The organism is Lentzea sp. NPDC055074 (assembly GCF_053608005.1).
In genome coordinates this window covers 224,088-278,779 of the sequence record NZ_JBSGUQ010000002.1, presented here as the reverse complement: position 1 = coordinate 278,779, position 54,692 = coordinate 224,088, and the positions used below count along the sequence as shown (strand labels likewise).

Below are 54,692 nucleotides of genomic sequence, written 5' to 3'. Positions count from 1 at the left end.
CAAACCCAGAAGGTTCGTGCCCGACGCGGTCAGAGGACGCCGCACATCCGAGTCCGACAACCCGTCGAGCTTCCACACCATCGCCTCGCGCAACTCACGCAGATCGCCGTGCAGATACTCCTTCGCGAACTCGTCGATCACGAACGCCACTCCCGAGCGACCGCCTCGACCCACGACCCGACATCCGGCAACGCGTCGAGCGAGTACAACGACCGCTCAGGACACCCAGGCCACACAGACACACCCTCAGAAGCGTGATCCGGCGCAAACCACACAAGACGCCCCGTCTCGCCGTGCGCCGCCGTCAGGTTGAAGTTCGCCTCTATCGCCACGGTGACGTAAGGCCGCATCTCCTCGACAGGAACCTCCAGCCCCTCGTCCTCCCACGCCCACGAGTAATGCTCCAGCACCTCCGCCACGGACTCCCGCGTCGCCGCCGCCGACAACACGTGCACCAAATCCCCGGAGATCGGCGCGTGACGACCGAACTGCTCGACGACCCCGCCGAACACCGCCCACACACGCGCCAGGAACGCAGGAGCGCCGGCCTGCTCGAACGGCGGATCACACAGCCAGCCGCGACGCGCCTCAGAAGGACCCCACGCGAGCAACTCGTAGGAACGACCCGCGACGGACACCGGAGTCACGGTCGCGGCCGCCAGCAGAGCGGACAGCTCCGGCAACCCGTCCAGAGGACCGCGCGCCCAAGGGGACGGCTCACCGACGACAGCGTCCGTGCCGTATGAGGCGTTGTGCTGAAGGAACCGATCCCAGTCGGACATGCGGCAGATCATGGCAGGAGAGCGCCCAGGGGCGGCCCAGATCTCCGTTACTTGACATAATGTAGATTATCGGCGAAACGGCGACCTGCGAAGATCGTGTCAGAAGGGGCTGAAACCGCCCGTGTTGGCGCGTCTGCAAGCCACAGCCCGCGGGCAGGCCGGCTGCACTTGCAGACGCCACAACATCAGATCCACGGCGATGCCGGAGCGCGGTCGGCACCGACGTGCAGTCATGGAGACGTACGTGCAGGGGCGTCATTACGCTCACGATCCCCGACAAGTGACGCCACCTGGTCCAGCGTCGTCCGGAGCCGAACCAGAACCCGGCGAAACGGACATTTCATGCATAATCGCCATTATCCAGCACAGCAACGGTGAGCGACCCCGCGAACTCGAACGGTCGAACATCACGCGCTGATCCGCATTCGCCCCAACGCGCCCGCGCCGAACTCCCGCCCCGCTGCTCCAGCCTCTGACCTGCGACTGTGCTCCGCCGCCGCGATCGAGCGCTCACGAGGCCGGAGCTCCTCCCCTCCCCCTGGGCGCCACGGCGTCCAGGATTGTCGGTGGTGTGCGGTACAAGATCCATATGCACGTGTTCGCCGCCCAGGACGCCTTCTTCCTCGCCCGCCGGACTCGCAAGGACTCGCCGCACACCACGGCCGCCTACCAGCGAGATCTGTCCGGCGTGAACTCGCTGCTGGCCGAGACCCTCTCCTGCCCCGCCGAGGACCTGACGATCGGTCATCTGACGGGGGCGAACCTGCGTCAGGCGTTCGGGGTGTTCGCGGACACGCATGCGAAGAGCTCGGTGTTGCGGGCGTGGTCGACGTGGAACCAGTTCCTGACGTTCTGCGTGGCGGAGGACCTGATCGCCGGTAATCCGATGGGGGCGGTGGCGCGTCCGAAGACTCCTCCGCTGGTGCCGAAGCCGTTGCGGGGTGAGGACACGCCGGAGCAGTTGCTGACGGCGGCGGCGGAGGGGGCGCGCAAGGGGCGTGACCCGTGGCCGGAGCGGGACGTGCTGGTGATCGCGCTGGGGCTGGTGGCGGGGTTGCGGAGTGCGGAGATGCGGACGTTGACGCTGGCGAGCGTCGTCGGGCGGGAGGGTGATCGGCGGTTGCACGTGAAGGGGAAGGGCAACCGGGACAGGTCTGTGCCGATCGAGCCGCCGATGGAGCGGATCGTGGACGCGTACCTCCGGAGTTGCCGGCAGCGGTTTCCGCAGGGGCGGTTCGATCGTGAGAGTGCCCTGTTGCGGGATCGGCATGGTGAGCCGATCGGGCGGGGTGGGTTGGAGTACCTGGTCAAGTCGTGTTTTCGGTGGGCGGGGTTGAACGACCGGGTGCCGACGGGGGCGAATCTGCACGCGTTGAGGCACACGTTCGCGACGCGGTTGGCGGAGGACGGGGCGTCGGCGAGCGAGATCATGGCGTTGCTGGGGCATGCGAGTCTGGCGACGAGTCAGAACTACATCGAGGCGACGGCGCGGGAGCGGCGTGCGGCGGTGGCGAGCAATCGGACGTATCGGGCGCTGCGGGACATGTAGCGGGGTTCGACCGTGGTGCGGGACGCTCTGTCGTGACGTGTGAGCCGGGGGTCGCCCTGTTGCCGGATCGTTAGGCCGAGTGGGTGACCTGATAGTGCGAAAACCGCATTTCAGGGGTACCCAATGAGAATGAGATCCGTGTGGCGTGGGGCCATCTCCTTCGGGTTGGTGACGATCGCCGTGCGCCTTTACACGGCTGTCGAGGAGCACGACTTCCGTTTCAACCAGGTGCACCGGGAGGACGGCGGGCGCATCAAGTACAAGCGCGTCTGTTCGGTGTGCGGTGAAGAGGTCGAGTATTCGGAGATCACCAAGGGCTACGAGCTGGACGACGGCCGGATGGTGATCATGGAGAACGAGGACTTCGAGAAGTTGCCGGTGAAGACCGACAAGTCGATCGACGTCCTGGAGTTCGTGCCGGCGGAGGAGATCGATCCGATCTACTTCCAGAAGACGTACTACCTGGAGCCGGACAAGGCGGCGGCGCGGCCGTACGTGCTGCTCAGGGATGCGTTGGTGAAGACGGGTCAGCTGGCGGTCGTGAAGATCACGATTCGGCAGAAGGAGACGCTGGCGACGATCCGGGCGCGTGATGACGTGCTGGTGATGCACACGATGTTGTGGCCGGATGAGATCCGCAAGGCGGAGTTCGACTTCCTGGACCAGGACGTGGAGGTGCGTCCGCAGGAGTTGAAGATGGCGACGTCGCTGGTGGAGTCGATGGCGGGCGACTTCGATCCGGACACGTTCACGGACGATTACCGGGACGCGTTGGAGAAGGTGATCGCGGCGAAGGCGGAGGGTGCGGAGTTGCCCGAGCAGCCGGAGGCCGAGGAGAAGGGTGATGTCATCGATTTGATGACTGCTCTGGAGCGCAGTGTGGAGAAGGCGAAGGCGGGGCGGAAGGGCGCTGAGAAGAAGGCGGCGCCGAAGAAGAAGGCCTCGTCGGCGTAGATGGCCGGGCTCGACGAGTACCGGCGCAAGCGGGATCCGGGCAGGACGCCGGAGCCCGTTCCTGATGCTGATGTGGTGCCGCGGGGCGGTAATGACACTTTTGTGATTCAGGAGCATCACGCGAGCAGCCTGCATTGGGATGTGCGGTTGGAGCGTGATGGGGTTTTGGTGTCGTGGGCGGTGCCGAAGGGGTTGCCGCCGACGACTGATGTGGTGCGCCTGGCCGTGCACACCGAGGACCATCCGTTGGAGTACGCGGAGTTCTCCGGGGAGATCCCGAAGGGTGAGTACGGCGGCGGTGAGATGTTCCTGTGGGATCGCGGTCGCTACGAGACGGTGAAGTGGTCGGACCGCGAGGTCGACGTGGTTCTGCACGGGCAGCGTGTGCAGGGGCAGTTCGTGTTCTTCCGGTCGGGTGGGGACGGGAAGAACTGGATGATGAAGCGTCGGCACGCGCCGGCGCGTCCGGACTGGAAGGTGTTGCCGGAGCTGCTGAAGCCGATGCTGGCGGTGCCCGGTCCCCTGCCCCACGACGATGACGACCAGTGGGCGTACGAGTTCAAGTGGGACGGTGTGCGGGCGATCCTGCGGGTGGAGGGTGGCCGGGTGCAGGCGTGGTCGCGTCTGGGCAACGACATCACGGTGGCGTATCCGGAGCTGCAGGGTGTGGGTGAGCAGCTGGGGTCGACGGAGGCGTTGCTCGACGGGGAGATCGTGGCGTTGCAGGGCGGGCGGCCGAGTTTCAGCGCGTTGCAGAACCGGATGCACGTGACGAAGTCGGAGGCGGCGCGGCGGGCGGCTCGCCAGCATCCGGTCACGTTGTTGTTGTTCGATCTGTTGCACCTGGATGGCACGTCCACGACGGCGCTCCCCTTTCGGCAGCGGCGTGAGCTGCTGCGCGGGTTGGAGTTGCGGGGGTCGCATTGGCTGACTCCCCCGTCCTATGACGAGGACGGTGCTGCTGTGCTGGCGGCGAGCCGTGAGCAGGGGCTCGAGGGTGTGGTGGCGAAGCGGCTGGACTCTCCGTATCAGCCGGGGGCGCGGTCGCCGGTGTGGCGCAAGATCACGGACCTGCTGGCGCAGGAGGTGGTGATCGGGGGCTGGCGGATGGGTGAAGGCAAGCGTGCGGGGGTGATCGGCGCGTTGTTGCTGGGTATCCCGCGCGACGGCGGGCTGGCGTTCGCGGGGTCGGTGGGCACGGGGTTCAACGACGCGGAGCTGGCGGTGCTGACGCCGCGGTTGAAGGCGTTGGCGCGCCGGTCGTCGCCGTTCGTGACGGAGATGCCGCGGGAGCGGTCGAGGGGCGCGAAGTGGGTCGAGCCGGAGCTGGTGGCCGAGGTGGTGTTCCGGCAGTGGACGCCGGACGGGCGGATGCGGTTTCCGGCGTGGCGTGGTTTGCGGCCGGACAAGTCGCCTGAGGAGGTGCGTCGGGTTGTCGAGTGATGCGACCGTGAGGGTCGAGGGCCGGGTGCTGAAGCTGACGAACCTGGACAAGGTGCTGTATCCGGAGTTCGGGTTCACCAAGGGTGAGGTGATCGACTACTACACCCGGATCGCGCCGGTGCTGCTCCCCCATCTGAAGGATCGTCCGGTGACGTTGAAGCGGTATCCGAACGGGGTGGACGGGAAGTGGTTCTTCGAGAAGAACGCGCCTGAGCATCGTCCGGACTGGGTGCGGACGATGCGGTTGGAGTCGCCGGGCAGCACCAAGGGCAACGAGACCGTGAACTACGTGATGGTGGACGAGCTGGCGACGGTGGTGTGGCTGGCGAATCTGGCGGCGTTGGAGTTGCACGTGCCGCAGTGGACGGTGGGGCCGCGCGGGGGCAAGCGGGATCCGGATCTGCTGGTGTTCGACCTGGATCCGGGTGCGCCGGCGACGGTGGTGGAGTGCTGCCGGGTCGCGGAGCGGGTGCGGGTGGTGCTGGACGACGACGGTGTGGACTCGTGGGCGAAGACGTCGGGGAACAAGGGGATGCAGGTGTACGCGTACGCGCCGGCGAAGGACACGTCGGAGTACGCGAAGGCGGTGGCGCAGCGGTTGGCGCAGGAGCATCCGGACCTGGTGGTGGCGACGATGGCGAAGGCGCAGCGCGGCGGGAAGGTGTTCATCGACTGGTCGCAGAACAATCCGGCGAAGACGACGGTGGCGCCGTATTCGTTGCGGGCTCGGGAGCGTCCGGCGGTGTCGACGCCGTTGACGTGGGACGAGGTGGAGGACTGCGAGGTCGTCGGGGATCTGGTGTTCACGGCGGACGAGGTGCTGGAGCGGGTCGAGGCCGCGGGTGACCTGTTCGGGAGTTGATATTCTGGCCGACTGCCTGTGAGGGGGTCTGCTGTGAGTGTCGAACGGGAACCGCTGGTGGTGTGGCGGCGGGAGTTGCTGCGGGACTGGTTGCGCGACAACCCCGCGGATCGTGAGTTGTACGCGGCGTCGGGTGCGGCGGTGGAGGTGGAGATCCTCGAACGGGCGTGGGCCGCGGTGGTCGATGAGCCGGCCGAGGTGGAGTTCGTGACGGAGGATCCGCCGCACAACGCGCCGATCACGCTGGAGGAGTACGACCCGCGGTGGCCGCGGTGGTACGCCGTGGAGGAGGCGAAGATCCGGGCGGCGCTGGGGCCGGTGGCGGTGCGGGTGGAGCACTGCGGGTCGACGTCGGTGCCGGGGCTGGCGGCGAAGCCGTTGATCGACGTCGTGCTGGTGGTGCCGGACTCGGACGATGAGGACGCGTACGTGCCAGCGTTGGTGCGGGCGGGGTACTACCTGCGGGTGCGGGAGCCGGGCTGGTTCGGGCACCGGTTGCTCAAGGGCACGGTGCCGAACGTGAACATGCACGTCTTCTCCCCCGGTTGTGTGGAGGTGGACCGGATGCTGGCGTTCCGGGACCGGCTGCGTTCGCACGACGAGGACCGTGAGGAGTACGAGCGGGTGAAGCGGGAGCTGGCGGTGCGGACGTGGGAGCGGGTGCAGGACTACGCCGACGCGAAGACGCAGGTGGTGCGGCGGATCACTCTGCGGGCGCTGGCCTGACCGGTGCCGGCGTGAGTGGTGCTGAGCTGACCGGTGCCGGCGTGACCTGTGCTGGGCCGGCGGTCGGTGGGCTGAAGCGGCGCCGGTAGTCCGAGGGTGTGAGGCCGGTTTCGCGGCGCAGGAGTGCGCGCAGGTTGGCGGCGGTGCCCAGGCCGGTGCGGCGGGCGACGACGTCGAAGCGCCTCTCCCCCAGTTCGATGAGCCGGCAGGCGAGGGTGACGCGTTCGCCGGTGAGCCACGCGAGTGGTGTGGTGCCGAGCTGGGCCTGGAAGCGGCGGTGCAGGGTCGCGGGGCTGACGGCGGCGCGGGTGGCGAGGTCGCCGATGGTGAGCGGGGTGTCGAGGTGCTGCTGTGCCCAGGCGAGGACGGGGGCGAGTGACTCGTCGCGCAGGTGGGGCACGGGGCGTTCGACGAACTGGCGTTGTCCGCCGTCGCGGTGGGCGGCGAAGACGAGGCGGCGGCTGACGGAGCTGGCGGTCTCGGCGCCGTGGTCGCGGCGGACGAGGTGCAGGCCGAGGTCGAGGGCGGCGGCGCTGCCGGCGGAGGTGAGGATGTCGCCGTCGTCGACGAACAGGACGTCGGGTTCGAGGTGCACGGCCGGGTAGCGGGTGCGGAACTCGTCGGCCCACTGCCAGTGGGCGGTGGCGCGGCGGCCGTCGAGGACGCCTGCCTCGGCGAGGGTGAAGGCGCCGCTGCAGAACCCGACGAGGCGGGCGCCGCGGGTGTGGGCGCGGCGGATGGTGTCGAGGACGTCGGGGCGGCGGGGTGTGTCGACGTCGGGGCGGTTGGGGACGATGAGGGTGTCGGCGTGGTCGGCGGTGTGCAGGCCGGTGACGCCGGTGAGGGTGAAGAAGCCGTCGCGCATGACGGTGGCGGGTTCGGGTGAGCAGAGGCGGAAGTCGTAGAGGTGGCCGCCGAGCTCGGGGCGGTGCAGGCCGAAGATCTCGGTGGCGCAGCCGAGCTCGAACGGGTTGGAGTTCTCGTCGACGATGACGACGACCCGGTGCGAGGATTCTTGCGGCATGTGCGATTCCTAGCACTCACGGCCGTGGGGCGGCAACGGTGAGGCTGGTCGGCATGAACCCCATCTCGCTGGACGACGCTCTGGCCTCGTTCGACGCCCTGTGGAGCCCTCGGATCGTCACCCGCGTCAACGACTACGACGTGCGGGTCGCGAAGGTCGAGGGTGAGCACGTGTGGCACGTGCACGACGACACCGACGAGTTCTTCCTCGTCCTGGACGGTGAGCTGCACATCGCGCTGCGCGAGCCGGAGCGCACGGTCACCCTCGCGAAGGGCTCGGTGTTCACGGTGCCGCGGGGGACGTTCCACAAGCCGTCGTCGCCGCACGGAGCGCGGATCCTGATGTTCGAGCCGACCGGGACACCTACCGTCGGTGACCGGCACGACGAGGTCCCGGCGCACGTGGACGCGACGACGGGGCACGCGCTGTGATGCTGGGGAGGAGCGCGGTCCTCCCCAGCATCACCTCAGCGGGTCAGCCCAGGCGGCAGGCCGACAGGATGATCTCCTGGCCGAGCAGCGTGCGGACGCGGACGGCGTTCTGGATCAGCTGGCCGTTCGGTCCGGTCGCGGACTCGTTGAGGTGCACGGTCGCGACACCGGGGATGCCGACGGTGGCGGGTCCGGTGCCGATCGGTGCGCCGTTGAGCGTGCCGACCTTCGACGAGCCGGTGACGCCGTTCGCGTCACTCACGCACTTGGCCTCGATGGCGTTGAGCTTGATCGCCCCTCCGAGCAGCGTGGCTCCCTCCACTCGTGCGTTGGCCTCGGTGCGTCCGGTGTTCGCGTCGAGGGTGCAGTCGGCGTGCAGGGCGTTGACGGAGGCGAGGCCCAGCACGGTGACCGTGGCGACGGTCTTGTCCTCGTTGGGCGGGCACTGGGCGTGCGGGGTCTTGGCGACGGTGATCAGGCCGGTCGCGTTGAGCGCCCACGCTTCACCGCGCAGGTAGACGACGACCTTCACGACCGCGGTGGCGGAGGAGCCGTCGTCGTCGGTGATGGTCACCAGGACGTTGTGCGCGCCCAGGGCGGTGAACGTGCGGGAGGCGGTGCAGGTGCCGCTACCGGCGCCTTGGGCGACGGTGCCGTTGACGACCGCGCTGCCGTCGTCGAAGTCCAGGGTGCAGGTGTGCTTGTCGTTGGTGGCGAGGTCGGTGAACGGCGCGGTGAAGTTCACCTGGGTGCCGCGGGTGACGAGCGTCTTGTCTGCGGTGATCGTGACCTGCGGGGCGACGTTGGACAGCGTCAGCGTGGTGGTCTGCGTGACGGGCGGGTTGACGCCGTCGTTCGCGGTGAGCTCGAGCTTCCAGACGCCGTCATCGGTGCACTTGACCGTGGTGGTCTGGGCGGCGGGGTCGCCGAACGAGCAGGTCGCGCCCGCGTCGACCCCGGACTGCGGGGTGGCGGTCCAGGTGGTGGTCAGCGAGGGGCCGTCGGGGTCGGTGACGGTTGCGGCGAGGCCGACGTCGGTGCCTTCCTGGCCGGCGTAGGGGCCGCCGGGCTTGACGACCGGTGGGGCGTTGACCTTGACCGTGACGCACTCGGTCACGTCACCGGCTCCGCCGCCGTCGGTGCCGCGTGCGGTGACGCACAGCTGGTGGGTGCCGGGGGTCAGTGCCGGGGTGGCGACGGTGTAGTCGACCGTGGCCGGGCCGTCCTGCGGGAGGCCGGGCGTGATCGAGGTGATCGGGATGTCCGCGCCGCCGTCGACCTTCAGCGTCAGGCCGGTGAGCTTGGAGGCGATGACGCCGGGCACGACGTCGGGCAGCTGCGAGACGTCGGGGACCTCGGTGCAGGTGCCGCCGGTGGTCTGGGCGATCTTGCGCAGCGACTCCGTGCCGATGTCGCAGCCCGAACCGCTGGACACGGCGAAGGTGAAGATCTTGATGCCCGCGTTGACGGCCTGCTGCAGGGCGGCGTCGATGGCCCCGCTGCCGGCGCCGTCGGACAGGAACACCATCAGCTTGCGCTGCTGCGGTGCGGTGACGGCGGTGGCGAGACCGGCGTCGAGACCCGCGGCGAAGTTGGTGCCGGACGGGAAGCTGTAGTTGGTGAACAGGCCGACCCCGCCGATGCGGGCGCTGGTCACCGCCTCGACGACGTCGGTGGCGCCGTTGGCGTTGGCGTCCGCGTTGGGCCCGACGATCTTCTGCTCGCCGGCGGCGGGGCCGACGTCGACGGTCGCGCCGGACGTGCCGAACACGGCGGCGCCGACGCTGCCGACGACGGTGTTCGGGACGGCGGCCTTCGCGTGCAGCGCCTTGACCGCCGCGACCTCGCAGTCGAGGACCGTGTTGAGCTGGCCGTCGCCGTTCTGGTCGCCTCCGCAGCCCGCGGCGACACCGGCCGCGGTGGAGCCGGACACGTCCACGACGTAGGTGAGCGCGGTGTCGACGATCGGCGTGGCGGTGCCGATCGAGGCCGTGCCGGTGACGGTGACCGGGCCCGGTACGACGACGGCGTTGTTCACCGGGCTGGTGATGGTGACGCCGATGCTGGTACCGCCCGGGAGGTTGGCGGTGGCCGCGTGCGCAGGGATGGCGAGTGCCACGGTGGCCGCTAGGGCGGCGCCGACCGTGATGCTGGGTCTCATGGTTCTCCGCTCGATGTGGTTCGTCCCCGACCGAACGGAAGGAGACCGCACGGGGCGGAGCTGATACGGGTCGTCACCGGAATGCATTGATAGTCGACCTATTCGGCCCACCGCCGGTTCTGGTCTCGCTGGTCATGGATCTCGGGAACAATCACCTCCTGTGAGGTTCGGGGTGCTCGGTCCGGTGCTGGTCGACGGCGTGGAGGTCGCGGCGCCGCGGCAACGGGCGTTGCTGGCGATGCTCGTGGTGGACGCTGGTCGGATCGTGGGGCACGACCAGCTGATCGGCGGCTTGTACCCCGAGCCACCCGCGGGGGCGGCGAACGCGCTGCAGTCCCAGATCTCCCGGCTGCGCCGCGCCGTCCCGGGGCTGGTGGTCGAGCACCACCCGGCGGGCTACCGGCTGGTCGCCGGTCCCGCCGACGTCGACCACCTGCTGTGCGCCGAGCTGCTGGGCGCCGGACGGGCCGCCGAGGCCCTGGACCTGTGGCGCGGGCCCGCCCTGGCCGACGTCGACGCGCCGTTCGTCCAGGTCGCGAGGCACACCCTGACCGAGCTGCTCATCGGCTGCGCTCTGGCGGCCGGGACGACGACCCACCTCGCGAGCCTCGTCGCCGAGCATCCGCTGCGGGAGGACCTGCGGGCGGCGCTGATGCGGGCGTTGCACCGCGACGGACGTCAGGGCGAGGCACTGGAGGTGTTCGCGCAGGGGCGGGCGTTGCTGGCCGATGAGCTCGGCGTCGATCCCTCCCCCGCACTCGCCGCCGCGCATCGGGAGGTCCTGCGCGCCCGGGTTCCGCACCGGGGCGTGCCCGCGCAGCTCACCAGCTTCGTCGGCCGTGACGAGGACCTGCGGCGCGTGTCTAAGTGGCTGCGCGACAACCGGCTCGTCACCCTCATCGGGCCCGGTGGCACCGGCAAGACGCGTCTGGCCGTCGAGGTCGCCCACCGCGAACCGGGCGAGGTCGCGTTCGTCGACCTCAGCGCCACCACCGACGTCGCCCGCGCGCTGCTCGACGGTGTCGGTGTGCGTGAGGCGGGGGCGCTGGCGGCGGGTCCGCTCAGCGTCGAGGAACGACTCCGCGCGGCGTTGGAGGCGCGGGAGGTCGTGCTGGTCGTGGACAACTGCGAGCACGTCGTCGACGACGCCGCCCGCGTGCTCGCGGGCCTGCTCGCCGCGTGCCCCGGTGTGCGGGTGCTGGCCACGAGCCGCGAACCGCTCGGCATCACCGGTGAGACGCTCAGCCCCGTCACCGCGCTGGACGACGACGCGGCGACCCGGCTGTTCCTGGACCGGGCGCAGGCCGTCAAGCCGGGGTTCCACGCCGAGCGCGACGTCGTCGCCGAGGTCTGCCGGCGGCTGGACGGCATCGCGCTCGCGATCGAACTCGCGGCCGCACGCGTGCGGGCACTGCCGCTCGCGGAGATCGCCGCCCGCCTGGACGACCGGTTCCGGTTGCTGTCCCAGGGAAGCCGCACCGCAGCACCCCGCCACCGCACGCTGCACGCCGTCGTCGAGTGGAGCTGGGACCTGCTCACCGGCACCGAACGCGACCTCGCCGCCCGCGTCACCGTGTTCAGCGGCGGCGCGAGCCTCGACGCGGTCACCGCCGTGTGCGAGTCCGAGGTGGACACCCTGGTCTCGCTCGTGGACAAGTCACTGATCGAGGCCGCCGACGACCGCTACCGGATGCTCGACACCATCCGCGCGTTCTGCGCCACCCACGCACCCGATCTGCGCGAGCGGCACGCACGCTGGTTCCTCGCCCGCGCCCAGGAGGCCGAACCGCACCTGCGCGCCCACGACCAGGTCGACTGGCTCGCCCGGCTCGCCGCCGACCACGACAACCTCGTCGCCGCCGTCACCTGGGCCACCGGCCACGACCTCGGTCTCGCACTCGAGCTCGTCGCCGCCCTGGCCACCTACCACTGGTGCCGCGGCCTGCGCACCGAGGCCGCCCGGCAGGCCGACGCCGTGCTGCACGCGTGCGGCGAGACCCCGCCGCCGGGCCACGAGCAGGAGTACACGCTGTGCCTGCTGCTCGCGTGGCCGATCGCGACCGGCGACCAGAGCGCCCGCATCCGCCAGGCCGACACCCTGCTGGCCGCGCTCGACGCCCCGCCGCGCTACCCGATCATGACCATGATGTGGGGCATGGCGCTCGGCGCTCCGGAGAACGACTCCTCGGTGTGGCACCGTCGCACCCGGCTGCTGGGCGACGACTCGTGGAGCGCGGCCCTCGTGCTCGTCGGTGACGGGCTCATGGCGCGCTTCGGAGGGGACAACGCGGCCGCGCGGGACCTGCTGGTGCGCGGAGCGGAGGCGTTCACGCAGGTCGGAGACCGGTGGGGTGCGGCGCTGGCGTTCAACCAGCTCGGCGAGATCGCCCTGGCCGACGCGGACCCGGTGAACGCCCTGGCCCACATCGAACGGGCCTGCGGCCTGTACGCCGAGCTCGGCGCGAGCGAGGACACCGCGGAGGCCGTCAACGGGCGCGCCCAGGCGAAGATCGCCGCCGGTGACCTCGACGGGGCGCGGGCGGACTTCGTCCTCGCGTTGTCGCTGGCCGAACGGGCCGGGGCGCTCGTGGTGCGCGCGGGCGCCCACCTCGGTCTCGCCACGCTCGCGCGCGTCACCGGCGACTACGCGACCGCCCGCGTGGAGTGCGAGCGGGCGTGGGAGCTGTGCCCGGTCGGCTGGTACGGGCCCGACGAGATGCGCTGCCACATCGCTGTGGAACGCGGACAGATCGCCCGCGCCCGAGGAGACCTGGGCGCGGCGCGGGAGTACTTCGAGGACGCGCTGCGCCGTGCGCTGGGGCAGCGCAACCGCGTAACCGAGACCGCCGTGCGCGCGGAACTCGCCGTCCTGGCCGGGACCTGAGCCGCCGCCACCACAGCCACGCCGGCAGCCTGTGGTGCGCGACGAACGTCCACAGGTCGCCCTCGGCGGCGGCGTCGTGACGGCGGCGCAGCACCTGCAGGCACTCCCGCGACACCACCCCGTGGATCCGGGCCACGTGCGCCAGCGCCGTCGCTGCCTGGCGGCGGACCTCGAGGCGGTCGTGGCCCAGCGCGCGGGCCACCCGCCGCAACGCCACCAGCGGGTCCGGGTAGGACAGGGCGAGGCCGATCACCGCCACCCCGACCATGTCCTCGTCGCGGTCGAACGCCGCGTCAACTTCCTCGGGCCGTATCGCGCCCATCAGGGCCGTGTCGCTGTGCCAGTCCATGCCGTCCCCGCGCATCGCCCGGTCCAGCAGGAACCGCTGCCGGCCGTCGGAGCGTTCGCCGGTGCGTTCCCAGTCCGCCGCCAGGTAGCGCCACACCGCGGCGGTGTCTGCCCGCGAGGTCGAGGCGAGCAGGCGGCACAGCTCCAGCACGTGCTCCGGTTCGCTGGCCTGCGCGAGCTCGCCCAGGACACCGGGCGGGCGGCCCAGGTCCTGCCACGCCAGAGACGCCAGCGCGGGCACCTCGGCGAGGTCCACCCAGCCGTCGGCCCCGCCCCGGCCGATCTCGGCAGGCGTCAGCGAGGCCCGATAGCGGGCGTGTCCGATCGGGATCACCCTCAGACCTGGGGCACCGCGCGCAGCAACGCACGCGTGTAGTCGTGAGAGGGGGTGAGAAGGACCTGGTCCACGGAGCCTTGTTCCACGATTGTCCCCTGGTGCATCACCGCGACCCGGTCGGCGATCTGCCACGCCAGCCCTAGGTCGTGCGTAATGATCAATGAAGCAAGGCCCAGTTCGCGGCGCAACCGGAGCAGCAGCGCCACGATCTCCCCGCGCACCGAGGCGTCCAGCGACGCGACGGGCTCGTCGGCCACCAGCAGACGAGGCTGCAGGACCAGTGCTCCGGCGATCACCACCCGCTGCTGCTGACCTCCGGACAGCTCGTGCGGGAACGACTCCAGGTACAGGCTCGCCGGACGCAGCTCCGCCTGCTCCACAGCGGCCGTGACCAGGGCTTCCTCGTCGCCGGGGACACCGTGCACCCGTAGTCCCTCGGCGACCGCGTCGGCCACCCGGTGGCGCGGGTTCAGGGCGCTGGAAGGATCTTGGAGCACCAGCTGCACCTGGCGCCGGAACGCCTTGAGCGCTCGGCTCGAACGGCCCACCTCGGCCCCGTCGAAGATCACCCGACCGGAGGACGGTGCCCGCAGCCCCATTATGGTACGAGCCAGTGTCGTTTTGCCGGACCCGGACTGGCCGACCAGCGCCACGATCTCGCCCCGCCCGATCGTCAGGTCCACCCCGTCGACCGCGCGCGTGCGCCCGTAGTCGACCACCAGGTCCCGGACCTCCAGCAGCGGCTCCGGCGCCGGCGCGGGGTCGGCCCAGCGGTGCGCGGGGTCGCCGATCACCGGGAACGCCGCCGTCAGCGCCGCGGTGTGCGGATGGCGCGGGTTCGCGACCACCTCACGGGTCCGGCCGCGTTCCACCAGCTCACCGCGGTGCATCACCGCCAGGTCCTCACACGTCTCCGCGAGCACCGACAGGTCGTGGCTGATCATCAGCAGACCCAGGTCCTGCTCGGCGACCAGGCGCTTCATCAACGCCAGCACCTGCGCCTGCACCACGACGTCGAGCGCCGTCGTCGGCTCGTCCGCGACGACCAGGCGCGGCCCGCACGCCAGCGCCATCGCGATCATCACCCGCTGCTTCTGCCCGCCCGACAGCTCGTGCGGATAGGCCCGTGCCTTCTCGCGCGGCAGCTCGACCTGCTCCAGCAGCTCCGCCACGGCGCCGGGTGTGCCGTGCAGGCGCATCGGCTCGGCGATCTGGTCCCCGACGCGCCGCACGGGGTTGAGCGAGTGCATCGCGCCCTGGAACACGATCGACGCCGACGCCCACCGCACCGCGCGCAGTCGGCCCCACGACATCGTCGCCACGTCGTCGCCGTCGAGCAGGACCTCACCCCGCACCCGCGCGGTCTTGGGCAGCAGCCGCAGCACCGACATCGCCACCGTCGACTTGCCCGACCCCGACTCACCCGCGAGGCCGAGCGTCTGGCCGGCCGCCAGCGTGAGGCTCACATCGTCGACGACGCATTTCGGTCCGTAGTGGACGGTGAGGTTCTTCAGCTCCAGCAACGGGTTCACCTCTTCGGCGTCACAACGGCTTCGAGCGCCCGGCCGACGAGTGTGAACGCCAGCACCACCGCCACGATCGCCAGGCCCGGCGGCAGCAGGTACCACCACGCCCGCTGCGGCACCGCGCCGTGCAGCTGGGCCTGGTGCAGCAGCGCGCCCCACGAGATCCGCGTCGGGTCGCCCAGGCCGAGGAACGCCAGCGTCGACTCCGCCACGATCGCCGACGCCACCGCCAGGGTCGCGTTCACCAGCACCAGCGGCACCACCGACGGCAGCACGTGCCGTCCGATCACGTGCGCGTGGCCGCCCCCCAGCGCGCGTGCGCGTTCCACGAACGGACGGGCCTCGATCGTCAGCGTCTGCGCCCGCACCATCCGCGCCGTCGACGGCCAGCTCGTCAGCCCGATCGCGAGGATGATCGTGCCCAGCCCGCGCGGCAGCACCGTCGACAGCGCGATCGCGAGCACCAGCGCCGGCAGCACCAGGAAGAAGTCCGTCACCCGCAGCAACGCCCCGGCCAGCAGCCCGCCGAAATGGCCGCTGAGCAGGCCCACGAGCGTGCCGATGCCGACCGACAGCACCGCCGCCGTCAGCCCGACGAACAACGACGTGCCCGTGCCCTGCGCCAGCAGCAGCGCCACCGACCGCCCGGTGTGGTCGGTGCCCAGCCAGTGCCCCGCACCCGGCGGCTGCCACGCCGCCGCCGTCACCCGCGTGACGTCCAGGGCGTCGGCGGGGATCAGCAGCGGCGCGAGCAGCGCGACCACCGCGGCCGCGGTCAGCACCGCCGCACCCGCCATCCCGGCGCGGTGCGCGAGCAACCCCGTCCTGACCGTGTTCATACGACCTTCACCCGTGGATCGAGGACCCCGTGCAGCAGGTCGGCCAGCAGGTTCATCACCACGACCGCGCCCGCCGTCACCACCAGCAGCCCCTGCAGCAGGAGGTAGTCCGGGCCGGTCAGCGCGTCGTAGAACAACAACCCCAGGCCGGGCCAGGAGAACACCGTCTCCGTCGTGATCGCCCCGGCCACCACGAGCCCGAACCGCAGGAACACCAGCGTGATCGCCGGCAGCACCGCGTTGGGCACGGCGTGGCGGCGCCGCACCAGGTCGTCGCGCAGCCCCTTGGCCCGCGCGGTCGTCAGGTAGGGGGCGTGCATCTCCTCGATCAACGACGACCGCATCACCAGCGCGTACTCCGCGCACACCACCGCGACCAGCGTCACCGACGGCAGCACCAGGTGATGGCCGACGTCGAGGGCCTGGGAGAGGAAGTCCGGCGCCGTGTCGGTGTCGCGCATGCCCCGCGACGGGAACAGGTCCCCGGTGACCATCATCAGCAGCATGCCGAGCCAGAACGTCGGCACCGCCCACAACGTCAGCGACACCCCCGTGGTGACCCGGTCGAACGCCGAGTCGCGCCGCCACGCCGCCCGCACCCCCAGCCACAGGCCCAGCAGCACGGCGATGAGCGTCGCCGTGCCGACCAGCAGCACCGTCGGCCCGAGGCGTTCGACGATCACGTCGGCGACCGGGCGGCGGAACGTGAACGACGTCCCCAGATCGCCCTGCAGCAGCGAGGTGAGGTAGCTCCAGAACTGCTCGTGCAGCGGACGGTCCAGGCCGAACTGCGCGCGCAGCTCGGCCTGCATCGCCGCCGTGGTCGGGCGGCCGCGCGTCATCGAGACCACGGGGTCGCCCGGCACCACCCGGAACAGGAAGAAACCCAGCACCGCCACCATCAGCAGGCTGAGCGCGGCACCACCGAACCGACCGGCCAGACGCACCTACTCGCGCTCCCCCGCCGTGGCCCTGCGCCGCCGCAGGTAGACCGCGACCGCCATCGTCATCGCCGCGACCGCCGCGCCGAACGCCGCGAGCCCGCCCCACCCGCGTGAGGCCGCGGCGACCTGCCCGGCGGGTTCGGCGCCGTAGTAGCCCCACATGCCGTTCTGCGCCATGATCACGCCGCCCTGCGCGGGCTGGGTCGTGAACTTCGCGAAGTGGTCTGAGCGGTAGCCCTCCAGCGCGTTCTCGTAGGCGAGCACGACGGCGGGCACCTGGTCGTAGAAGCGGGCCTGCATCCGCTTGACGATCTCGACGCGCTTGGCCTCGTCGAACTCCGAGAGCTGCTGGGCGTAGAGCCTGTCGTAGGTCTCGTCGCAGAAGTACGTGTCGGTGGTGCCGCCCTTGCCGTCCGCGCCCGGCCGTTGCGCGCAGGTGTGCAGGCTCAGCACGAAGTCCGGGTCGATGTTGGTCGACCAGCCGGAGAACGCCAGGTCGTAGGTGGCGGCGGTGGTGGACTCGTTGAGCTGGTTGTCCGAGACCAGGCGCACGTCGAGCGGGATGCCGATGTCGCCCAGTGACCGCTTGAGGTACTCGCTGGCCTGCTCGTCGTAGGCGCGTCCGGCGCGGCCGATCAGCCGCAGCCCGAACCGGGTTCCGTCGGCCTTGCGCGGCAGCCCGGCGGCGTCCAGTGCCGCGTTCGCCGCGGCGGGGTCGAACGTGTGCAGCTCGGAGGCGCTGGGCTGCCAGTGGTACTTGCCGAACACCGGCGGCACCAGCCCGGCGCCCTTCTCCGCGTACCCGAGGTTCACCCGCGCGATCAGCGCGTCGAGGTCGATGGCCTGCGCGATCGCCCGCCGCACCCGCACGTCGCGCAGCACGGGGCTGCCGTCGCCGATCGGCTCACCGGTGCGGGTCTGCGCGCCGGGGTTGATCATCAGCTCGGTGAAGCGGCGGCCCTGCGCCTTGTTGCGCGTCACGCCCGCCTTGCCTTCGAGGGAGTCGAACTGGGCCGGGGCCATCCGGTTGACCAGGTCGACCTCGCCCTTGCCCAGCGCCTGCACCGCGGCGTCGGAGTTCTGGAAGTACACGAAGTGCAGCTCGTCGAACTTCGCCGCGCCGCGCCAGTAGTCCTTGTTGGTCTCGAGCTTGATGAACTGTCCCGCCACGTGCTCGGTCAGCACAAACGGCCCGGACCCCACGACGGGCATCCGGTCGTTGGCGTAGTCCTTGATGCTGCCGGCCTTCTCCCACACGTGCCGGGGCACGATCGGGACGTCCAGCGCCAGCATCGTCACCTGCGGCGCCTTGGTCGCGATGACCACGGTCCGGTCGTCGGTGGCGGTGACGGAGGAGAAGTTCGTGACGAAGCTGCCGTTCGCGGTGCGGGCGACCTCGTCGGTCATCATCAGGTTGTAGGTGAACGCGACGTCGCGGGCGGTGATCGGCACGCCGTCGGACCACTTCTTGCCCTCGGGGACCGTGAAGGTCCACGTCAGCTTGTCGGCCGAGGGCTCCCACCTGTTCGCCAGGCCCTCGGTCACCGACTGGTCCGACGCGGAGTACGCGGTCAGGTAGTCGTACATCAACCGGCCGACCTCGGTGCTCGACTGGAACACCGCGAGGAACGGGTTCATCGAGTCGATCTGCTGCACGATCGCGACCTTGAGGATCACCGGCTGCTGCGCCGGCGCCGGAGGTGCCGACACCCCCAGAGTCGTTGCCGCTGCAAGCAACGCGCACAACTTCACCCGCACGAAAACCCCTCTTCCCCAGCAGCCCACCGCTAACTTACCGAGATGTGCGGATCATGATCTCGGCGGACATGGAAGGCGCCACCGGAGTCACCTGGACCGGGGACGTCGTCCCCGGTACCGAGCAGTGGCAACGGTTCCGGCGCCTGTTCACAGCAGACGTCAACGCCTGCGTCACCGGCCTGGTCGCGGGCGGAGCGCGGCAGGTGCTCGTCAACGAGGCGCATTCCTCGCAACGAAACCTCCTGCTCGAAGACCTCCACGACGCGGCACGCCTGCTCACCGGCCGGCACAAGCCGTTGTCGATGATGCAAGGTATCGACTCCGATGTGGACGGAGTGGTGTTTCTCGGCTACCACACCGGCGCGGGCGCCCGCGGCGTGCTCGCCCACACCTACCTGGAGAACTCGGTCACCGGCGTCTGGCTCGACGGCGTACCCGCCTCCGAGGGCCGGCTCAACGCCGCGCTGGCCGCCGAGCACGGCGTTCCCGTGCTGCTCGTGACCGGTGACGACCTCACGTGCGAGGACGCCGCCTCCTACGCCGCGTCGGCGTGGACCGTGGCCGTCAAGGAGTGCGTGTCGCGCTACGCGGCCGTGTGCCTGCCACCGGCCGTGACTTCTTCACAGATCACAGAAGCCGCCACCGCGTCGATGTCCACGGCAGGGCGTGTCACCGGCGTGGTGGCGCCGCACCGCATCGAGATCGAGTTCGACGCCACGCACCTGGCCGACGCCGCCGCGATCGTGCCCACCGTCGACCTGCTCGGAGCGCGCCGAGTCGGGTTCGACGCCGCGTCCATGACCGAGGCGATGAAGGCGTTCAAGGTCGTCACCCACATCGCGGCCGCCGCGATCGAGGACGTCTACGGCTGACCGGTGACGATTCCACGTGACCGGTCCGGATACGGTGACATTCATGCCGCTGGACGTCGCGCAGGTCTGCGCACAGCTGATCCGCTTCGACACCACCAACCGCGGCGGCGGTGACTCCGCCGGCGAACGCGAGGCCGCCGAGCACGTCGCGGCGCTCCTGCACGACCACGGAGTGCCCGCCACGCTGCTCGAACCGGCCCCGCGGCGCACCAACGTCCTGGCCCGCGTCCCCGGCACCGACCCGTCGCTGCCCGCCGTGCTGGTCCAGTCCCACCTCGACGTCGTGCCCGCCGACCCGGCCGAGTGGAGCTTCGACCCGTTCGCCGGGGAGATCCGCGACGGGTTCGTGCACGGCCGCGGCGCGGTGGACATGAAGGACATGGCGGCGATGACGCTGACCGTGCTCAGCCGCTGGCACGCCGAGGGCCGCCGTCCGCGCCGCGACGTGGTGCTGGCGTTCGTCGCCGACGAGGAGGACCAGGGCGTCCACGGGGCGCACTGGCTCGTGGAGCACCACGCCGCCCACTTCGCCGGGGTCCAGGCGGCGATCAGCGAGTCCGGCGCGTTCTCCTACGACGTCGACGGAGTGCGGCTCTACCCGATCGGCACCGCCGAGCGCGGCACGTCGCACATGAAGCTCACCGCCACCGGCCGCGCCGGGCACGGGTCGCGGCGCAACGACCAGAACGCCGTCACCGCGCTCGTCACGACCCTGGGCCGCATCGCCGCGCACCGCCACCCCGTGCGGCTCACCCCGACCGTCGAGGCGTTCCTCGTGGGCGCGGGCAAGGCCCTGGGCGTGGAGGTCGACCTGGACGACGTCGACGGCACGCTCACCCGGCTCGGCCCCGCGGCCAAGCTCGTGGAGAACACCGTGCGCTGCTCGACCACGCCGACGATGCTGCAGGCCGGGTACAAGGTCAACGTCATCCCCGGCACCGCCACCGCCCAGCTCGACGTCCGCACGCTGCCCGGCACCGTCGACGAGCTCGTCGCCACCATCGACTCGCTGCTGTCCGACGGCGTCCGCCGCGAGTTCCTCGAGCACCAGCCGCCCGTCGAGTCCCCGATCGACACGCCCTGGTTCGCCGCCATGGCCGACGCGCTGCGCGACGAGGACCCCGCCGCCGCGGTCGTCCCGTACTGCCTGGGCGGCGGCACCGACGCCAAGGCGTTCAGCCGGCTGGGCATCCACTGCTACGGCTTCTCGCCGCTGCGGCTGCCCGAGGGCTTCGACTACCGGGCGATGGCGCACGGCGTCGACGAACGCGTCCCCGTCGAAGGCCTGGAGTTCGGCGTGCGCGTCCTAGACCGCTTCCTGTCGAGCTGACCGGCGCTCCACCAGCTCCTGCACCGCGCTGGGCAGCGCCGTCTCGAAGTCGATCAGCTTCGCCCACGTCGGCGTCACCACGATCCGCACCATGCCGTCGTAGAGCGAGCGCACCTCGCGCTCCCACTCCACCCGCTGCCGCGCAGACATCGCGTAGCTGCCGTTCATCTGCAGGTACTCGTCCGGGATGCCCTTGACGACGTCCAGCTCGGCGGTGCCGCGGATCAGCAGGATCTTCGGCGGGTGCACCTCGGTGTCGATCGTCAGCGCCACCACCGGGTTCGCCCGCAACGCGGGCAGCTTCGGCGCGTTCGTCGACGTGCACAGCACGATCTGCTCGCCGTTCCAGGTGTGCGCGATCGGGATCGCGCGCGGCGTGCCGTCCTTGGCCACGTACGCCATCCGCAGCATGTCGCGCGCCAGCAGCTCCCTGCTGTGCGGACGGTCCAGCACCTCGGCGATCTCGCTCTTCGTCATCGTCATGCCCCGGGGACGGAGCCGCCGCGCCGTTCTCGACATCCCCGCCGGAGCTAGCGGGGCGGCAGCGGCAGCTCCACGGCGGGCAGACCGTCGATGCTCGCGTTGTTGTACGGCTTGTTGTTCGTGTACTCGCGGAACTCCTCGTCGCTCTTGCGACCGAAGTAGTCCGCGTGCAGGTCCCGCTCGCTGCGGTAGTCCATGAACGGCACCGCGAACCCGCACGTGTCGCTGACCAGCTCCGCGCGCACCACGATCACCGCCCGCAACGCCGGCCCGTCCGCCTCCCCGAACCCCGCCACCAGCTCCGCGAACCGCGGGTCGTCGCGGAACACCGGCTCACCGCGGCCGTGCACGCGCACGATGTTCGGCGGCCCCTCGAACGCGCACCACATCAACGTCACGCGCCCGTTCTCCCGCAGATGCGCGATCGTCTCGGCGTGACTGCCCCCGAAGTCCAGGTAGGCCACCGTGCGGTCGTCGAGGACCCGCAACGTCCCCTGCCGGCCCTTGGGCGAGAGGTTGACGTGCCCGTCACCCGCCAGCGGAGCCGTCGCCACGAAGAACACCTTCTGGTTCTCGATGAACTCCCGCAGCCGCGGCTCGATCCGCTCGTATTCCTTACCCATGCTCAGCAGTATCGATCGCCTCGCTGCACCTGTCAGCCGTCTTTCCCAGGTGGTGAACCCGCGGGCGCACCCGGTCCGCGTGGAACGTGCGCCAGTCCTGTCGCGCGACGTCCCGGCCGACCAGGTTCCAGCGGCCGCGGGTGTGCACCAGCCGGCAGGGCTCGATCTCGCGGCGGTCCTGCTCGCCGCCGAACCTCACGTGGTCGCACCGCCGTGCCGACCCAGGGGTGTGTCCCGGCCTCGCTCAGGCCTGCCCGGACGCCTTGCGCGCCTCCAGCTCCACCCGGTCGCGGTAGGCCTGCCAGTCCTGGTCGGGCAGGTTCGAGGTGCCCGACCGCAGCCCCGCCACGCCGTCGAGGCCCTCGCGCAGGATGTCCGCGTGCCCGGCGTGCCGGTTCACCTCCGCGATCTCGTGCACGAGCAGCAGGTGCAACGTCACGTACTTGCGCTCCTCGGGCCACCACGGCACGACACCCGGCGCGTCGAGCGGAAGCTCCTCGATGCTCGTGTCGGCGAACGCCGTCGCCCGCGCGAACAGCCCGAGCACGTCCTCCCGCGACTCCCCGGCGGTGGCGAACATGTCCGAGTTCGGGTCGGCGTCCACGTCGAACGGCAGCTTCTCCGGGAACGGCCGGCCCAGGCAGTCGCCGAAGTAGCCCGCCTCGACCCCGGCCAGGTGCTTGACCAGGCCCAGCAGGTTCGTGCCCGTCGGTGTCAGCGGGCGGCGCACGTCGTACTCCGACAGGCCCTCGAGCTTCCACAGCAGCGCGGCGCGGGCGGCCTTCAGATAGCGGTGCAGGTCGGCTTTCGGATCAGTGGCCATGCCCCTCACCCTCGCAGAGCCGGGTCCGCAGCGGCGGCGATTTCCTCCAGCCGGGCGTGGTGCCCCGCCCACCACGACGCGTCCACCTCGGGCATGTTCGTGTTGCCGTCCTTCATGCCCACCGCGCCGTCGACCAGCTCCCGCACCACGTCCGCGTGCCCGGCGTGCCGGTGCAGCTCGACGATCACGTCCAGCAGCACCTCCCGCAACGACACGGACCGCCGGCTCTCCGACCACCACGGCACCACCCCCGGCGCGTCCACCGCCAGCCCCGCGATCGTCTCGTCGGCATACGCCCGCACCCGCCCGTAGAAGGCGACGACCGACTCCCGCGACTCGCCGGGCTCGGCGTACATGTCCGAGGCCGGTGACGCCTGCGCCGTCGACCACACCGGCGCGTCGGGGAACGGACGGCCGAACACGCGGCCGAAGTAGTTGAGCTCCACCCCGGCCGCGTGCTTCACCAGCCCCAGCAGGTTCGTGCCCGTCGGCGTCAACGGCCGCCGCACGTCGTACTCCGACAGGCCCTCGAGCTTCCACAGCAACGCGTCGCGTGCCTCGTCCAGATACCGCAGCAGAAGTGCCTTCTCGTCCACACCGGGAAGCGTCTCAGACGGCACCGACAGTTCTGAGGACCAGCAGGTCCAGGTGGTCCACCACGGGCCCGGACTCGGTCGCGGCCGCCTCGAGCAACCGCTCCCTGCCCGCCGCGAACTCCTGCGCCGACAGCGACCTCAGCAGCGTGTCCGCCTCCTGCCGCAGCGTCGACGCCTTGTCCGCCAACGACGCCGCCGTCACCTGGGGCACCGGCTCCAGCCGGTCCACCGCGAACCCCGTTCCGTCCGCGACCTCGGCGACCGTCGGGAACCCCGACAGCGCCCGCACCGCCTCGGGGAAGAACCGGAACAACCCGATCCCGTGATGCCGTTCGCGGAACAACGACCGCAGGACCACCACCCCGCCCGGCCGCAGCACCCGCCGCAACTCCACTCCGGCGGCGGGCAGATCGCGCACGTGGTGCACGACCGTCGACATCCACACCACGTCCACCGACGCGTCCGGCAACGGGATCGCACCCGCGTCACCGGTGAGCATCGCCAACCCCGACGCCGCACGCATGTCCGCGGACGGCTCCACCGCGACCACGGACACCTCCGGGAACCACGCCCCGAACGCCCGCACGAACAACCCCGTGCCCGCCCCCAGATCCAGCGCCACGCGTCCCGGCGCGAAATACGGCGCCACCGCGTCCCTCCACGACGACAACCCCTCGAGCGCGATCTCGCGTGCCACCCGGTACGAGGTGGCTTCTTCTACGTCGTAGCGCGTCATCCCACCAGCTAACGCCATACGGATGGCGGGATGACAGTGAGGCTTCACACGCACTAAACATCGGGGTGCCATGTCCTGCCGTGGTACGAAAGGGTTGCCCTGCATGCGAAAGAGCCATCTCAGACCCCTGATCGGGGTCACCGTCGCCGCGAGCGTCGTGTTCGCCATGGGAGGCGTGCCCACCGGCGCGGCCCCCGGCGCCGAGGAAACGTCGACGAACTACCAGGTCAGCAACGTTCGCACCGCTGAACAGCGCACCAAGCTCGCCAAGTCCGGTGCCGCCATCGACTCGGTCGAGGAACACGGCATCGTCGTGATCACCGCGACCTCGCGCGAGGCCAAGAACCTCAAGGCACAGGGCTTCGAGGTCACCGAGCTGCCCAAGCGGATGGAGGCGAGCTCGGCCATCGGCCCGTTCGACTTCCCCGCGGCGGACTCGAACTACCACAACTACGCCGAGATGACGACGGCGATCAACAACGCCGTCGCGGCGTACCCGAACCTGATCAGCAAGCAGGTCATCGGCAAGACCTACGAGAACCGCGACATCCTCGCCCTCAAGATCAGCGACAACGTCGCGACCGACGAGAACGAGCCCGAGGTGCTGTTCACCGCGCACCAGCACGCGCGTGAGCACCTCACCGTCGAGATGGCGCTGTACCTGATCAACCAGTTCACGAGCCAGTACGCGTCCGACGCGCGCATCAAGGGCCTCGTGGACACCCGCGAGATCTGGATCATCCCGGACGTCAACCCCGACGGCGGCGAGTACGACATCGCGACCGGCACCTACCGGTCGTGGCGCAAGAACCGGCAGCCCAACGCCGGTTCCAGCAACGTCGGCACCGACCTCAACCGCAACTGGAACTACAAGTGGGGCTGCTGCGGCGGTTCCAGCGGCAGCACCGGTTCGGAGACCTACCGCGGGCCGAGCGCGGAGTCCGCGCCCGAGGTGAAGGTCGTGGCCGACTTCGTGCGCGGCCGCAACGTCGGCGGCAAGCAGCAGATCACCGCGTCCATCGACTTCCACACCTACAGCGAGCTCATCCTGTGGCCGTGGGGCTGGACCTACGACGACGTCGCCCCGGGCCTGACCCAGGACCAGCGCGACACGTTCGCCACCATCGGCCAGTCGATGGCGTCGACGAACAACTACACCCCCGAGCAGTCCAGTGACCTCTACATCACCGACGGGTCGATCCCGGACTGGCTGTGGGGCACGCAGGGCATCTTCGCCTACACCTTCGAGATGTACCCCGGCAGCGCCGGCGGCGGCGGCTTCTACCCGCCCGACGAGGTGATCCCGGCGCAGACCGCCCGCAACAAGGAGGCCGTGCTGCAGCTGCTCGACCGCGCCGACTGCCCGTACGAGGCGATCGGCAAGGAAGCGCAGTACTGCGGCGTGAACCCGCCCGACCCCGGTGGCAAGTTCTTCGAGAACGCCGCGGACTTCCAGATCAGGGACAACACCACGATCAACTCCCCGATCACCTCGTCCGGCCTGACGGGCAACGCCCCGTCGACGCTCAAGGTCGCCGTGGACATCAAGCACACCTACCAGGGCGACCTGAAGGTGGACCTGGTGGCTCCGGACGGCACCGTGTACGTGCTGCACAACCGTTCCGGCGGCGGCACGGACAACATCAACACCACCTACACCGTCAACGCCTCCAGCGAGGCCGCCAACGGCACGTGGCAGCTGAGGGTCAACGACAACGCCAACCAGGACACCGGGTTCCTCGACAAGTGGAGCCTGCAGTTCTGAGGTGAGCCGTCAGGGCGCCGGCGTACCGGCGCCCTGACGGTCGTAGTCCTTCACGCGCATCGAGTCGTGCATCCGCAGGCCCTGCGAGTTGAGCCTGGCCAGCGGCCGCACCAGCCACGACGGCATCGACGTCAGCACCTGCGCGCCCCTTGTCAGCCCCCACACACCCAGCCTGGTCGACGGGATCAGCGTCTTCGCGGCGGTGAGGGCGAACGTCCTGCTCCGGTGCACCAGGTCCCGCATCTCGTTCTCGTAGCGCGCGAACGCCGCCGTGTGGTCACCGCCCGCGGACAGCTCGCCCGCCAGCACGTACGCGCCCAGCACCGCGAGGCTCGTGCTGCCGCCGACCGCCGGACCGGGGCAGTAGGCCGCGTCCCCGACGAGTGCCACCGGCCCGCGTGACCAGGTGTCCGTCCGCAGCTGGGTGATCGAGTCGAAGTAGAACGCGCCCTCGCCGTCGAGGTGCCGCAGCCACGAGTCGACCTCGGGGTGCAGTCCCCGGAACGCCTGCCGCAGCAGGTCCTTCTGCCGTGCCACGTCCCGGTGGTGGCAGGACAGCTCGGGCGAGCGGAACAGGAACACCGCGCGTGCGTCGTCCAGGTGCCGTGCGCCGTACACCGCCGCCGTACGTCCCGGCCCGATGTGCCCGGTCATCTCGCCCGGCAGGCCCAACTCCTTCGGTACGGACAACACCGCCAGGTACGCGCCGACGAACGTCTTGTCGACCTCCCCGAACACGAGCCGGCGCACGTTCGAATGCAGCCCGTCCGCCCCGATGACCAGGTCGAACCGGCGCGGCGCACCGACCTCGAAGGTCACCTCGTCGCCGATGGACGTGATCGAGTCGCCGAACACGTACTCGACGTCCTCGCGGGTGACGTCGTGGTAGATCTCGCTCAGGTCGTCGCGCATGACCTCGACGTGCCGGTCCGACGCGGCCGCGAACAGCTTCGTGACGTCGGCGCTGATCGGCTTGCGCGTCCCCTCCCGCAGGTACGTCAGCCGCGTGGTGCCGGTCGCCAGCGCCTCGATGCGCGGCAGCACGCCCATGCGTTCGGAGATGTTCATCGCCGGCTTGAACAGGTCCACCGCGTGCCCGCCGGTCCTGCGCAGCACCGGTGACCGCTCCACCACCGTCACCTCGTGCCCGTACCGGGTCAGCCAGTAGGCGAGCACCGGACCGGCGATGCTGGCCCCGGAGACGAGTATTCGCACGTCAAAGCTCCTTACTTAACGGTCGGTAAGTGAACTGGCGTGAGCGTACACCCGCGACTTACCGACCGTTAAGTAACATTCGGCGCGTGGCCAAGTCCGACACCAAACAGCGGATCATGCAGACCGCGCGCGAGCTGTTCGCCTCGCAGGGCGTGCAGCAGACCAGCCTGCAGGAGATCGCCGACCGCCTCGGCATCACCAAACCCGCGCTGTACTACCACTTCGCCTCACGCGAGGAGCTCGTCCGCAGCATCGTCACACCGCTGCTCGACGACGGCGAAGGGTTCCTCGCACGCATGGAGGAACGTCAGGACGTGCCGCCGGTGGAGCTGATCGAGGGCTTCTTCGACTTCCACCACCGCCACCGCAAGGACATGATGCTGCTGCTCACGGAGCTGACCACGCTCGCGGAGCTCGGCCTGATCGACGTCGTGCTGTCCTGGCGCGCCCGCCTGACCCGGCTCGTGTTCGGCACCGAGGCGACCCTGGAGCAGCAGGCGCGCGCGGTGCTGGCGTTCGGTGGCATGCAGGACTGCACCATGCAGTTCCCCGACACACCCGTCGAGGAGCTGCGCGCGGCGACCGTGACGGCGGCGCGAGCAGCCCTGGGGATCTAGACCTTCTCCGCCTCGGCCACGACCGCGCGCTCCTCGTCGCGGCTCGCCCGGTACCGCTGGATCGAGTACGCCAGCGCCGCCGCCCACACCACGTAGATCAGCCCGTAGATCGGCCACTTCACCGCGTCGCTCGCGTCGATCCAGTCGCTGCGCAGCAGGGTGCGGACGTTGGTCAGGATGATCACGCCACCGACCGCCGAGCCCAGCACGCGCGGCGGGATGTGCCGGACCAGCCACGCCGCGATCGGCGCCGCGATCAGGCCACCGGCCAGCAACGCGAGCACCCACGTGAAGTTCACGCCCTCGTTGCCGATGCCGACGAAGAAGCCCACGCTCGCCGCCACGGCGACGAGGAACTCGCTGGTGTCGATCGACCCGATCGTCTTGCGAGGCTCCAACCGGCCGCTCGCGAGGATCGCCGGGGTGCCGACCGGGCCCCAGCCACCGCCACCGGTCGAGTCGACGAACCCGGCGACCAGGCCCAGCGGCGCGAGGAACCTCTTGCGCAGCGGCTTGCCGAGGGTGGTCTTGGGCAGCCCGAACGTGGTGAACCGGATCAGCACGTACAGGCCGAGCGCGAGCAGCACCAACGACATGATCGGCGCCGCCACCTCGGTCGACAGGCTCGACAGGAACGTCGCGCCGGCGAACGCGCCCACCGCGCCCGGGATGCCGATCTTCGCGACGACCTTCCAGTCGACGTTGCCGAAGCGCCAGTGCGAGAACCCGGACGCCAGCGTCGTGCCGATCTCGGCGAGGTGCACCGTCGCCGAGGCCGCCGCCGGGTTGGTGCCGATCGCCAGCAGCAGCGTCGTGGAGGTGACGCCGTAGGCCATGCCGAGGCTGCCGTCGACGAGCTGGGCCCCGAGGCCCACCAACGCGAGGAGGAGCAGTTGTCGCATGCCGGCGTCCAATCCGTCGCAGGGCGGTGATGGTCATCATCCGCAGCCGGGCACCGTCCGCCAACGGTGACCACATGCCGGAACCCTTGGCCGCCAAGGCTTGCCAATCCCGGCGGACGCGCGTCAAAAGCCGCCGTTCGGACGCTGTCGGTCCGTGCCGGGAAGGACGAACATCACGCGGTGCCCCTCCGCCGCGCCTGGGTGCTGCCGCTGACACCGACCGCCGTCGTGCTCCTGATCACGATCGCCCTCGTCCCGGTCACCGGTTCCCACGAAGCCTGGCCGCTCGCCGTCCCGATCACCGCCGTGCTGCTCGCGACCGCCGTCGCGGCCGCCGCCGGGCGCGCGTCGGGTGAGCCCGCCGAGCACCCCTGGCCGATGGCCGTCGTCACCGGCGTGATCACCGCCGCCACACCGTTCGCGGTCGGCGGTCTGCTGGGAGGTCCGGTACCGCCGCTGGTCGTGGTGCCGTGGCTGGTGTTCGGCCTCGGCGCCGGGTACTGGCAGCTCCAGCTGTGCGAGGGAGCGCGATCACGCCCCCTGCACGCCGCCATAGGATTCAGCTGCACCCTCGTGTTCACCGCCGTGACGCTGCTGCTCGCAGTGGTGTCCGCGCGGCTCGTTGACCAGATGAGAACGGACTCTCGAAACCGCTCTCGGCCCGTCTGAGCGCGAGGTAGGGTCCGGAAACCGATTAACCGCCGGGAGAGACATGCGTGCCGTCGAGATCAGACCTGGGGTCCGGATCCGCTGGGTCGAGGTGCCGGGTGCCACTCCGGCACGCGTCTACCTGCACGGACTGGGCGCCTCGTCGGCGCCCTACTACGCCGAGGCCGTCGCGCACCCGCTGCTCGCCGGGCGCCGCAGCCTCATGCTGGACCTGCTCGGCTTCGGCATCAGCGACCGGCCCCCGGGCTTCGCCTACTCGCTCGAAGGCCACGCCGACGCCCTCGCCGTCGCGCTCGCGAAGATCGGCCTGCGCCGCTGCGAGATCATCGGCCACAGCATGGGCGGCGCCGTCGCCATCGTGCTCGCCGCGCGCCACCCCGAGATGGTGCGCTCGCTCGTGCTCGTCGACCCCAACATCGACCCCACCACCCCGTCCCTCGGCGCCCCCGGCAGCCGGGGCATCGCCGCCTACAGCGAGGCGGACTTCCTCAGCCACGGCTTCGACCGCGTGCTGCGCGACGTGGGCCCGCACTGGGCCGCCACCATGCGCATGGCAGGCCGCGAAGCCCTCTACCGCAGCGCCGTCGACCTCGTCCGCGGCACGTCCCCGACGATGCGGAAACTGTTGCTGGAACTGGAGATCCCGCGCGTTCTGCTGCACCCCGAGGACGCACCTCCCGGCGGCGGCCGCGAACTCGCTGGCGCCGGCGTCCAGCTCGTCTCCGTGCCGCACACCGGCCACAACATCATGATCGACAACGTCGAGGGCTTCGCCCGCGCCGTCGCCCAGCAACGCCTCTCGGTCTAGGCGCTGTCCTGCAAGTCTCGTTGGGCGACAGTAGCGGGCGAAGGACCCGGAGGCGGCACCGCCGCAACGCCCGAATACGCCCGGTATGAGGGCATCGCGGCGGCACCGCCTCCAGGTCTCTCGCCCACGCCTGTCACCGAACGAACTTGCAGGACAGCGCCTAGTCCAGCTCCCGGGCGATCGCGCCGGCCAGCAGCTCCCGCGCCCGCCGCAGGGTCAGCGAACCGCTGTGCCAGCGCTCGCTCAGCCCCTCGACGAGCGCGGTGAGCCGTTCGGCGGCCGCCGCCGCGTCGAGCTCCGGGTTCGCTTGCCGCACCAGGGTTTCGACGTCGGAGTTCCACGACTCGGTGGCGGTGCGCAACGTCGCGCGCAGCTCCTCGTGGAACGCCGCACTGGCCCGCAGCTCACCCCACGCGACGCTCGTCTCCCGCACCCTCGCGTCGTCCTGCAGCTCACCCAGGAGCATCTGCTCGACGCGGGTGCGCGGGTCGCCGGACTCGACGCCGTCGGTGTAGGACTGCGCCCGCTGGTTCACGTGCTCGAGCGCGGCCCGCAGGATCCCGGCGCGGTCCTTGAAGTGGTAGTAGATCAACGCCGTGGACACCCCGGCCTCGGCCGCGAGCTTCTCGACCCGCAGCCCGCGCACACCGTCCTGCGCGATCACCCGCACCGCGGCCTCGAGCATCTGGGTCCTGCGCTCCGACACGGGCGCCCTCCTCGCTACTGGGGTTCCTGCTGCGTGGTGCAGTGGATGCCGCCCCCGCCCGACGCGATGGCGTCGATGTTGATCTGCACCACCGTACGTCCGGGGAACAGCCGTTCCATCGTCGCCTTCGCCGCGGCGTCCGCCCGCCGGTCACCGAACTCCGGCCCGACCACCGCGCCGTTGCACACGTAGAAGTTGACGTACCCGGCGGCGAAGTCCTCGTCACGCACCCGCACCGTCTCGGGCCCTTCCAGCACCTCGACCCGCAGCGGCCTGCCCACCGCATCCGCGGCGGAACGCAGGATCTCCAGGTGACGACGGGTCACCTCGTAGTCGAACGACTCGGGGTCGTTGTCCAGCCCCGCCACGACCACGCCGGGCCCGGCGAACCGCGCGTAGAAGTCCGTGTGGCCGTCGGTGATGTCGCGCCCGGCGATGCCCGGCAACCAGATCACCTTCCTGATCCCCAGCAGGTGCGCGAGCTCGGCCTCGACGTCGCTCTTCCTCCAGCCCCGGTTGCGGTTGCCGTTGAGCACGCAGCTCTCGGTGATGATCGCCGTGCCCTCACCGTCGACCTCCAGCGCACCACCCTCCAGCACCAGATCCGTGCGCACCCGCTGCGCACCGGCCTGACCTGCGACGACCGAGGCGACCTTCGCGTCACGACGGTGCTCCTGCTTGCCACCCCAGCCGTTGAAGTTGAAGTCGACCGCCCCGCCGCCGCGGACGAAGACCGGCCCGGTGTCGCGCATCCACAGGTCGTCGAGCTCGGCGGTGACCAGCTCGACCCCCGGCAGCAGCGGCCGGGCGATCTCCAGGTCCTCCGCGCGGACCAGCACCGACACCGGCTCGAAGCGGGCGATCGTCGTCGCGATCGTGGCCTGGTCACGCCGGACCTTCGGCAGATCAGGACCCCAGATGCCCTCGCTGGCGGCGAACGCCATCCACGTCCGCCGGTGCGGCTGCCCCTCCTCGGGCATGACCCACGACTTCTCGCCGGCGGTGGTGCCGCCGCTCTCGCTCCCGCACCCGGCGAGCAGACCGCTGATGGCCGCTGCCGCCGACTGCACGAAGTTGCGCCTGTCCATAACCCCAAGGTAATCCTGACTAAAATTTCAGTCAAACCGAATGCCTGGTAGAGAGGCTGGTCACTCGGACAGTGGGTCGTGTCAGCGGCGCCTGGCGGGCTGCGCCGTCCAGTGCGACGGCCTCGACAGCGCCTCGGGCAGCTTCGTCCTCGCGTTGCCCCGTGCCGCGTTGACCTGCGGCTGGGTCAGGAACAGGCACGTGCTCAGGTCCGCTCCCGACAGCTCCGCGCCGCGCAGGTCGGCCCCGATCATGTCCGCGCGCGACAGGTCGGAGTTCGTGAGGTCCGCGCCGATCAGGTACGCGCCGCGGAAGTCCGCGCTGCTCAGGTTCTTGTTGCGCAGCCGCGCGCCGATCAGGTCCGCGCCCCGGTAGGACTTCGTGCTGGTCCGCAGCCGTTCGCTGGTGCGCAGCAGCAGGACGTTCACCTTCGCCCGGATCTCCGCAACGTCGAGCGCGAGGATGTCGTCCGGCGCGGCGACGGTGTGCTGTTCGACGTCGGCGTAGGCCTGGGCGAGGTCGTCGTGCGGGTCGAGGCGGCGCGCCTCGGCGAGGTACCAGAGCAGTTCGTGCAGCTGCCGCACGACCGGGAACACCGCGAACATCTTCTGCCGCTCGCCGTCACGCCAGCTCGTGCCGCCGAACACCGTCTGCGAGACGCGCTGGCCCGCGCCGAAGCAGTCGTAGACCGTGCAGCCGGGATACCCCTTCTGCCGCAGCTGGTCGTGGATGCCGCAGGAGTGGTCCGCCAGCAGGTTCCGGCAGGGGGTACCGGCGTCCTTGGTGGCCGCGAAGTCCGCCGACCTGGCGAACGGCAGCGCGACGCAGCACAACCCGAAACAGTTGGCGCAGTCGCCTTTCAGCTCGTCCATCGCCGGTCAGCCTACTGGGTCGCCGGTGCGCAACCTGATCTCCGCCGTCACGGCCACCGCACCGTCCGGGCGCGTACCCCGGTCGCGGTAGCGGAACAGCAGCCGCCGGATCGACGCGCCGATCTCCGCCATCTCCTCCGGGGTGACGTGGACGAGCGCGCTGAACCCGTCGTCCGCCGGCTCGTCGTCGGTCTCCCACCGCAGCTGCCACGGCCGTGCCTTGCCGCCCTGGTGCGGCGCCTCCTCGATCAGCCCCAGCTCAGCGAGCTGCCGCAGGTGGAAAGAGCACAACCCGGAGCTCTGCCCGAGCCGGGCGGCGGCCTGGGTCGAGGTCAGCGTGCCGTGCTCGGCCAGCAGGTCGAGCAGCGCGAGGCGCACGGGATGGTCCGGAAGCGGGCGTCGGGACATGACGGCCACCCTACCGACAACTTTGCAAAGACTGCTACTTTGCAAAGCATGCCTGGTTCACCACGCCGCATCACCGTCGTAGGCGAAGAGATCCTGACCCGCCGCTGCCGCGAGGTCACCGAGTTCGGCACGCCCGAGCTCACCCAGCTGATCGAGGACATGATCGCCACCAACCACGTCGCCGAGGGCGCCGCCGTCGCCGCGAACCAGGTAGGCGTCGACCTGCAGCTGTTCGTGTGGGACATGCGCGACGAGTGGGGCACCCGCCACACCGGCCACATCCTCAACCCCGTGCTCGACGACCTGCCCGCCGACCAGCGGAAACTCCTCGAGGAACCGGAAGGCTGCCTGTCTGTGCCCGGCCCGTACCGCGTCGTCGCCCGCCCCGACCGCGCGATCGTGCGCGGCCAGGACAAGGACGGCAACCCGATCGTCGTCGAGGGCAAGGGCTACTTCGCCCGCTGCCTGCAGCACGAGACCGACCACCTGCACGGCCGCCTCTACCTGGACCGCCTCACCCAGCGCGAACGCAAGTCCGCCCTGCGCGAGATGGCCGCCTCTCAGGACGAGGTCTTCGCCCGCCGCGCCGCCCGCAGCTCCTCCGCCGCCTCGTCCAGCTGACGTTCCGCGCGCTCAGCCCGGGTCAACGTCTGAGCGCGCGCGTCCTCCACGACGGCGAGCGTCTGCCGCACCGCCGCCACCTGCTCCGCGCTCTCCTGCCTGACCTGCGCGAACCGCGTCTCGAACTCCCCGCGTGACCGCTCCAGCTCGGCCCGCGCGTCGGCGGCGGCCTGCTCGGCGCGTTCGGCCCGCACCACAGCCTGGTCGCGTGCCTTCGCGGCCCGGCTGACGGTCTCCGCCGCCTCCGCGCGCGCCTGCTCGACCCGCGCCGCCGCGTCGCTACGAGCCTGGTCAGCGGCCCGTCCGGCCTCGGCCACCTCCGCCTCGGCACGCTCCACCGCGGCCTGAGCCTCCGCGCGCGCCCGCTCGACGGAGGCCTGCGCCTCGGCACGGGCCTGGGCCACTTCGGCCTGGGCTTCGGTGCGGGCCTGTTCGATCTCCTTGGCCGCCTGCCGCCGAGCCTGCTCCGCGTGCTTCACCGCGTCGGCCTTGGCCTGCTCCGCCTCGGCCCGGATCTCCTCGATCACGGCCGCCGCCTGCACCCGGACCTCGGAGATCTCGGCCTCGGCGCGTTCGCCGGCGACCCGTGCCGCCTCGCGAGCCTCGTCCCGTTCCGTCACCGCGGTGTCGACGGCGTCATCGGCTTCCTCGGCCGCGCGCACCGCCTGCTCGGTGGTCTCCTCGGCGACCTTGCGCGCCTGCTCGGCCTCGTGCCGGCGTCGTTCGGCGGAGGCCACCTCGGCCTGCGCCTCCGCGACCCGGCGCGCGGCCTCGGCCTCCGCCGCCTGCACCATGCTCTCGGCGACGCTCGGGTCGGCCATCGCGTTCAGCTCGCCGACGGCCCGTCCGAGGGTCTGCGTCATCTGCTCCGACAGCACCCGGAACCGGTCGAGGAGCTCTTCAGCCCTGATCTTGGCGGTACCGGAGACCCTGGGGAGATTCGTCACGGTGACGACCTCCAGGTTTTGCTCGGGGGTTTCCGCCAGCCGCTGCCTCTCCCGCCACGCCCGCCAGCGCGTGTGCTCCGGCAGATCGCAGTACTCCGAGGGCCTGCCAGGCCCACCACCTCGAAAAACAGGCCGCTCGCAGCCGGGGAAGTTACAGCTCGTTTCCACCTGAATAGCGTAGCAGAATTACGTGTGCACTAACGTTATCCAACGTAACGCTACCTAATCGGGCGAGAAAAGTCTGGCCGCCGATAAGTGAACATTATCGGCGGCCAGGATCGGCGGCCAGGATCGGCGGGCGGAGAGTTCCGTTGGCAGCCTCAGGTGCCATGATCAAGCCGGATGAGCCGCAGCCAGGGGGCACGAAAAACATGGGCATCGACTTCGACTACGAGTTCCACGTGCATCGGCGGGACGTCCGCCGCTTCTTGACCGCGGCCGCAAAACTGTGCGACCCGCAGGAGTCACGCTGGACGACCGTGCTCCTCCCCGACGGCACCTCGATGAGGCTGCCCGGCACTCACCGCTTCATCAGCGGCACGACGGTGGAGCTGGCCGGACTGAACCTCGACCTGTCCCTCTGCTTCCCGCAGGACGAACCGCTGCGCGTGCACCGGGCCGAGGAGACCGATCAGACCGAGTCCGCACAGGTCGTGATCGGCTACATCTACCTCAGCGTCAGCGACACCTTCGCCGTGCTGCCGGAGCACTGGAGGTTCACGTTCATGACGGCGACCTCCGCGCAGAGCAGGCTGTTCCTGAGCTCGCCCTCCGTCCGGGAGACCTTCGCGACGCTGGCTCTGACGACCGGCGCCACGCTGTGCCTGCTCGACAACGACCTGGGCGGACCCAAGATCGTCGTGACGGCGCAGGACCATCGCGTCTCCACCCGAGTTCCCGGGCCGTGCCTGCTGTGGAACGCGAGCGGGCACGACGTGGAAGCATTCGAGGAGTTGACGTCCCGGCTGGCCGGACAGCCCGCGGACCAGCCGAAGTGGATCATCGGGCCGGAGCATCCCGACCACGCGGCCGCCGTCGACAGCCTCGCCGACTACGCGCGGGTGGCGCCGCACCTCTGGTCCGGCCCGTGACGCGGCTCGTCAGTGGATCGTGTAGTTGGCGACCGTGCGGCGGATGATCTCCTTGCCGGTGCACAGATCTCGGGCCACCACCTCGATCGCGACCGGCGACAGGACGCGGCCCTCGTAGACCGGAGTCGCCGTGTACTCGACGCACGTGCTCGGGTTCAGGGTGACGAACTCCTCGACGTAGGACTCGACGTCCACGTACATCCGGATGTTCTGCAGACCGCCGAACGGCACCAGGTTCTCCATTCCCCCGCTGCCGCCGAGAACCCTGGCGAGCAGGTGGGCCCGGTGCTGGCCGGCGACGACACCCGAGTAGCCGGCCGGGTCCTCCAACGGGCGTTGACCCGACCACGTGCGGCCGCGCATCGTGGCGCGGACCCCGGTCGCGCGGCCTAGTGAGTCGAGGCCGCCGTAGGTGGCGTGCGTACCGGGCAGGCACTCGCAGTCGCCGTCACCACCGTCGGGTTTCTCCTCCTGGGCGGGGTCGGTGTCCGCGAGACCACCGGGAGGAAGGGTGCCGCCCCACTTGTCCATCTGCGCGTTGATCTCCTGGGTGTGCGCGATGGCGTAGGCGACCCCGAGCGTGACCGCGACGCCCACGAGGGTGAGCACGACGAACACCGGCGCCTTCACGGCGAGGCCGAACGCGCCGCGGCGCGCCACGGTCTGGGTCGTGATCGGTACGAGCCGGCCTGCGACGATGCGGTAGATGCCGCTGGCCTCACGCGCGGTCTTCGCGAGGTCGACCGCGGGCAGCGCGCTCAGGACGACCACCGGGCCACTGGCGAGGGGACGGCCGCCGATGGACGCGCCCTCGCCCCGGGCCAGTTCGGAGTCGACGGCCACGATGCGTTCGCCGCCGGTCTGCTGCTGTTCGGCCACGGGGCCGAGGTCCCGATCGCCGACGACCAGGTGGGCGGACCTGTCGGGCACGTCGACGCCCCGGTCCTTCGCCGTTTTCGCGACCTTGCCCGCGATGCGTTCGCTGTGGTCGTGCGCGACCTCGGCCAGGCCGCGGATCGCGTCGGGCGGGAGTTTCGCCAGCCGTGCGGCGATGTCCTGGTCGGACATGACGTGCAGCTGACGGGTCACCGCGTCCCACTCACCGGCGCGGACACCCTGCTCGTAGGCCTGGTAGATCCGGCCGATGCGGGCGACCTCCGCCCGTCCCCTGTCGAGGGCCGCGATGATCGTCTGCTCCTGCGGCCACCCGGCCAGGTGCACCGCGACGGCGGCCCTGGTGTTGGCGGCCTCGCCCACGGACAGGCCCGCCGAGAGCCGCACGATGTCGGCGTCGTTGAACCCGTTGAGCCGGGTGGCGACCGTCTGCCACTCACCGGCCTGGATCGCCCCGCGCAACGCGGTGAGCAGGTCCGATCGCGACGCGCGTTGCACCGCGAGCCGCTGGACGAGCCCGGTGACGGCCCTGTTGCCCACGGCTCTCTGCAGCGCGTGGGCGGGGGCGTGTGCGAGCGGGCTCCGGGTGGGCGCGACGGCCTGGTGGTGGAGCATGTCACCCAGGGTGGTGCGCCCAGGCGTTCAGGACAACGGCCGCAAGGGCAGTCAACCGACCGTCCTCAGGGTGGCCAGGACCAGAGCCCGCGCCACGGTGACGACCTCGCTGACGGACACCTGCTCCTGCGGCCCGTGGGCGAACCGCACGTCACCCGGCCCGTACTGCAGCGTCGGAATTCCCCGGCCCGCGTACAAGCGCAGGTCACTGCCGTACGGAGCACCCTGCTCGGCGGGCCGTGCGCTCCGCGTGACGTCGGCGTGCGCGTCCGCGACCAGCGCCGCCAGCGGGTGCCCGGCCGGCAACCGTCCGCTGGCGAACTGACCACCGGGCCACGTCACGACAGCGGGGTGCGCCCGCAGCCACGGGTCCGACGCGCAGGCCTCGGCCACGCACAACTCCAGTTCGGCACGGGCCTGCGCGGGATCCTCGCCCAACGCCACGCCCAACCGTCCCTCGGCGACCAGCAGATCCGGCACGCTGCTCGCCCAGTCACCGGCCTGCAGCGTGCCGACCGACAGCGGGTACGGGATCTTCCACCCGGACATGAGCGGATCGGCGACGGCGTTGCGCCGGGACTCCAGGCGGGCGAGCGCGGCGTGGATCGGCAGGTAGGCGTCGATGGCGCTGACCCCGGCGTACCGGGTGCTGCCGTGCGTGGCCTGACCGGGGACCTCGATGCGGAACGTGAGCGCGCCGCCGTTGGCGACCATCAACGCGCCGCTGGTCGGCTCGGTGATGATGCAGGCGTCACCGGTGTGGCCGCGCTGCAGCGTGCCGAACGCGCCGAGCCCGCCGTCCTCCTCGCTGACCACGAAGTGCACCGACACCTGCCCCCGCAGCGTCGCCTCCGCCGCACGGATCGCGGCCAGCGCGGCGAGGATCGCCACCACACCGGCCTTCATGTCGCACGCTCCCCGGCCGTGCACCACGTCGCCGGCGACGCGCGGGCGGAACGGATCGCCCTCCCACTGCGCCAGGTCACCCGGCGGGACCACGTCGACATGCCCCTGCAGGATCAACGTCGGCCCGTCGCCCTTCGTGCTGTCGCCCACCAGCCCCCACGCCTCCGAACGCGGCGCTTCACCACCGGGGAAGTCCTGGTGAGCACGCAGCGAGGGCAGATCCATCGACCACAGGTCGACGTCCAGGTCCAACCGCTCCAGATGCCCCGCCAGCACGTGCTGCAGGTCGGACTCCGCCGCACTGCCCGTCACACTCGGCACCTCGAGCAGCTCCAGCAGGAGCCGGCCGATCGCGGCCTCGTCCACCGCGGCCAGGGCCGCCGCCTCGACGTCGTTGATGGTCACGAGCCGTGAGACTAGGTTCGCGAGCCACACGCAAACAATCACCAAAACCGGCGTCCACCTGCGAATTCTTTGCAAAGATCACCGCGCCGTGGCAATTGCTTGCAGCAGGCCTGATCCTCTGGGCATGGACGACATCGACGAAGCGATCATCCGCTGCGTGCTGCACAACGCCCGCGCCACGTACGCCGAGATCGGCAAGGCGGCAGGGTTGTCGCCGTCCGCCGCGAAGAGACGACTCGACCGCCTCGTGGCCACCGGCGCGATCCGCGGTTTCAGCGCCCTGATCGACCCGCAGGCGATGGCGTGGCACACCGAGGCGTTCGTCGAGGTCTACTGCGCGGGCAACCCGACGCCGGCCGAGCTGACCAAGGCGCTGGAGGACATCCCCGAGGTCGTCGAGGCCTGCACGGTCTCCGGTGCGGCCGACGCGATGCTCTACGTGCTGGCCCGCGACATCCCGCACCTGGAGCAGGCGATCCAGCGGGTGCGGTCGACCGCTCCGGTGGAGCGGACCGAGAGCGCGATCGTGCTGTCCAGGCTGCTGACCAGGCCCCGCGTCTGACTACGAGCCCTTCCCGAACGCGCCGAGCGTCAGGAAGCGGAGGAGCTTGTCCGCGGTGTGACGCCCCTGCCGGTGTTCGCCGCCGACCTCACGCGCCTGGCGTTTTCTTTCGACGCCGTCCTCGGTCATGAGATTGAGGAACGGGCGGGCGCCGTCGAGCCCGATCACCTGCTGGACGCAGGCCTGGATCATCCGGGCAGCTGTCTGCCAGTCCGGTTCCTGCTTCGGACTGCGCAGTTCGAGGATCGCGGCAGGTGTCATGTCTCGGGGCTGATCGCTGTAGACGACCTGGTCGGTTCGGTTTCCGAGGGCTCCGAACCCTTCGTGGAGCTCCTCCAGCACCTCCAAGAGCTGCTCGGCGGGCACAGACCCTTGCCTCCATTCGATACCGATCCGCAGAGCGGCAGCTCGTTGCCCGTCCTGAAGACCACCTGCCTTGCCGCCGGCGGAGAGCAGGTCAGCGCCCTGCGGCCGACTCATCGCTCGCAACCACTCACGCCTCGTCGTCGTGTTGCCGTAGACGAACTCGAGGCCCTTGTCCTGGTACTTGACGTCCTGGGAGAACACGGGCGCGGCTCCGGTCTCGGTCCCACCGATCGTGAGCCCTTCCACGAGCGCCGCGACCCAGGCGTACTGGCGCAGGCGGATCGTCTCCTGCTCGGTCGCCGGGAGCATCGTGAACATGGTGGCTAAGTCCGTGCGCGCCATGACCGGTACGAGCTCCTTGAGCAGATGGACCTGTCTCCTCACGTCGCCGGCCACGAGGTAGGAGCGGACCAGCTGGATCAGCCCGACCAGTTCCGGGCTCGGGCTCGCCCCCACGACCTGCTGGGCCGCCTCGATCGACCACCGTTCGCCGGGCACCGCCACCTCAGCGAGCCCCGTGCTGCCGAGGGCGGCCTGCAGTGCGGCCAGGCGCGAGAGAGGCACACCCACCGTCATCTGCATGAACGGCTTGAACTTGCGGTAGCCGTACAACTGGAAGCCGGATCGTCCACCCGTGAGCTTGTCAGAACTGAACGCCCGCCTGCCGACGCGCTTGTCGAGCTCGTGGATGGTGTCCTCGACCTCGGCGATGAGAGTGTTCAGGCCATGGTCGTCCACGACGCCGGGCGGATGCGAGACGATCTCGAGCGCGGACCTGTCGGGACCGTCCTCCGCCTGCAGCTGGAACTCATCCCGGACCGCGATGGGAACGCTCTTGCGCACTCGTCCTGGCGCTTCCTTGGAGGTGCTGACCACCGACCATTGGCTGTCCTCGAGCTCGATGCCGACGTTGCGCTGCACCGACAACAGCCGGCTCATCGCCCGGTTGCCCGCCGCGCTCTGCAACGCCATCAACCCGGCACGAGTCGGCCTCGGCACGGGTGCGGCCTGCTCACGCCGCGGCTCCGGCAAATGGTCGCGCACACTGCCTCCCGCGGAGTAGTCGCAGTGCACGGTCGCGCGGCCGGCTGCCTGGCCGCAGCGTCCGTCCGGGCAGCCGGAAGGGCAGTGGTCAGCGCGCGACGGGGAAGTCGAAGTACGTGTCGGGGAACGGCTCGTCGTTGAGCGTGAAGTGCCACCACTCCTCGGGCAGGTTGCGGAACCCGGCCCTGGCCATCGCCGTCTTGAGCAGCTGGCGGTTCTCCCGCGCCTGACCGGTCACGCGCGGGTCGTCGGTGTGCGAGAGCGTGTCGAAGCAGTCGTAGCCGGTGGCCATGTCGACGGTGTTGTCGGGGAACCGGTTCGGCGCGGCGCAGTCCACCAGGCGCTCCCCCGGCACGTACGGGCGCTGGTGGCGGGCGGGCAGCTTCACGATCGTCAGGTCCAGCGTGGAGCCGCGGCTGTGGCCGGACTTCTCCGCGATGTAGCCGTCCTCGAACAGCCGCGTCTTGTCGACGCGCGGGTAGAACTCGGGCTTCATCCGCTGGTCGGCGAGGTCGCGGGCCCAGCGCACGAAGTGGTCGACGGCGCGCTGCGGGCGGTAGCAGTCGTAGACCTTGAGCGTGTAGCCGTGCCGCAGCATCTCGCGCTGCACGCCGCGCAACGCCTTGGCGGCCTGCTTGGTCAGGATGCACAGGGGTGCGCGGTAGCCGTCGACGCGGGTGCCGACGAAGTTGTGCGCGGTGTAGTAGCGGATGTCGTGCCGGATGGTCGGGTCGACGTCGCTGAGCACGACGAAACCCGTGGTGGCGTGGGCGGGTGCGGCGAGGGACAGGGCCAGGACCGCGGACAGCAGCAGGGCTCGCATGGAGTTCATCCAAGCAGCGCTGCGGACTTCCGGAGTCGATCAGCCAGAGCAATCACGAGCCCGCGCAGTTCGTCCGGCCGCTCGATGACGAACGGCAGGTCCAGCGACGCGAGCACGCCCGGCAGCCAGTCGAGCCGTTCCACCCGCAGGTCGACGCGCGACCATCCCTCGGCGTCCGGCTCGACCACCGCGACGCTCGCGGGCAGCCGACTGCGGATCTGCTCGGTGGTGCCCTGGATCCGGATCGTCACCTCGTGCCGGTGCGGAGCGGTGGCGAGCCCGGTCAGGACGCGCTGCGCCGGGTCCGGTCCGGCAGGCGGGTCGAACGAGCCGGGCAGCGTCCTGGCCGTGGAGATGCGGTCCAGGCGGAACGTCCGGTCCTCGCCGAGCGCGGGATCGACGCCCGTCACGTACCAGCGGCCCGAGTGGGCGACCAGTCCGTACGGGTGCAGCGTGCGTTCGCTGTGCCGGCCGTCGGCGGAGGTGTAGCGCAGGGAGACCGGGCGGTGGTGGGTCACGGCGTCGGCGAGTGCGAGCAGGATCGCGGCGTCCGGAGCGGCGGGTGAGGCGGGCGGGCTGGTGAAGGCGAGTGAGCCGAGCACGGCGTCGAGCCTGCCCGCGAGCCGTGCGGGCAGCACCCGGCGCACCTTCGCGGCCGCCGTCTCGCTTGCCGTGCCCGCTATCAGGCCCGTGACCAGGCCGATCAGCACGGCGAGAGCCTCGTCGTCGCTCAGCATCAGCGGCGGCATCCGGTAGCCGGGGGCGAGCCGGTACCCGCCGTAGCGGCCGCGCACCGACTCGACCGGCACGTCGAGGTCCAGGAGGTGGCCGACGTAGCGGCGCACCGTGCGTTCGTCGACGTCCAGGCGCTCGGCAAGTTCGGCCACGGTCCGGACGCCTCCGGATTGGAGGAGCTCCAAGAGTGAGAGCACGCGTGCGATGGGCCGGGGCATGACCGGAATTCTCCCGCACATACCGGGCGGATTCTGTCCGGTATCGGTTTTAGCGTTCGGTCATGGACTTCGCATCGATCCGCATCATCACCGCCGACGTCGCCCGCCTCGCCGGCTTCTACGAACGCGCCACCGGCGTGGAGGCGACCTGGGCCACCGAGGACTTCGCCGAGGTCAAGACCCCTTCGGCCACCCTCGCGATCGGCAGCACCCGCACCGTCGCGCTGTTCGCCGCCGGCTCCGCGGAGCCGTCCGCCAACCGCAGCGTCATCATCGAGTTCCTCGTCGACGACGTGGACGGCGTGCACGAGAACCTGACCGGCGTGGAGGTCGTCCAAGAACCCACCACGATGCCGTGGGGCAACCGGTCGTTGCTGGTCCGAGACCCCGACGGCAACCTCGTCAACTTCTTCAGGAGGGCCACGCCCGCAGCAGCGAGTCCAGCGCGTCCAGGGCTCTGAGCCACGACGCCTCGACCCCCCGCGGGTGGCTGTGGAACCCGCCAGAACGCTCCAGCGACACGAACCCGTGGAACGTGCTGTGCAGCAGCCGCACCGCGTCGGTCTGGTCGGGTTCCCACAGGTCGTAGCCCCGCAGGAGGGCGCGCGTCATCTCGGAGTGCTTGCCCGCCGCGCTCTCGGCGGCCGTGTCGGGGTCGAGCGCCATCTGCGTCGCCGAGTAGCGGCCGGGGTGCTCGTGGGCGTAGGAGCGGTAAGCGCTCGCGAACGCGACCAGGGCGTCCTTGCCCGACCGCCCCGCGATCGCCTCCGCTACCCGGTCCGCGAGCTCCGCGAGTGCCAGCACGGCCAGCCGGACGCGCAGGTCCTGGGCGTTGCGGATGTGCGAGTAGAGCGAGGCGTCCTTCACCCCGAAGCGGCGGGCCAGCGCGGACACCGTCACGTTCTCGAAGCCGACCTCGTCCGCCAACTCCGCCGCCGCCTGCGTGAGGCGGTCGGCCGTGAGCCCCGCACGTGCCATCCGTCACCCTTCCTAGGGTCCTTAATAATTTGCCTAGGACCTCTAGGTAAGCCTAGCGTCCCTGGTCATGAAGCCGCTGACCGAACACGACATCCGCGCGTCCTTCGTCAATTCCACCAAGGGCGAGGCGAAGCGCATGCACGTACCCAGGGATCTGGGTGAGCGGCCGTGGGACGACCTGGACTTCCTCGGCTGGACCGACCCGGCCGCACCTGACCGCTCGTACCTCGTCACCGAGCTCGACGGGAAGCTCGTCGGCATCGCGCTGCGACGAGCCGCGCAGGCCGGACGCGCGCGCAAGACCATGTGCTCGTGGTGCCTGACCACGCATTCCGGGGACGGCGTGTCGCTGATGAGCGCGCGCAAGGCCGGGAAGTCCGGGCAGATGGGCAACACGGTCGGCGTCTACGTCTGCGCCGACCTGGCCTGTTCGCTGTACCTGCGGGGCAAGAAGAGCGCAGGACCCGGCTCGCGGTTCAAGGAGTCGCTCTCGCTCGACGACCAGGTCGAACGGATGACGGCCGGGATCAGCGCGTTCCTGGGACGAGTGAGCTCGTAGGTGTCAGAGCTCGAGCACCAGCTCGGCGGTGCAGGCACGGGCACAGGGCCACGGGTCGCCGCACTCGGTGCAGCCGGTGGTGGCGGGCAGGTGCGTGTCGAGCACCTGGACCGCCCTCGTTCGATAGCGCTCCAGGTCAGTCTCCCAGTTGTGGCGGGAGCCCGCGGTCGCACTCGTCATGGTCATCAGTCCTCGGGTTGAGCTTGTCCACACAGCATGCACCTGTGACGGGGCTCACGGGCGGCAATTCGGCGAAACCCGCCTATCGGCGGGTCGTGGAGATCGACTCCGTCACCATCCGCAGGAAACCCGTCCACTGGTTGTTCGTGAGCGGGAGCTCGACGGATGGGTACTTGCTGTCCCGGACCCCGACACCACGTCCCACCTCGACGCAGTTGGTGTCGGTAGCGCTGTAGCTACTCTTGCGCCAGCAGGTCATGACGAGACTCCTCACCGATGATGTCGGTGATCAGCTTCCTGGTTCCTGCCTCGTCCAACGCCGTCCGTCCGAGTGACTTCAGCACGTCTTCGTAGAGACCGACCGAAGGCTGATCTTCGAGAAAGACGGTAGCTCCCTCGCTCTCCACGTAGACGAGCGGCGGGATCTTCTTGAAGGTCAGCATGTCGAACGACCCTGACAGGCCGTCGTGCGGTCCGACCGCCGTGGGAATCACGCGAATGGTCAGATAGGGCCGGACCGACACGCGCAGCAGGTGGTGAAGCTGGTCCGCCATGACATCCGGGCTTCCCACCGGTAGGCGAAGGGCCTGCTCGTGGATGTAGAGCGTGATGGCCCGAAGGCCGTCGAAGGCAGCGTCCTGACGCTCGATTCGATTGCGGATGACAGCTGGGCGCTCCTCAGCTGACAGCTGCCGTGACGAGTTCACCATGGCAGCGATGTAGTCGGGGGCCTGCACCAGGCCGTGCACGACGTTCATCGACCAGCCCGTGATGCCGGAAGCCTTCTGCTCCTGCTCGCGCAATGTGCGCGCTCTGTCCTTGGTGCCGGCCTTGGGCTGCAGCCAGTCTCGTTGATGCGTCTCGTGGTGCAGGGCCATCAGGTGGTCGAACTCTGCCGGTGGTGTGCGCAGCAGGCCCAGCAGCTTGGCCAGTTCGAGGTCGCTCACGCCTTCCTTGCCGTTGACCAGTTCCGAGACCTTGGCCTCCTGCCAGCCCAGCAACTCCGCGGCGGCGCGGTTGGTGAGGTCGGCCGCGCGCAGCAGCGCCCGGATGGCGTCGCCGAACTCGCGGCCGCGCACCGTTGATCTCCGCAAAGGCATGCGGGACAACGTAGAGCCGCGTTTCCGTTCGGCTCCACCCCTTCGCCGCAGGTCAACCTGAAAGCATGTTGTTTGGCGGCGTTCCACACTACGGCGCGACGGCGCGGCGCACGCTGTCGCGCAGGAAGTCGCGCCTGCGGTCGTGCGTGTCGGCGGGTTCGTCGGCGGTGGCCGCGTACACGTTGCTGACAGGTGACCACGCCATCGACATCGCGATGACCATCGCCATCAGGTCGAACGGATCACCGTCGCGGACCAGCCCGTCCGCCTGCGCCTGCGTGATCGCCTGGAGCTTGGACGCGTCGAGGCGGTCGGTCTCGGCGACGAGGTGGCCGGAGGGGCGTCGTTCGAGACGGGTCCACGTGGCCAGCCGGATGAGCTCGGGGTTCCGCAGGTACTCGTCGTAGAGGCGGACGGCCCAGTCCGGGAGGTCGGTGGCGTCGATGGGGACGACGTCGACGATGCGTTCGAGCGAGGCGAAGAAGATCGCGTCGAACAAGCCTTCCTTGTTGCCGAAGTAGGCGTAGAGCTGGGCTTTGTTGGTGCGCGCGGCGGCGACGACCCGTTCGATGCGGGCGCCGGCGATGCCGTGTTCGGCGAACTCGCGGGTGGCGACGTCGATGATGCGCTGCCTGGTGGCGGCGCCTCGGGCGGTCAGCTGCTGGTCGGGCATGGGGGAACTGTACCGACAGACCAGTCGGTTTACTTTCGCGTCACAGCGAGCTAGCTTGAAATAGACCGAACAGTCTGTTTGAAGGAGCGTCATGCGAAGCACCACCGGCTGGACGGCCGACGGAACGGCGTTGCGCGAGGCGCCTATCCCCCGGCGTGACCTGCGCCGAGACGACATCGCGGTGCGCGTGGACTTCTGCGGGGTCTGCCACACCGATCTGCACTCGCTGCGCGGCCACGACGGCGAGGGACCCCTCGTGCCGGGCCACGAGTTCACCGGCGTGGTGATCGAGGCCGGTCCGGACGTGACCGCGTTCCAGGTCGGCGACGCCGTGGCCGTCGGCAACATCGTCGACTCCTGCGGCACGTGCTCGATGTGCGTGGCCGGCCAGGAGAACTTCTGTCGTGAGTTCCCGACGCTCACCTACGGCGGCAAGGACCGTCACGACGGGACGACGACACTCGGCGGGTTCTCGCGGGAGTACGTCGTGCGCGAGAAGTTCGCCTATCCCCTGCCGTCCGGACTCGATCCGGCGGCTGCGGCGCCGTTGATGTGCGCCGGGATCACCGTGTGGGAACCGTTGCGGGCGTTGGGCGTCGGCCCGGGAACGCGGGTGGCGGTGGCAGGACTCGGGGGGCTGGGGCACCTCGCGGTCAAGCTGGCGGTGGCCCTCGGTGCCGAGGTGTCGGTCGTGAGCCGGTCCGCGGACAGGGCGAAGGACGCGCTGCGGCTGGGCGCGCACGACGTCGTGCTCTCCACCGACGCGGAGAGCACGAACGCGGCCCGCGACCGGTTCGACGTGCTGATCGACACCATTCCGGTCGCCCACGACCTCCGCCCGTACCTCGCGCTCGTCGCGATGGACGGGACGCTGAGCCAGGTCGGGTACCTCGGCTCGATCACCGTCGAGACGATGGACCTGCTGGCCGGCCGCAAGAAGCTGAGCTCGGGTGGCAGCGGCGGGCTTCCCGCCACCGCCGCCATGCTGGAGTTCTGCGCCGCCCACGGCGTCGTCGCGGACGTCGAGGTGCTTCCGTCACGCCGCGTGGGAGAGGCGCTCGACCGGCTCGACCGCGGTGACGTGCGGTACCGGTTCGTCCTGGACCTGTCCGACCTCGACTGACGGTGGCGGCCCGGTCAGCGCACGCGCGGCAACCGGGCGATCTTCGCCTCGACTGGCGGTGAGTCGCTCCACTTGCGCCATCCCGGCGCCTGGAGGCGTTCGCGCTTCAGTTCGGCGTCGATGTCGTCGGGCTGGTCCGGGTGAGTACCAGCTGCTCGCGGCGCCAATTCGCGCGGGCGTGGGTCCGCCTGTTCCAGGCGATGTTCTTGCGAGAGCTCTTGGAGTTCTGACCAGGCACGCACCTGGTTTTGCTCAGGCGTGCTAAGTTTTGCTCATGCGAGCAAAGTCCGTGACCGAGCAGGCCCGGCGAGCACAGATCGTGGCGGCGGCCATCGCCACGATCGCGGAGCTGGACTACGTGGAGACGTCGTTCAAGGCGATCGCCGCACGGGCCGGGCTGAGCAGCACGGGACTGATCTCGTACCACTTCAGGAACAAGCAGGAGCTCGTCGACGTGGTGTTCGCGGACATCTTGGAGCGCTTCCAAGGGTTCGTGAGCGCCCGCATGGGCCAGTCCGGGGCGCGCGCCGAACTGCGGGCGTTCCTCGTCGCCAACATCGCGTTCCTGAGGGAGCACCGCGAGGACATGGTGGCGTTCCTGCGGATCAAGGCACACGCGGCGGTGACGGACGGGGGCATCGCCGACTCCGATCACGCTGAGCTCGCCGACCTGCTGCGACATGGGCAGGAGGCCGGCGAGTTCCGCGTGTTCGACCCGGACGTGATGGCGGTGTTCGTTCTCGCGATGCGCAACGGCGTCGTGCAGCGGGCCGGGTCACTCGATCTCGACGTCTGCGAACAGGAGTTGGTCGCGGTCGTCGACCTAGCCACGAGGGGTTGATTCATCGTGCGTCGGGGCACGTTGTTGATAGCCGCGTTGTTACTGGTCAGTGCATGTGGCAAGGGGGAAGCCATGACATCGGACGTCGTGTCCACGGACACGGGGAAGGTCAAGGGGGAACAGCGCGACGGGCACCTGCGGTTCCAGGGGGTCCCGTACGCCGGCGCGGAGCGGTGGAAGCCGCCGGTGCGCGCGGCGGAGTGGAGCGGGGTTCGGGAGGCCTTCGAGCCCGGTAGTCCGTGCCCGCAGGTCGGGTCCAGCTACTCCGAGACGAAGAGCACGAACGAGGACTGCCTGTTCGCGAACGTCACGACCCCTTCGACCAGTGGCCGCAAGCCGGTGCTGGTGTGGGTGCACGGTGACGGCGCGATCGGGGCCGGGCACTACTTCGACGCGGAACGCCTCGCGCGGCAGGGCGACGTCGTCGTGGTGACGTTCAACTACCGGATGGGCGTGTTCGGCGGGTTCGGGCTGCCGGGGCTCGAGCACTCCGGCGAGTTCGGCCTGCTGGACCAGCGCGCGGCCTTGGAGTGGGTCCAACGCAACATCGCCGGGTTCGGCGGGGATCCGGGCAACGTGACGTTGTTCGGGGTGTCGTTCGGCGCGACGGCCGTCGGCGCGCACCTGATCGGGCAGCCGCCGTTGTTCCACAAGGCGATCATGCACAGCTCGTTCACGCTGGTGGACGTACCGAAGGGCGCCTGGTTCCCGGACCTGGAGGCACTGCCGTCGCTCGCGTGGCGGGCGGTGCCGGAGATCCAGGAGATCGGCACGATGATCAGCTCGGAGCTGGGCTGCGCGGACGTCGAGTGCCTGCGCCGCCTGCCGGCCGAGAAGCTGCTCGAGTACCCGCAGATCATGAACATCTTCCAGGCCACCGGGTACGGCGGCTCGCTGCTGCCGCGCCTGCCCGGCGACTCGCTGGAGGCGGGCGAGTTCGCGGACGTGCCGATGCTCGTGGGGGCGACCCGCGACGAGCACAACAGCTTCGTCGGCCTGTTCCGCCCGGCCCCGATGTCCGCCGAGGACTACTCACGGCTGGTGCGGGAGGCGTTCCCGGACCGTGCGGCCGAGATCGAACGCGAGTACCCGGTGAGCGCTTATGCGTCACCGAAGCAGGCGTGGGCAGCCCTGCTCACGGACCGCATGTGGGCGCGAGCGACGTACCGCCAGAACACGCTGTACGCGAAGAAGGCGCCTGTCTACGCGTTCGAGTTCGCCGACCGCGGGGCGTTCACAGACCCGTCGTTCCCGCCTGAGCTGCACGGCGCGAACCACTCGTCGGACATCGACTACCTGTTCCCGGAGGCGGACTTCGCCAAGGACCGCGGCCTGTCCGACCACATGATCAAGGCGTGGACGGACTTCGCACGGGGTGGCACGCCGGGGTGGCCGCGGTTCTCCGAGGGGCAGTACGTGCAGTCGCTCGCGCCGGGTGCGATCGGGCCCGTCGACTACGCGGCCGAGCACAGGCTGGCGTTCTGGCGTTAGCCGGCTTCTCCCCCATCTGCACGTGCCCCGGCACGACGTCGCTACCCTGGATCCCGTGCCAGGCACCTGCAGCTCGCGAACCCGCGCGTACATCGCGCGGGTTTTCGCCGTGCTCGCGCTGGTCGCCGGGATCGCGATGATGCAGGGCACGCCGTGCGAGACCGAGTTCGCCTGGACCGCGCAGTGCCCCACGTCCTCCACGTCGGCGATCGCGTTCGTGGCGGACGACGTGGACACGGGGTCGTCGATGCTCGACGGCATCCTCGTCGCGGGCTGCTGTCTCGTGGTGGCGCTCGCCGTGCTGATCGGGTTCGCGCTGCTGCGGCGGTCCGGCTCGTTCGCGTTGCTGCCTGTGCGCCTGCCTTCTGTTCTGTCTCCCCCTTCACGTCGGCTGGAAGTGCGGCTGGCGCAGCTCTGCGTGCTGCGCGCCTAGACCGGACCCGTTCGCCAGGTCCGTCTTCCTTCGCCACACACGTGGAGTTCCGCCATGTCCAAGAACGCTCGTCTGTCCCTGATCATCGTCGCCGTCGTGGCTGTCGTGGTCGCCGGTTTCTTCCTGTTCAGCCGCAACGACACCACCGCGGCACCCGGTTCCGCCGACGGCAAGGTCACCGTCGTCGAGTACCTCGACCTCGAGTGCCCGTCGTGCCGCGCCGCCTACCCCGGCGTCGAGAGGCTCAAGACCGAGTACGGCGAGCGCGTGACGTTCGACGTGCGGCACTTCCCGATCCCCAGCCACCGCAACGCCGAGCTCGCCGCCGTCGCCGTCGAGGCGGCCGGCGCGCAGGGCAAGCGCGACGACATGTTCCGCGTCCTGTTCGACGCCCAGCAGGAGTGGGGCGGCCGGCAGACGTCGCAGCGCGCGGCGTTCGTCGCGTTCGCCCAGCAGCTCGGCCTCGACCAGGCCGCGTTCGACAAGGCGCTGGACGACCCGGCGCTGCGGGAGAAGGTGCTCGCCCAGCGCACCGAGGGCAGCAAGGCCGGCGTCACGGGCACGCCGACGTTCTTCGTCAACGGCGCCAAGTTCACCGGCGCGCCCACCTACGACGGCCTGAAGACCGCGATCGAGAAGGCGCTTTCGTGAACCGGATCGTCGCCTGGGTTCTCGCGGTCGGCGGCTTCGTCGGGCTGGCCGCGTCGTTCGTCCTGACGATCGAGAAGATCGCGCTGCTCAAGGACCCGTTCTACGTGCCGACGTGCAGCATCAACCCGGTGCTGAGCTGCGGCTCGATCATGAAGACCGCGCAGGCCGAGGTGTTCGGGTTCCCCAACCCGCTGCTCGGCGTCGCGGGCTTCGCGGTGGTGACGACGCTGGGCGTGCTGCTGGTCGCGGACGTCGAGCTGCCGTCGTGGGTGTGGATCGGGCTGCAGGTCGGGGTGACGGCCGGGGTGCTGTTCGTGCACTGGCTGATCGTGCAGTCGCTGTACGAGATCGGGGCGCTGTGCCCGTACTGCATGGTGGTGTGGGCGATGACGATCCCGATCTTCTGGTACACGACTCTGCGGAACATCCGGCCGTCGTTCCAGTTCCACAGCGTGGTGCTGATCCTGTGGTATCTGGCGATCGCCGGGTTGGTTCTGCAGGCGTTCTGGTTCTACTGGTCGTCGCTCGTTTAGGTCCGTAGCGTTTGCGTCCCCCACGGCGACTAATCCGCCGTGGGGGCGCTGAAGCCGGAGAAGGCGAGAGAATTACGAGCACGGCTCGAAATCGAGCGGCGGCTGGAGGACACGGTCCGCGAGGCCGCCGTCGGCGTGGCCGATCTCGATTTCGTGCGGTACCGGAGGCTGAACCTGCGGACGGTCCGGAACGAGATCCAGGCCGATCGGGAAGACCTGGTCTTCGCCGGAATCCACAGCGGCATCGTGTTCACCGGCGGGTATCTGATCGCGCGCTACTTCGGAGTCTCCGCCGTCGCAGGAGTGGGCCTCGGCTTGTTCAGCCTGGCACTTCTGCTGGCACTGTCGCTGGTCTTCTCACGGAACCTGCCCGAGCGTCGAGAGAAGCTGGCCATCATCTGCTTCAACTTGGTGGTCGTGACAGCGACCGCGTTGATCGTGCTCGGAGAGGTCGCTGCCCGAGGGCCCGTGCACGCGGTCGTCGGTCACCCGTCCGATCGCCTCTTCCTCTACCTGCTGGCGCACGGCGTGCTCAGCTTCGCCACCTTTGGGGCGGCCTCGTGGATGACGAGGCGGTTCAGGGCGCTCACCAGGCGGTATCGCCGCTTGCACCGAGATCCCGAGCCGACCGCGGTGGACACGCTGTTCCGTTGTGTCGAGCTGGCGCACGACGAGAAGGCGTTCATGGATCCGGCCAACAGAAGCGAACTCGTCTCAACCACGCACGAGGTTGCGTTCCTGCTCAAACATGGGTTGTGGCGGACCATGCGCGTACAGAACCCGTTGGCCACCAGAGAGTTGCGCAGACGGTGCGTGCACGCCGGACAGTCGGTCGAACTTCTGTGCGTGCGGCTCGTTCTGCCGACCCGGACGACTCACCGCGACTACCTCAACGAGATCCTCAAGCTCGCCGACACGGTGCTCTCCGGCCGGTACGGCGAGCTGCCGGACGATCCCGAGCGCGCCTCGTACGTGGTGCGGAGCAAGCTGGCCGTGGCGGGCAGGTTCGTGGGCCAGGTAGCCGCCGGGCTCACGCCGCTGGCCGTCTACCTGCTGCTTCGCCACTTCACGCTGATCCCGGCCGCCGCAGAGGTTCCCGTGCTCACCCTGTGCGTCGCCTGGCTCGCCACCTACGGGCTCAACGCCCTGAGCCGCAGCCACCAGTCGGGCTCGTCGCAGTTCCCGAACGTCCTAGGCATCTTCGGCAGCACCAAGTAGCTCCCGCAGGCCATCGATCCCCGTGAAGTGGTGCCCGCGCATCCCGACCAGCTCGGCCGCCCGCACGTTCTCCACCCGGTCGTCCACGAACAGGATGTCGCCGTCCCCCAACGCGTCCCGGCAGAACTCGAACGCGGCCCGCTCCGGCTTGGCGTGCCCGATGCGGCACGAGAACGCCCGCAGCTCGAACAGGTCCAGCCACGCGTAGGTGCGCTCGAAGTTGCGGGCGTGGTCCTCGGGAATGTTGGACAGCAACGCGATGCGCTGGCCCGCGTTGCTCAGCTCGTGCAGCAGCGCGACCATCTCGTAGTCGACGCGCGCCCAGCTGGCGACGTCCTGTTCCACGAGCGGCGGATGGCCGACGCGCGCCCAGTACTCGGCGGCCGTCACGTCGCCTCGGTCGTAGGCGGGGCGGTGCGCCCAGTAGGCGTCCCAGAAGTCCGCCGAGGTGCTCATCGTGGACATGACCTCGGGTGACTGGTCGCGCGCGATGACGCCGAACATGTCGAACAGCACGATCATGCCGTCACCACCGCCACGCCCGCGGCGGTCAGGCCGTCGTCGCCCTCCGCGTCGGTGACCACGGCGTCCAAAGAGGACACCGGGGCCACGTGGGCCAGGGCGGTGCGGGTCAGTTTCGAGGCGTCCACGGCGGCGATGACGCGGCGGGCCGAGGTGATGGCGGCTCGTTTCACCGAGGCGTCCTCCAGGTCGAAGGCGGTCAGGCCGTGGTCGGCGGACAGGCCGCAGCAGCCGATCACGGCGGTGTCGAAGCGCAGCGCCTGCACCGAGGCCAGGGTCAGCGGGCCGGTGAGGGCCAGTTCGCCTGGACGGGGGCGGCCGCCGGGCACGAGCAGAGTCACGGTCGAAGAAGAAGACAGTGCGTTCACGGCGTGCAGGGACAACGGCATGACGGTCACGCGTCTGTCGTGCAGCAGGCGGGCCACTTCCAGGCACGTGGTGCCGCTGTCGAGAACGACGGACTCGCCGTCCGCGATGAGGCCGGCGACGACAGCGGCAATGCGGCGCTTGGCGGCCATGTTCTCGTCCGAGCGCAGCGCGAACGGGGGTTCGGAGCCGCGCAGCAGCAGGCTGCGCGCGCCGCCCCGGTAGCGTTCGAGGACGCCCTGGGTCGCAAGAACCTCCAGGTCGCGGCGGATGGTCATCTCGGAGGCGCCGGTCAGGGCCGCCAGGTCCGCCACACCGAGCGAGCCGGCGTCGCGGACTGCCTCGGTGATCTGCTTCAGTCGGGACACGAACGAGATTGAACATCAGTGATGTTCGAAACTCAATCTTTCGAACATCTAGTTCGTTCGTTAGCGTGCAACGCGTGAACGCTCTCAAGGCCGCGCGGGTGGCCACCTTCACGTACTTCGCGCTCAACGGGTTCCTGCTCGGCCTGTGGCTCGTGCACATCCCGACGGTCGAGGACCGCACGGGCATATCGCACGCCGAGCTCGGCCGGTTGTTGCTGCTGCTCGGGCTGGGCGCGTTCCTCGGCATGCGGGCGGGCGGCAAGGTCACCGACCGCGTGGGCGTGAAGCTGATGGTGCCCATCGCGGGTGTCGTGTGCAGCGTGACGGCGTTCCTGCCCGGTGTGGCCTTCAACCAGTGGACGCTCGGTGCGGCGCTGCTCATCTTCGGCTTCGGCAACGGCCTGATCGACGTCACGATGAACGCGCACGCCGTGGTGGTGGAGCGGCACTACGCGCGTCCGGTGATGTCGGCGTTCCACGCGACGTGGTCGCTCGGTGGTGTCGCCGCGGCGTTGACCGGCGCACGCGCGTTGAGCTGGGAGCTCTCCCCCGCCACGACCCTCGGCGCGGCCGCGGTGCTCGGTGTCGTCGTCAGCCTCGTGACCGCGCGGTTCCTCCTCGACGAGAAGGAGGAGCAGCACGCCGTTGAGCAGACCGGCAAGCGAAAGGTGCCGCGCCGGATCTGGATCATGGCGGTGCTCGCCCTGCTGGTGATGCTGAGCGAGGGCGCGGCCAACGACTGGAGCGTGCTGCACCTGCAGGACATCCTCGGCGCCTCGCCGCAGATCGCCGCGTTCGCCTACGGCGCGTTCGCCACGACGATGACCGTCGGACGGCTGCTCGCGGACCGGGTCACCGCGAAGGTCGGTCCGATGGCGGTGCTGCGCTGGGGCTCGGTGGTCGGCGCGGTGGGCATCGCGACCGCGGCGCTCTCGCCGTGGATCTGGCTCGCGCTGGTGGGATGGGCGATCGCCGGCATCGGCCTGTCGGGCACGGTGCCGCAGCTGTTCAGCGCGGCCGGGCACGCGGAACCCGGCGCGGCGGGCGCCAACGTCTCGCGCGTGGCCGGGCTCGGTTACCTCGGCGTGCTCGCCGGACCGGCGGTGATCGGCTGGCTGACCCACGTCGTGCCGCTCAACATCGCGTTCCTGCTGCCGGTGGCGCTGTGCCTCGTCGCGGCACTGTCCGCGGGCGTTTTGCGCACCGAACCCGCCGAGGAGAAGGTCGCGGCGTAAGAATGCCCGCATGGATCTCACCACCCTCGATCTGACCACCGCGCACCTGGCCGACGCCTGCATCCGGGCGGGCGTCCCGGTCCGGACGGCCGTTCTCACGCCGGTCATCCCCGGC

Annotated in this window: 61 protein-coding genes (2 of these 61 cut by a window edge); 28 read left to right on the top strand and 33 right to left on the bottom strand. The window is 70.2% G+C overall.

Annotated features, from left to right (window positions below; genetic code table 11):
• Both ACWF7A_RS05345 and ACWF7A_RS05340 read right to left on the bottom strand, forming a co-directional pair.
• Window positions 1–141, bottom strand: the 5' end (the start) of a protein-coding gene (locus ACWF7A_RS05345; RefSeq protein WP_452249177.1) for a DinB family protein. It extends 354 nt beyond the left edge of the window; only the first 141 of its 495 coding nucleotides appear in the window; the start codon lies at window positions 139–141; its stop codon lies off the left edge, out of view.
• Window positions 138–782 (bottom strand): hypothetical protein, encoded by a 645-nt coding sequence (locus ACWF7A_RS05340; RefSeq protein ID WP_452249176.1) that lies wholly within the window; start codon window positions 780–782, stop codon window positions 138–140. Before ACWF7A_RS05340 ends, ACWF7A_RS05345 begins: the two co-directional genes overlap by 4 nt.
• Before the next feature lie 571 nt (window positions 783–1,353).
• Between ACWF7A_RS05340 and ACWF7A_RS05335 the strand changes: the two genes are divergently transcribed.
• The 5 genes from ACWF7A_RS05335 (at window position 1,354) to ACWF7A_RS05315 (ending at window position 6,316) form a co-directional block, all read left to right on the top strand.
• The gene (locus ACWF7A_RS05335) at window positions 1,354–2,331 is read left to right on the top strand and encodes a tyrosine-type recombinase/integrase (protein WP_452249175.1); all 978 of its coding nucleotides are present in this window, start codon (window positions 1,354–1,356) and stop codon (window positions 2,329–2,331) included.
• 129 nt (window positions 2,332–2,460) lie between these two features.
• Entirely contained in the window at window positions 2,461–3,285 is an 825-nt protein-coding gene (ku, locus tag ACWF7A_RS05330; RefSeq protein ID WP_319988851.1) for a non-homologous end joining protein Ku, read from the top strand.
• Window positions 3,286–4,728: a non-homologous end-joining DNA ligase gene (ligD, locus tag ACWF7A_RS05325; RefSeq protein ID WP_452249174.1), complete on the top strand. Its 1,443-nt coding sequence runs from the start codon at window positions 3,286–3,288 to the stop codon at window positions 4,726–4,728.
• Between the two features lie 7 nt (window positions 4,729–4,735).
• Entirely contained in the window at window positions 4,736–5,590 is an 855-nt protein-coding gene (gene ligD / locus ACWF7A_RS05320; protein WP_452249173.1) for a non-homologous end-joining DNA ligase, read from the top strand.
• Window positions 5,591–5,623: 33 nt separating this feature from the next.
• Window positions 5,624–6,316 carry a GrpB family protein gene (locus tag ACWF7A_RS05315; protein ID WP_452249172.1) on the top strand — a complete coding sequence of 231 codons (693 nt, stop codon included), beginning with the start codon at window positions 5,624–5,626 and terminating at the stop codon, window positions 6,314–6,316.
• On the opposite strand, the gene ACWF7A_RS05310 is transcribed toward ACWF7A_RS05315, so the two are convergent.
• Window positions 6,294–7,340 (bottom strand): GlxA family transcriptional regulator, encoded by a 1,047-nt coding sequence (locus ACWF7A_RS05310; RefSeq protein WP_452249171.1) that lies wholly within the window; start codon window positions 7,338–7,340, stop codon window positions 6,294–6,296. The genes ACWF7A_RS05315 and ACWF7A_RS05310 overlap by 23 nt on opposite strands.
• A gap of 53 nt (window positions 7,341–7,393) precedes the next feature.
• On the opposite strand from ACWF7A_RS05310, the gene ACWF7A_RS05305 reads away from it, so the two are divergent.
• On the top strand, window positions 7,394–7,771 hold the full coding sequence (locus tag ACWF7A_RS05305; RefSeq protein ID WP_452249170.1) for a cupin domain-containing protein: 378 nt from the start codon (window positions 7,394–7,396) through the stop codon (window positions 7,769–7,771).
• Between the two features lie 43 nt (window positions 7,772–7,814).
• On the opposite strand, the gene ACWF7A_RS05300 is transcribed toward ACWF7A_RS05305, so the two are convergent.
• Entirely contained in the window at window positions 7,815–9,932 is a 2,118-nt protein-coding gene (locus tag ACWF7A_RS05300) for a choice-of-anchor P family protein (RefSeq protein WP_452249169.1), read from the bottom strand.
• Between the two features lie 160 nt (window positions 9,933–10,092).
• On the opposite strand from ACWF7A_RS05300, the gene ACWF7A_RS05295 reads away from it, so the two are divergent.
• Window positions 10,093–12,816, top strand: coding sequence for a BTAD domain-containing putative transcriptional regulator (locus ACWF7A_RS05295; RefSeq protein ID WP_452249168.1), 2,724 nt, complete (start codon window positions 10,093–10,095; stop codon window positions 12,814–12,816).
• A 34-nt stretch (window positions 12,817–12,850) separates the two neighbouring features.
• Entirely contained in the window at window positions 12,851–13,540 is a 690-nt protein-coding gene (locus ACWF7A_RS05290; RefSeq protein WP_452249167.1) for a hypothetical protein, read from the top strand.
• Here the strand turns inward: ACWF7A_RS05290 and ACWF7A_RS05285 are convergent.
• Genes ACWF7A_RS05285 through ACWF7A_RS05270 form a run of 4 tightly spaced genes read right to left on the bottom strand, consistent with a single transcriptional unit; the run spans window position 13,501 to window position 18,520 of the window.
• A complete protein-coding gene (locus tag ACWF7A_RS05285) occupies window positions 13,501–15,033 on the bottom strand; it encodes an ATP-binding cassette domain-containing protein (protein WP_452249166.1) in 1,533 nt (510 codons plus the stop codon). The genes ACWF7A_RS05290 and ACWF7A_RS05285 overlap by 40 nt on opposite strands.
• Window positions 15,030–15,866: an ABC transporter permease gene (locus tag ACWF7A_RS05280; protein ID WP_452249165.1), complete on the bottom strand. Its 837-nt coding sequence runs from the start codon at window positions 15,864–15,866 to the stop codon at window positions 15,030–15,032. The genes ACWF7A_RS05285 and ACWF7A_RS05280 overlap by 4 nt, the downstream gene beginning before the upstream one ends.
• The gene (locus ACWF7A_RS05275) at window positions 15,863–16,813 is read right to left on the bottom strand and encodes an ABC transporter permease (protein ID WP_452249164.1); all 951 of its coding nucleotides are present in this window, start codon (window positions 16,811–16,813) and stop codon (window positions 15,863–15,865) included. The genes ACWF7A_RS05280 and ACWF7A_RS05275 overlap by 4 nt, the downstream gene beginning before the upstream one ends.
• Window positions 16,814–18,520 (bottom strand): ABC transporter substrate-binding protein, encoded by a 1,707-nt coding sequence (locus tag ACWF7A_RS05270; protein WP_452249163.1) that lies wholly within the window; start codon window positions 18,518–18,520, stop codon window positions 16,814–16,816. It lies immediately after the preceding gene.
• Between the two features lie 92 nt (window positions 18,521–18,612).
• Between ACWF7A_RS05270 and ACWF7A_RS05265 the strand changes: the two genes are divergently transcribed.
• Complete coding sequence (locus tag ACWF7A_RS05265) at window positions 18,613–19,440, top strand: M55 family metallopeptidase (RefSeq protein ID WP_452249162.1); 828 nt, start codon at window positions 18,613–18,615, stop codon at window positions 19,438–19,440.
• A 43-nt stretch (window positions 19,441–19,483) separates the two neighbouring features.
• Window positions 19,484–20,770, top strand: coding sequence for a M20/M25/M40 family metallo-hydrolase (locus tag ACWF7A_RS05260; protein WP_452249161.1), 1,287 nt, complete (start codon window positions 19,484–19,486; stop codon window positions 20,768–20,770).
• Here ACWF7A_RS05260 and ACWF7A_RS05255 read toward each other — a convergent pair.
• Genes ACWF7A_RS05255 through ACWF7A_RS05230 form a run of 6 tightly spaced genes read right to left on the bottom strand, consistent with a single transcriptional unit; the run spans window position 20,747 to window position 24,031 of the window.
• Complete coding sequence (locus tag ACWF7A_RS05255) at window positions 20,747–21,247, bottom strand: pyridoxamine 5'-phosphate oxidase family protein (RefSeq protein ID WP_452249563.1); 501 nt, start codon at window positions 21,245–21,247, stop codon at window positions 20,747–20,749. The genes ACWF7A_RS05260 and ACWF7A_RS05255 overlap by 24 nt on opposite strands.
• 53 nt (window positions 21,248–21,300) lie before the next feature.
• Window positions 21,301–21,876 (bottom strand): pyridoxamine 5'-phosphate oxidase family protein, encoded by a 576-nt coding sequence (locus tag ACWF7A_RS05250; protein ID WP_452249160.1) that lies wholly within the window; start codon window positions 21,874–21,876, stop codon window positions 21,301–21,303.
• Window positions 21,869–22,075, bottom strand: coding sequence for a WYL domain-containing protein (locus ACWF7A_RS05245; RefSeq protein ID WP_452249159.1), 207 nt, complete (start codon window positions 22,073–22,075; stop codon window positions 21,869–21,871). The genes ACWF7A_RS05250 and ACWF7A_RS05245 overlap by 8 nt, the downstream gene beginning before the upstream one ends.
• A gap of 45 nt (window positions 22,076–22,120) precedes the next feature.
• The gene (locus ACWF7A_RS05240; RefSeq protein ID WP_452249158.1) at window positions 22,121–22,699 is read right to left on the bottom strand and encodes a DinB family protein; all 579 of its coding nucleotides are present in this window, start codon (window positions 22,697–22,699) and stop codon (window positions 22,121–22,123) included.
• A gap of 5 nt (window positions 22,700–22,704) precedes the next feature.
• Window positions 22,705–23,295, bottom strand: coding sequence for a DinB family protein (locus ACWF7A_RS05235; protein ID WP_452249157.1), 591 nt, complete (start codon window positions 23,293–23,295; stop codon window positions 22,705–22,707).
• Window positions 23,296–23,308: 13 nt separating this feature from the next.
• Window positions 23,309–24,031, bottom strand: a complete 723-nt coding sequence (locus ACWF7A_RS05230) for a class I SAM-dependent methyltransferase (RefSeq protein WP_452249156.1) — start codon at window positions 24,029–24,031, stop codon at window positions 23,309–23,311.
• A 103-nt stretch (window positions 24,032–24,134) separates the two neighbouring features.
• On the opposite strand from ACWF7A_RS05230, the gene ACWF7A_RS05225 reads away from it, so the two are divergent.
• On the top strand, window positions 24,135–25,796 hold the full coding sequence (locus ACWF7A_RS05225) for a M14 family metallopeptidase (protein WP_452249155.1): 1,662 nt from the start codon (window positions 24,135–24,137) through the stop codon (window positions 25,794–25,796).
• 9 nt (window positions 25,797–25,805) lie between these two features.
• On the opposite strand, the gene ACWF7A_RS05220 is transcribed toward ACWF7A_RS05225, so the two are convergent.
• Window positions 25,806–27,011, bottom strand: a complete 1,206-nt coding sequence (locus tag ACWF7A_RS05220) for an FAD-dependent monooxygenase (protein WP_452249154.1) — start codon at window positions 27,009–27,011, stop codon at window positions 25,806–25,808.
• Between the two features lie 86 nt (window positions 27,012–27,097).
• On the opposite strand from ACWF7A_RS05220, the gene ACWF7A_RS05215 reads away from it, so the two are divergent.
• Window positions 27,098–27,628, top strand: coding sequence for a TetR/AcrR family transcriptional regulator (locus ACWF7A_RS05215; RefSeq protein WP_452249153.1), 531 nt, complete (start codon window positions 27,098–27,100; stop codon window positions 27,626–27,628).
• Here ACWF7A_RS05215 and ACWF7A_RS05210 read toward each other — a convergent pair.
• On the bottom strand, window positions 27,625–28,530 hold the full coding sequence (locus ACWF7A_RS05210; protein WP_452249152.1) for a sulfite exporter TauE/SafE family protein: 906 nt from the start codon (window positions 28,528–28,530) through the stop codon (window positions 27,625–27,627). The genes ACWF7A_RS05215 and ACWF7A_RS05210 overlap by 4 nt on opposite strands.
• A 180-nt stretch (window positions 28,531–28,710) precedes the next feature.
• Between ACWF7A_RS05210 and ACWF7A_RS05205 the strand changes: the two genes are divergently transcribed.
• Window positions 28,711–29,199, top strand: a complete 489-nt coding sequence (locus ACWF7A_RS05205; RefSeq protein WP_452249151.1) for a hypothetical protein — start codon at window positions 28,711–28,713, stop codon at window positions 29,197–29,199.
• Between the two features lie 43 nt (window positions 29,200–29,242).
• Window positions 29,243–30,007, top strand: coding sequence for an alpha/beta fold hydrolase (locus ACWF7A_RS05200; protein WP_452249150.1), 765 nt, complete (start codon window positions 29,243–29,245; stop codon window positions 30,005–30,007).
• A gap of 160 nt (window positions 30,008–30,167) precedes the next feature.
• Here the strand turns inward: ACWF7A_RS05200 and ACWF7A_RS05195 are convergent, their stop codons facing one another.
• From ACWF7A_RS05195 to ACWF7A_RS05180, 4 genes are all read right to left on the bottom strand, one after another.
• Window positions 30,168–30,713 carry a TetR/AcrR family transcriptional regulator gene (locus ACWF7A_RS05195; RefSeq protein WP_452249149.1) on the bottom strand — a complete coding sequence of 182 codons (546 nt, stop codon included), beginning with the start codon at window positions 30,711–30,713 and terminating at the stop codon, window positions 30,168–30,170.
• A gap of 14 nt (window positions 30,714–30,727) precedes the next feature.
• The gene (locus ACWF7A_RS05190) at window positions 30,728–31,801 is read right to left on the bottom strand and encodes an agmatine deiminase family protein (protein WP_452249148.1); all 1,074 of its coding nucleotides are present in this window, start codon (window positions 31,799–31,801) and stop codon (window positions 30,728–30,730) included.
• An 81-nt stretch (window positions 31,802–31,882) separates the two neighbouring features.
• Entirely contained in the window at window positions 31,883–32,671 is a 789-nt protein-coding gene (locus ACWF7A_RS05185) for a pentapeptide repeat-containing protein (protein WP_452249147.1), read from the bottom strand.
• Window positions 32,672–32,677: 6 nt separating this feature from the next.
• Window positions 32,678–33,079: a winged helix-turn-helix domain-containing protein gene (locus tag ACWF7A_RS05180; RefSeq protein WP_452249146.1), complete on the bottom strand. Its 402-nt coding sequence runs from the start codon at window positions 33,077–33,079 to the stop codon at window positions 32,678–32,680.
• A gap of 48 nt (window positions 33,080–33,127) precedes the next feature.
• Between ACWF7A_RS05180 and def the strand changes: the two genes are divergently transcribed.
• Window positions 33,128–33,700 (top strand): peptide deformylase, encoded by a 573-nt coding sequence (gene def, locus ACWF7A_RS05175; RefSeq protein WP_452249145.1) that lies wholly within the window; start codon window positions 33,128–33,130, stop codon window positions 33,698–33,700.
• Here def and ACWF7A_RS05170 read toward each other — a convergent pair.
• Window positions 33,640–34,647 carry a hypothetical protein gene (locus ACWF7A_RS05170; RefSeq protein ID WP_452249144.1) on the bottom strand — a complete coding sequence of 336 codons (1,008 nt, stop codon included), beginning with the start codon at window positions 34,645–34,647 and terminating at the stop codon, window positions 33,640–33,642. The two genes, def and ACWF7A_RS05170, sit on opposite strands and share 61 nt — an antisense overlap.
• Before the next feature lie 329 nt (window positions 34,648–34,976).
• On the opposite strand from ACWF7A_RS05170, the gene ACWF7A_RS05165 reads away from it, so the two are divergent.
• Window positions 34,977–35,738, top strand: a complete 762-nt coding sequence (locus ACWF7A_RS05165; protein WP_452249143.1) for a hypothetical protein — start codon at window positions 34,977–34,979, stop codon at window positions 35,736–35,738.
• 9 nt (window positions 35,739–35,747) lie between these two features.
• Here ACWF7A_RS05165 and ACWF7A_RS05160 read toward each other — a convergent pair whose 3' ends face one another.
• The gene (locus ACWF7A_RS05160; protein WP_452249142.1) at window positions 35,748–37,247 is read right to left on the bottom strand and encodes a DNA/RNA non-specific endonuclease; all 1,500 of its coding nucleotides are present in this window, start codon (window positions 37,245–37,247) and stop codon (window positions 35,748–35,750) included.
• A 51-nt stretch (window positions 37,248–37,298) separates the two neighbouring features.
• Window positions 37,299–38,558, bottom strand: coding sequence for an ArgE/DapE family deacylase (locus tag ACWF7A_RS05155; protein ID WP_452249141.1), 1,260 nt, complete (start codon window positions 38,556–38,558; stop codon window positions 37,299–37,301).
• Between the two features lie 124 nt (window positions 38,559–38,682).
• Here ACWF7A_RS05155 and ACWF7A_RS05150 point away from each other — a divergent pair, with 124 nt between their 5' ends.
• On the top strand, window positions 38,683–39,120 hold the full coding sequence (locus ACWF7A_RS05150; RefSeq protein ID WP_452249140.1) for an Lrp/AsnC family transcriptional regulator: 438 nt from the start codon (window positions 38,683–38,685) through the stop codon (window positions 39,118–39,120).
• On the opposite strand, the gene ACWF7A_RS05145 is transcribed toward ACWF7A_RS05150, so the two are convergent.
• From ACWF7A_RS05145 to ACWF7A_RS05135, 3 genes are all read right to left on the bottom strand, one after another.
• Window positions 39,121–40,530 carry a hypothetical protein gene (locus ACWF7A_RS05145; protein ID WP_452249139.1) on the bottom strand — a complete coding sequence of 470 codons (1,410 nt, stop codon included), beginning with the start codon at window positions 40,528–40,530 and terminating at the stop codon, window positions 39,121–39,123.
• A gap of 88 nt (window positions 40,531–40,618) precedes the next feature.
• Window positions 40,619–41,353, bottom strand: a complete 735-nt coding sequence (locus ACWF7A_RS05140) for a M15 family metallopeptidase (RefSeq protein WP_452249138.1) — start codon at window positions 41,351–41,353, stop codon at window positions 40,619–40,621.
• A 5-nt stretch (window positions 41,354–41,358) separates the two neighbouring features.
• On the bottom strand, window positions 41,359–42,306 hold the full coding sequence (locus tag ACWF7A_RS05135) for a helix-turn-helix transcriptional regulator (protein WP_452249137.1): 948 nt from the start codon (window positions 42,304–42,306) through the stop codon (window positions 41,359–41,361).
• 62 nt (window positions 42,307–42,368) lie between these two features.
• Here ACWF7A_RS05135 and ACWF7A_RS05130 point away from each other — a divergent pair, with 62 nt between their 5' ends.
• The gene (locus ACWF7A_RS05130; protein WP_452249136.1) at window positions 42,369–42,767 is read left to right on the top strand and encodes a VOC family protein; all 399 of its coding nucleotides are present in this window, start codon (window positions 42,369–42,371) and stop codon (window positions 42,765–42,767) included.
• Here the strand turns inward: ACWF7A_RS05130 and ACWF7A_RS05125 are convergent.
• Window positions 42,718–43,284, bottom strand: a complete 567-nt coding sequence (locus tag ACWF7A_RS05125) for a TetR/AcrR family transcriptional regulator (RefSeq protein WP_452249135.1) — start codon at window positions 43,282–43,284, stop codon at window positions 42,718–42,720. The two genes, ACWF7A_RS05130 and ACWF7A_RS05125, sit on opposite strands and share 50 nt — an antisense overlap.
• A gap of 67 nt (window positions 43,285–43,351) precedes the next feature.
• Between ACWF7A_RS05125 and ACWF7A_RS05120 the strand changes: the two genes are divergently transcribed.
• On the top strand, window positions 43,352–43,843 hold the full coding sequence (locus ACWF7A_RS05120; protein WP_452249134.1) for an FBP domain-containing protein: 492 nt from the start codon (window positions 43,352–43,354) through the stop codon (window positions 43,841–43,843).
• Window positions 43,844–43,846: 3 nt separating this feature from the next.
• On the opposite strand, the gene ACWF7A_RS05115 is transcribed toward ACWF7A_RS05120, so the two are convergent.
• From ACWF7A_RS05115 to ACWF7A_RS05100, 4 genes are all read right to left on the bottom strand, one after another.
• A complete protein-coding gene (locus tag ACWF7A_RS05115) occupies window positions 43,847–44,023 on the bottom strand; it encodes a hypothetical protein (protein WP_189155302.1) in 177 nt (58 codons plus the stop codon).
• Window positions 44,024–44,105: 82 nt separating this feature from the next.
• A complete protein-coding gene (locus ACWF7A_RS05110) occupies window positions 44,106–44,282 on the bottom strand; it encodes a DUF397 domain-containing protein (RefSeq protein ID WP_452249133.1) in 177 nt (58 codons plus the stop codon).
• Window positions 44,260–45,102, bottom strand: coding sequence for a Scr1 family TA system antitoxin-like transcriptional regulator (locus ACWF7A_RS05105; protein ID WP_452249132.1), 843 nt, complete (start codon window positions 45,100–45,102; stop codon window positions 44,260–44,262). Before ACWF7A_RS05105 ends, ACWF7A_RS05110 begins: the two co-directional genes overlap by 23 nt.
• Before the next feature lie 109 nt (window positions 45,103–45,211).
• Entirely contained in the window at window positions 45,212–45,796 is a 585-nt protein-coding gene (locus ACWF7A_RS05100) for a TetR family transcriptional regulator (RefSeq protein ID WP_452249131.1), read from the bottom strand.
• A 91-nt stretch (window positions 45,797–45,887) separates the two neighbouring features.
• Between ACWF7A_RS05100 and ACWF7A_RS05095 the strand changes: the two genes are divergently transcribed.
• From ACWF7A_RS05095 to ACWF7A_RS05065, 7 genes are all read left to right on the top strand, one after another.
• On the top strand, window positions 45,888–46,919 hold the full coding sequence (locus tag ACWF7A_RS05095; RefSeq protein ID WP_452249130.1) for an NAD(P)-dependent alcohol dehydrogenase: 1,032 nt from the start codon (window positions 45,888–45,890) through the stop codon (window positions 46,917–46,919).
• 274 nt (window positions 46,920–47,193) lie between these two features.
• Complete coding sequence (locus ACWF7A_RS05090) at window positions 47,194–47,760, top strand: TetR/AcrR family transcriptional regulator (protein ID WP_452249129.1); 567 nt, start codon at window positions 47,194–47,196, stop codon at window positions 47,758–47,760.
• Window positions 47,761–47,832: 72 nt separating this feature from the next.
• Window positions 47,833–49,251, top strand: coding sequence for a carboxylesterase/lipase family protein (locus tag ACWF7A_RS05085; protein WP_452249128.1), 1,419 nt, complete (start codon window positions 47,833–47,835; stop codon window positions 49,249–49,251).
• A 55-nt stretch (window positions 49,252–49,306) separates the two neighbouring features.
• Entirely contained in the window at window positions 49,307–49,684 is a 378-nt protein-coding gene (locus tag ACWF7A_RS05080) for a hypothetical protein (RefSeq protein ID WP_452249127.1), read from the top strand.
• 54 nt (window positions 49,685–49,738) lie between these two features.
• Window positions 49,739–50,335 carry a DsbA family protein gene (locus tag ACWF7A_RS05075; protein WP_452249126.1) on the top strand — a complete coding sequence of 199 codons (597 nt, stop codon included), beginning with the start codon at window positions 49,739–49,741 and terminating at the stop codon, window positions 50,333–50,335.
• Entirely contained in the window at window positions 50,332–50,868 is a 537-nt protein-coding gene (locus ACWF7A_RS05070) for a vitamin K epoxide reductase family protein (RefSeq protein ID WP_452249125.1), read from the top strand. The genes ACWF7A_RS05075 and ACWF7A_RS05070 overlap by 4 nt, the downstream gene beginning before the upstream one ends.
• A gap of 39 nt (window positions 50,869–50,907) precedes the next feature.
• Window positions 50,908–52,086, top strand: coding sequence for a hypothetical protein (locus tag ACWF7A_RS05065; RefSeq protein ID WP_452249124.1), 1,179 nt, complete (start codon window positions 50,908–50,910; stop codon window positions 52,084–52,086).
• Here ACWF7A_RS05065 and ACWF7A_RS05060 read toward each other — a convergent pair.
• Complete coding sequence (locus tag ACWF7A_RS05060) at window positions 52,060–52,608, bottom strand: HAD family hydrolase (protein ID WP_452249123.1); 549 nt, start codon at window positions 52,606–52,608, stop codon at window positions 52,060–52,062. The two genes, ACWF7A_RS05065 and ACWF7A_RS05060, sit on opposite strands and share 27 nt — an antisense overlap.
• Entirely contained in the window at window positions 52,605–53,342 is a 738-nt protein-coding gene (locus ACWF7A_RS05055; RefSeq protein ID WP_452249122.1) for a DeoR/GlpR family DNA-binding transcription regulator, read from the bottom strand. The genes ACWF7A_RS05060 and ACWF7A_RS05055 overlap by 4 nt, the downstream gene beginning before the upstream one ends.
• A gap of 74 nt (window positions 53,343–53,416) precedes the next feature.
• Between ACWF7A_RS05055 and ACWF7A_RS05050 the strand changes: the two genes are divergently transcribed.
• A complete protein-coding gene (locus tag ACWF7A_RS05050; protein WP_452249121.1) occupies window positions 53,417–54,577 on the top strand; it encodes an MFS transporter in 1,161 nt (386 codons plus the stop codon).
• A gap of 10 nt (window positions 54,578–54,587) precedes the next feature.
• On the top strand, window positions 54,588–54,692 hold the 5' portion of the coding sequence (locus tag ACWF7A_RS05045; protein ID WP_452249120.1) for an RraA family protein. The gene runs 567 nt beyond the window's last position; 105 of the gene's 672 nt are visible here — the first part of the coding sequence; the start codon lies at window positions 54,588–54,590; the stop codon falls past the right edge of the window.

Coding starts and splice junctions, on each gene's coding strand:
- ACWF7A_RS05090 (WP_452249129.1), top strand. CDS start 47,194: ATGCGAGCAAAGTCCGTGACCGAGCAGGCCCGGCGAGCACAGATCGTG.
- ACWF7A_RS05260 (WP_452249161.1), top strand. CDS start 19,484: ATGCCGCTGGACGTCGCGCAGGTCTGCGCACAGCTGATCCGCTTCGAC.
- ACWF7A_RS05190 (WP_452249148.1), bottom strand. CDS start 31,801: ATGGACAGGCGCAACTTCGTGCAGTCGGCGGCAGCGGCCATCAGCGGT.
- ACWF7A_RS05130 (WP_452249136.1), top strand. CDS start 42,369: ATGGACTTCGCATCGATCCGCATCATCACCGCCGACGTCGCCCGCCTC.
- ACWF7A_RS05160 (WP_452249142.1), bottom strand. CDS start 37,247: ATGCTCCACCACCAGGCCGTCGCGCCCACCCGGAGCCCGCTCGCACAC.
- ACWF7A_RS05120 (WP_452249134.1), top strand. CDS start 43,352: ATGAAGCCGCTGACCGAACACGACATCCGCGCGTCCTTCGTCAATTCC.
- ACWF7A_RS05100 (WP_452249131.1), bottom strand. CDS start 45,796: ATGCCCGACCAGCAGCTGACCGCCCGAGGCGCCGCCACCAGGCAGCGC.
- ACWF7A_RS05095 (WP_452249130.1), top strand. CDS start 45,888: ATGCGAAGCACCACCGGCTGGACGGCCGACGGAACGGCGTTGCGCGAG.
- ACWF7A_RS05185 (WP_452249147.1), bottom strand. CDS start 32,671: ATGGACGAGCTGAAAGGCGACTGCGCCAACTGTTTCGGGTTGTGCTGC.
- ACWF7A_RS05210 (WP_452249152.1), bottom strand. CDS start 28,530: ATGCGACAACTGCTCCTCCTCGCGTTGGTGGGCCTCGGGGCCCAGCTC.
- ACWF7A_RS05075 (WP_452249126.1), top strand. CDS start 49,739: ATGTCCAAGAACGCTCGTCTGTCCCTGATCATCGTCGCCGTCGTGGCT.
- ACWF7A_RS05230 (WP_452249156.1), bottom strand. CDS start 24,031: ATGACGCGCTACGACGTAGAAGAAGCCACCTCGTACCGGGTGGCACGC.
- ACWF7A_RS05115 (WP_189155302.1), bottom strand. CDS start 44,023: ATGACGAGTGCGACCGCGGGCTCCCGCCACAACTGGGAGACTGACCTG.
- ACWF7A_RS05140 (WP_452249138.1), bottom strand. CDS start 41,353: ATGCGAGCCCTGCTGCTGTCCGCGGTCCTGGCCCTGTCCCTCGCCGCA.
- ACWF7A_RS05125 (WP_452249135.1), bottom strand. CDS start 43,284: ATGGCACGTGCGGGGCTCACGGCCGACCGCCTCACGCAGGCGGCGGCG.
- ACWF7A_RS05280 (WP_452249165.1), bottom strand. CDS start 15,866: ATGAACACGGTCAGGACGGGGTTGCTCGCGCACCGCGCCGGGATGGCG.
- ACWF7A_RS05085 (WP_452249128.1), top strand. CDS start 47,833: ATGACATCGGACGTCGTGTCCACGGACACGGGGAAGGTCAAGGGGGAA.
- ACWF7A_RS05255 (WP_452249563.1), bottom strand. CDS start 21,247: ATGACGAAGAGCGAGATCGCCGAGGTGCTGGACCGTCCGCACAGCAGG.
- ACWF7A_RS05165 (WP_452249143.1), top strand. CDS start 34,977: ATGATCAAGCCGGATGAGCCGCAGCCAGGGGGCACGAAAAACATGGGC.
- ACWF7A_RS05340 (WP_452249176.1), bottom strand. CDS start 782: ATGTCCGACTGGGATCGGTTCCTTCAGCACAACGCCTCATACGGCACG.
- ku (WP_319988851.1), top strand. CDS start 2,461: ATGAGATCCGTGTGGCGTGGGGCCATCTCCTTCGGGTTGGTGACGATC.
- ACWF7A_RS05305 (WP_452249170.1), top strand. CDS start 7,394: ATGAACCCCATCTCGCTGGACGACGCTCTGGCCTCGTTCGACGCCCTG.
- ACWF7A_RS05135 (WP_452249137.1), bottom strand. CDS start 42,306: ATGCCCCGGCCCATCGCACGCGTGCTCTCACTCTTGGAGCTCCTCCAA.
- ACWF7A_RS05250 (WP_452249160.1), bottom strand. CDS start 21,876: ATGGGTAAGGAATACGAGCGGATCGAGCCGCGGCTGCGGGAGTTCATC.
- ACWF7A_RS05240 (WP_452249158.1), bottom strand. CDS start 22,699: ATGGCCACTGATCCGAAAGCCGACCTGCACCGCTATCTGAAGGCCGCC.
- ACWF7A_RS05300 (WP_452249169.1), bottom strand. CDS start 9,932: ATGAGACCCAGCATCACGGTCGGCGCCGCCCTAGCGGCCACCGTGGCA.
- def (WP_452249145.1), top strand. CDS start 33,128: ATGCCTGGTTCACCACGCCGCATCACCGTCGTAGGCGAAGAGATCCTG.
- ACWF7A_RS05200 (WP_452249150.1), top strand. CDS start 29,243: ATGCGTGCCGTCGAGATCAGACCTGGGGTCCGGATCCGCTGGGTCGAG.
- ACWF7A_RS05310 (WP_452249171.1), bottom strand. CDS start 7,340: ATGCCGCAAGAATCCTCGCACCGGGTCGTCGTCATCGTCGACGAGAAC.
- ACWF7A_RS05180 (WP_452249146.1), bottom strand. CDS start 33,079: ATGTCCCGACGCCCGCTTCCGGACCATCCCGTGCGCCTCGCGCTGCTC.
- ACWF7A_RS05060 (WP_452249123.1), bottom strand. CDS start 52,608: ATGATCGTGCTGTTCGACATGTTCGGCGTCATCGCGCGCGACCAGTCA.
- ligD (WP_452249174.1), top strand. CDS start 3,286: ATGGCCGGGCTCGACGAGTACCGGCGCAAGCGGGATCCGGGCAGGACG.
- ACWF7A_RS05225 (WP_452249155.1), top strand. CDS start 24,135: ATGCGAAAGAGCCATCTCAGACCCCTGATCGGGGTCACCGTCGCCGCG.
- ACWF7A_RS05150 (WP_452249140.1), top strand. CDS start 38,683: ATGGACGACATCGACGAAGCGATCATCCGCTGCGTGCTGCACAACGCC.
- ACWF7A_RS05110 (WP_452249133.1), bottom strand. CDS start 44,282: ATGACCTGCTGGCGCAAGAGTAGCTACAGCGCTACCGACACCAACTGC.